Here is a 46,517-nt window from a genome sequence, read left to right on the forward strand (position 1 = left end):
CTTGGTGGCGGCGATGATCGCCTTGGTGTTGGCGACCTGCTCGTCGTCCAGGTCGATGCGGGACTGGTTGCCCTGCACACCGTGGGGGATCAGCTCGGTGGTGTCGGGCTTCTCCGCCTGGGCGGCCGTGGCCGTGGTGGCGGTGGTCGGAGTCGGTTCGGTGGTGTCGGCGGTGCCGTAATTGAGCGGGCCGGCGGCCAGGCCACCGGCGACGGTCAAACCGGCGAGGGCCAGGACGCTCTTACGCAGCATGGTGTTCATGGCGAAGCTCCATTCGGGGGGTCGGGCGTCGCCGACGCGAAGGGGGATCGGCGGGCGACACCAGCGCCGTCATGGCGCACAGAGCAGGACAGCGGGATCTGCGGCGGCGGACCGAGGGGTCTTCGCGGCACCGGATCAGGTGCAACGACCTGCCGGGGCGGGTCATTCCCGCAGGTCGTAGGCGCTCGCGGCCGAGATAGGGCGGGCGGTCACCGGCGGCGGCGAGGGGAAGGTACCGCATGGGGTGCGGTGACCGCTGCCGCTTGCGTGGCCCTACTTGCTCGGCCACCGATTTCAACGCCGGGCACCCGCCCGGCATTCCGCCGAGCCGACCCGACGAATCCGGCACCACGCCCGAACGGTCCACCCGATACCAGGGCCCCAAACCCGGCAACCTCGCAGTCAGGTGGACAGGGCTCAAACCCCCCGGACGGTACGACCGGGCGCGGGAAACCCACGAGCGACCTGACCGGGTACGGCGGTGCCAATGGTGCCGACGGTGTGGGAGACCACCGGTGAGCGTCGGCGGCCTAGGGTGGGGTACGTGGCGACACTTCTGCTTCTGCGGCACGGACGCACCACCGCGAACGCCGATGGTGGACTGGCCGGCCGCCAACCGGTCGATCTCGACGAGACCGGTCAGGCTCAGGCCACCGCGGTGGGTGAGCGGCTTCGGGTACTGCCCCTGGCGGCCGTGGTGAGCAGCCCCCTGGTCCGCTGTCGGCGCACCCTGGAACTGGCCCTGCCGCAGGTCTCGCCGGTGCTCGAGGAAGGGCTCATCGAGTGCGGGTACGGCACCTGGGAGGGGCAGCCGCTGAAGAAGCTGGCCAAGGAGCCGCTCTGGCCGGTGGTGCAGCAGCATCCCAGCGCGGCGGTCTTCCCGCAGGGGGAGGCGATGGCCCAGATGGCGGCTCGCGCCGTCGCCACGGTACGCGACTGGGACGCCCGGGTGACCGCCGAGCACGGCCCCGAGGCGGTCTGGTTGGCGTGCAGCCACGGCGATGTGATCAAGGCGATCGTGGCGGACGCTCTCGGCGTACACCTTGATTTTTTTCAGCGGATCGTGGTGGACCCGGCGTCGGTGACCGCGATCCGGTACACCCCGCTGCGTCCGTTCCTGTTGCGCCTCAACGATGTCGGCGGAGACCTGGCCGGGCTGGTCCCGCCGCAGCGTAAGCGGCGTCGGCGGACCAGCCGACCCACCGACTCGGACGCCGCGGTCGGCGGTGGCGCCGGAGGCGGCCGGTGAACCGCCCGCCCCGCCCCGGTGACCGGCCGAGGAACCGGGGCGGGGCGGGCGGGCCGCCAGGCGGGTCGGGGAGCGTACCGGAAATCGGGTCGGTGGGGTGCGCGGTGCCTGGGGCCGCCGGATAGGGTCGTGGGTATGACGCACCAGGTGCACGCCTTCGAGCCGCCGGAGCGGTTCGTCGCCGGGACCGTCGGGCCGCCGGGGGAGCGCACGTTCTTCCTCCAGGCGCGCGGCGGCGGCCGGCTGGTCAGCGTCGCGTTGGAGAAGGTCCAGGTCTCCCTGCTGGCCGAGAAGTTGGAGGAGCTGCTCACCGAGGCGCAGCGCCGGTTCGGGGTGGAGCTACCCGAGGCGCCGGCCTCGATCGGCGACAACGAGCCGCTGGAGACCCCGGTCGACGAGGAGTTCCGGGTCGGCACCCTGGGTCTCGCCTTCGATGCGGACACGGCCACCGTGGTGATCGAGGCGATCGCGGTCGGTGAACCCGAGGCCGAGGCGGAGTTGGGGGAGTCCGAGGAGGACGAGCCGGAGGACGTCGAGCCCGACGAGGACCTCGACCGGCTCCGGGTGCGGCTGACCCCGGAGGCGACCCGCGAGTTCATCGAACGGGCCCGGCGGGTGGTCAACGCCGGTCGTCCACCCTGCCCCCTCTGCGGCCAGCCGCTCGACCCGGCGGGCCATCTCTGCCCCCGAAACAACGGCTATCACCGGTGACCTCGTCCGGCGTGACCCCCCGACAGGACGGTGGCGCCGCGTTGCGTCTGCTGCGCGACGGTGAACTGACCGTCGAAGGGCGACTGGTCGACGCCTCCAACACCACCCTGCGGGCCGTGCTCAGTCTCGACGACGTCACCGCCCGCTGCGTGTACAAGCCGGTGCGCGGCGAGCGTCCGTTGTGGGACTTCCCGGACGGGACCCTGGCCGGCCGGGAGGTCGCCGCCTACCTGGTGTCGGCGGCCACCGGCTGGGATCTGGTGCCGCCGACCGTGCTGCGGGACGGGCCCTTCGGGCCGGGCTCCTGTCAGCTGTGGATCGACGAACCCGACGAGGTCGAACCCCTGGTCGGGTTCGTGCCGGCCGACGCCGTACCACCCCGGTGGATCCCGGTCGCCGCGGCCCGTGACGACGACGGCACCCCGTACGCCCTGGCCCACGCCGACGACCCCCGGCTAGCCCGGCTGGCCGTCCTCGACGCGGTGATCAACAACGCGGACCGTAAGGGCGGGCACGTCCTGGTCGGTCCCGAGGACCGGATCTACGGGGTCGACCACGGGGTCAGCTTCCACGTCGAGGAGAAGCTGCGTACGGTGCTCTGGGGCTGGGCCGGGCGGTCCCTGCCGGCGGACGCCGTCGAGGTGCTCGATCGGCTGGCCGGTCAACTACGTGGCCCCCTCGGCGCCGAACTCGCCGAACACCTCACCCTCAGTGAGATCGCCGAACTGGCGGCCCGGGTCGACCGACTGTGCCGGCACGGTTGTTTTCCGCAGCCCTCCCGGGACTGGCCGGCGGTGCCGTGGCCCCCGCTGTGAGCTGAGGTGTTGATCACCCCCGGCTGGACGTGGGCGGGACTCCGGTCTGGTTAGGCTGACGGTCATGGAGTCTTGGGTGGGGCACGAGGTGCCGCGTTTGCCGGGCAGGAGCAGGGCGCTGAGGTTGTACGACACGGCTCGGCAGGCCGTGCACCCGACCGAACCGTCGGGCCCGGCGACCATGTACGTCTGCGGCATCACCCCGTACGACGCCACCCACCTGGGCCACGCCGCCACCATGATCACGTTCGACCTGGTGCAGCGGATGTGGCGGGACGCCGGCCACGAGGTGCGGTACGTGCAGAACGTCACCGACATCGACGACCCCCTGCTGGAACGCGCCGAGCGGGACGGCGAGGACTGGAAGGTCCTGGCCATGCGGGAGACCGCCCTGTTCCGGGAGGACATGGAGGCGCTGCGGATCATCCCACCGGCGCACTACGTCGGTGCGGTCGAGTCGATCCCGGAGATCGCCGAGAAGGTGCTGGAACTGCTCAAGGACGACGCCGCGTACACCCTGGAGGACGGCACCGGCGACGTCTACTTCGACATCACGGCCGCCCCCCGGTTCGGCTACGAGTCCAACCTGTCCCGGGCCGAGATGCTGGAACTCTTCCCGGAGCGCGGCGGCGACCCCGACCGGGCCGGCAAGCGCGACCCCCTGGACCCGCTGCTGTGGCGGGGGGCCCGCGAGGGCGAACCCTCCTGGCCCGGTGGGGACCTGGGCCAGGGTCGGCCGGGCTGGCACATCGAGTGCACCGTGATCGCCCTGGCGCTGCTCGGCAACACCGTCGACGTGCAGGGCGGCGGCAACGACCTGATCTTCCCGCACCACGAGTGTTCCGCCGCGCACGCCGAGCGGCTGACCGCGGCGGCGCCCTTCGCCCGGCACTACGTGCACGCCGGCATGATCGGCCTGGACGGCGAGAAGATGTCCAAGTCGCTGGGCAACCTGGTCTTCGTCTCCCGGCTGCGCGCCGACAAGGTGGACCCGATGGCGGTACGCCTGGCGTTGCTCTCCGGCCACTACCGGGCCGACCGGTCGTGGACCGATGACCTGCTGACCACCGCCTACCAGCGCCTGGACCGTTGGCGGCAGGCCGCCGCCGCACCCGCCGGCCCGTCCGGGGAGGCCTTCCTGGCCGCCGTACGCGACCGCCTCACCGACGACCTCGACTCGCCCGGTGCCCTCCGACTGGCCGACGAGTGGGCCGACCGGACCCTGGCCGCCCCGGCGGACCCCTCCGCCGACCCCACCGCCCCCGCCCTCTTCGCCACCACCCTGGACGCCCTCCTCGGCATCCACCTCTGAGCCCCACCCGCACGCCCGCACCCCTCAGGTGGGGGTGCGCGAGGGTGGGGAGGTCAGCCCAGGACGAGACCGGGGTCGGGGTCCGGGTCTGGGGTGGGGGCGGGGATCTTGTACTCCTCGGTGAGGGTGGTTACCGGGCCGGGCCAGGTGGCCTGGGCTACCTCGATGGGTTTGCGGTGGGCGTCGTAGGCCACGTGCAGCAGGTGCAGGACCGGGGTGTCGGGGCGGATCTGGAGGGTTTCCGCCTCCTCCCGGCTGGGCTGGCGGGCGGTGATCGTGTCGGTGGCGGTCGCGTACCGCCGTCCGGTGGCCTCCTCGGCCTCCTGGTAGAGGGGGCGGCCGAAGGCCTCGGCGCGTTCCAGGGTGGTGCCGGCGGTGTCCGCGGGTAGGAACCAGGAGGCCCCGACCTCGACCGGGGAGTCCTCGGTCCGCACCAGGTGGCGGCGGCAGAGCAGTTCGGTGCCGTCCGGTACGCCGAAGGCGTCCGCCACCTCCGGTGGGGCGGGGGAGCGGCCGACGGAGACGAGTTGTTGGCGGTACCGGGCGGCCAGATCGGTGTGGTAGCCGCGGAAGCCGCCGTAGCGCCCCCGGGACAGCCGGTTGAGTCGCCGCCGGGTGCCCCGGACGTACGTACCGGAGCCGGGTTTGGTGATCAGGATTCCCTCGACCCGCAGCTGGTCGACGGCGCGTTGCACGGTCTGCTTGGCCACCCCGAACATCTCCGCGATGGCCGGGATGGACGGTAGCCGCTCACCCGGCCCCCAGTCTCCGCGCCGGATCTGTGTCTTGAGCTGCGCGGCGATCTGTCGGTGCGGAAACTCCGCCGCCCCCGGGTTGATCTGCATCCGGACCCCCTATCAGCTAGGTTCCTAGGATGCCCTACGCAGGGTGACCCTCGCCACCCCTGTCGGTGAATACAAAAGTAGGCCCCGGGCGATGTCGCCCGGGGCCTACGAAAACGGTGTGGTTACCAGGAGCCGGCGGTGGGGCCGGCGGAGCCGCCTCGGCGGCGCAGGTACTTCTCGAACTCCTGGGCGATCTCGTCCCCGGTCAACGGGGTGATGCCGGCGTCGCCGACCCGTTCCTCCAGCTCACGGACGTACTCGCCGAGTTCGGCGTCCTGCTCGGCGGCGCTGCGTACCCGCTGCTCCCACTCGGCGGCCTCCTCGGCCAGGTCGGCCATCGGCACCGGCAGGTCGACCACCTCCTCTACCCGGTGCAGCAGGGCCAGAGTCGCCTTGGGGCAGGGCGGATTGTTGGCGTAGTGCGGCACGTGCACCCAGAAGGACACCGCGTCGACCTCGGCGCGGGTGCAGGCGTCGTGCAGCACCCCGACGATGCCGGTCGGCCCGTCGTACCGGGTGGGAGTCAGTTGGTAGCGCTTCGCGGCGTCGGCGTCGGAGGCGCTGCCGCTGATCGGCAGCGGTCGGGTGTACGGGACGTCGGCCAGCAGCGCGCCGAGCAGCACCACCCGCTCGACCTCAAGGCTGTGGCAGATCTCCAGCACCTGTTCGCAGAAGGTGCGCCAGCGCATGCTCGGCTCGATGCCGCGGATGAGCACCACGTCCCGTTCGGTGCCGGACGGGCTGGCCACCGCGAAGCGGGTCGTCGGCCATTCCACCCGCCGGGTGGCCCCGTCGGACATCGTGATGGTGGGCCGGCTGACCTGGAAGTCGTAGAAGTCCTCCGGGTCGAGTTCGGTGATCGGCCTGGCCTGCCACACCTGTTCCAGGTGCTCGACTGCGGCGGTCGAGGCGTCGGCGGCGTCGTTCCAGCCTTCGAAGGCGGCGATGGCCACCGGAGACCGCAGCACCGGCAGCCCGTCGAATTCGGTCACGCCGTCACCTCACCCCGCGCGTCACCGGCGCCACGGGAATCGGCCCCGATCGTTCGCCAGTCGTGCATGGTGATGTCGCTGTAGTCCCTCACATCAGTCAGCCTACGTGCCGTGTCCGGATGGGGCCCGTCGGCCGCGCCGGATCGCGACCGACACCCGTGCGGCGGCCGGAGTCAGGGGGATCACGAATGCCGGTGACGTGGAACCGACAGGCACTGCGCGACCTGCACCGGTGACCGGTCTAATCAGCATATAACCCTAGAATAGGACAGGAGCCATCGATGGCACGATGTGGGATTGCGCGGCGCAGGGGTTCAGTTCATACCGGAGCGGACTAACCTGACAGCGTGCGGAATTCGTTACTCGACGCGCTGGCAGACCGGATCCTCATCGCCGACGGGGCGATGGGGACGATGCTCCAGGCCGCCGACCTGACCCTGGACGATTTCGACGGCCTCGAAGGCTGCAACGAGATCCTCAACGTCACCCGACCGGATGTGGTGCGCGAGGTGCACGAGGCCTACCTCGCCGCCGGTGCGGACTGCGTGGAGACGAACACCTTCGGCGCCAACCTGGCCAACCTGGCCGAGTACGACATCCAGCACCGCATCCGAGAGCTGTCGGCGGCCGGTGCCCGCATCGCCCGGGAGGCCGCCGAGGCCTACTCGACCGCCCAGCGCCCCCGGTTCGTGCTCGGCTCGATCGGCCCCGGCACCAAGCTGCCCACCCTGGGGCACGCCGCCTACGCCACCCTGCGGGACGCCTACCAGGAGAACGCCGCCGGTCTGATCGAGGGCGGCGCGGACGCCCTGATCGTGGAGACCTGCCAGGACCTGCTCCAGGTCAAGGCGGCGGTGGTCGGCTCCCAGCGGGCCATGGTCGAGGTGGGCCGCAAGGTCCCGCTGATCTGTCACGTCACGGTGGAGACCACCGGCACCATGCTGCTCGGCAGCGAGATCGGCGCGGCACTGACCGCGATCGAACCCCTCGGGATCGACCTGATCGGGTTGAACTGCGCCACCGGCCCGGCGGAGATGAGCGAGCACCTGCGCTATCTCTCCCAGCACGCCCAGGTGCCGCTGTCGGTGATGCCCAACGCCGGGCTGCCGCAGCTCACCGCCGACGGCGCGGTCTACCCGCTGACCCCGGTGGAGCTGGCCGACGCCATGGAACGCTTCGTCACCGAGTACGGGGTCTCCCTGATCGGTGGCTGTTGCGGCACCACCCCGGAGCACATCCGGGTGCTCACCGAGCGGCTGGGCGGTACTCGGCCGGGCCGGCGCGAGCCGCGCACCGATTCCGGGGTCTCCTCGATCTACCACCACGTGCCGTTCGCCCAGGACGCCAGCGTGCTGATGGTGGGGGAGCGGACCAACGCCAACGGTTCGAAGGCGTTCCGGGAGGCGATGCTCGCCGCCGACTGGCAGGCCTGCGTGGAGATCGCCCGGAGCCAGGCCCGCGACGGCTCCCACCTGCTGGACCTCTGTGTCGACTACGTCGGCCGGGACGGCACGGCCGACATGCGGGAGCTGGCCGGCCGGTTCGCCACCGCCTCCACCCTGCCGATCATGCTCGACTCGACCGAGCCGGCGGTGATCGAGGCCGGGCTGGAGATGCTCGGTGGCCGGTGCGTGGTCAACTCGGTCAACTTCGAGGACGGTGACGGCCCCGACTCCCGGTACGCCCGGGTGATGCCGGTGGTCGCCGAGCACGGCGCCGCCGTGGTCGCGCTGCTCATCGACGAGGAGGGCCAGGCGCGTACGACGGAGTGGAAGGTCCGGGTAGCCGAGCGCCTGATCAATGACCTGACCGAGCGGTGGGGGCTGCGCCGCGCGGACATCCTCATCGACGCGCTCACCTTCCCGATCGCCACCGGGCAGGAGGAGACCCGCCGCGACGGCATCGAGACCATCGAGGCGATCCGGGAGATCGCCCGCCGCTGGCCCGGGGTCAACTTCACCCTGGGCATCTCGAACGTCTCCTTCGGCCTCAACCCGGCCGCCCGGCAGGTGCTCAACTCGGTCTTCCTGCACGAGTGCGTGCAGGCCGGGCTCACCTCGGCGATCGTGCACGCCAGCAAGATCCTGCCGATGGCGAAGATCCCGGAGCAGCAGCGGGAGATCGCCCTCGACCTGATCTACGACCGGCGCCGGGAGGGCTACGACCCGGTGCAGCGGTTCATCGAGATCTTCGAGGGGGTCGACGCGGCCTCCGCGCGGGCCACCCGGGCCGAGGAGCTGGCCGCCCTGCCGCTCAACGAGCGGCTCAAGCGGCGGATCATCGACGGTGAACGCAACGGCCTGGAGGCCGACCTGGACGCCGCGATGGCCGCCGGCACCGCGCCGCTGGCCATCATCAACGACATCCTGCTCGACGGGATGAAGGTCGTCGGTGAGTTGTTCGGCTCCGGGCAGATGCAGTTGCCCTTCGTGCTCCAGTCCGCCGAGGTGATGAAGACCGCGGTGGCGCACCTGGAACCCCACATGGAGAAGGCCGACGACGGCGGCAAGGGCCGCATCGTGCTGGCCACCGTCAAGGGCGACGTGCACGACATCGGCAAGAACCTGGTCGACATCATCCTGTCCAACAACGGCTACGAGGTGGTGAACATCGGCATCAAGCAGCCGATCTCCGCCATCCTCGACGCCGCCGAGCAGCATCGTGCGGACGCCATCGGCATGTCCGGCCTGCTGGTCAAGAGCACGGTCATCATGAAGGAGAACCTGGCCGAGATGGCCACGCGCGGGGTCGCGGAGCGCTGGCCGGTCCTGCTCGGTGGCGCGGCCCTGACCCGGGCGTACGTCGAGGACGACCTGCGGTCGGCGTTCCCCGGCCAGGTGCACTACGCCCGGGACGCCTTCGAGGGACTGTCCCTGATGGACCGGGTGATGACCGCCAAGCGTGGTGGCGCTCCGGTCATCGATCCCGAGCGGGAGGCGGCCCTGGCCGCCCGCCGGGCCCGCCGGGAACGGCAGCGCGCCATGGTCGCCGAGTCCCTGCCGGAGCTGACGGACACCTCGGTCCGCTCCGACGTGGCGCTCGACGTGCCGGTGCCGACCGCCCCCTTCTACGGCACCCGGGTGGTCAAGGGGGTGCCGCTGGCCGACTACGCGGCGCTGCTGGACGAGCGGGCCACCTTCATGGGCCAGTGGGGGCTGCGCGGTGCGCGGGGTGGCAAGGGCCCCTCGTACGAGGAACTGGTGGAGACCGAGGGCCGACCGAGGCTGCGCTACTGGTTGGACCGCCTGATCGCCGACCAGGTGCTGGAGGCGGCCGTGGTGTACGGCTACTTCCCGGCGTACTCCGAGGGCAACGACCTGGTGGTGCTGGACGAGAACGGGAACGCCGAGCGGGCCCGGTTCACCTTCCCACGGCAGCGGCAGGAGCGGCGGCTCTGCCTGGCCGACTTCTTCCGCCCCCGCGGCGAGGAGTTGGACGTGGTGGCGCTGCAACTGGTCACCGTGGGCCAGCCGGTCAGCGAGTACGCGGCCAAGCTGTTCGCCCGCAACGAGTACCGCGACTACCTGGAGGTGCACGGCCTGTCCGTGCAGCTCACCGAGGCCCTCGCCGAGTACTGGCACAAGCGGGTACGCGCCGAGCTGACCCTGCCCGACGGCCGTACGGTCGCCGACGAGGACCCGGCCGACCTGGCCGGCCTGCTGCGCACCGACTACCGGGGCTGCCGGTACGCGTTCGGCTACCCTGCCTGCCCCGACCTGGAGGACCGGGCGAAGATCGTGGAGTTGCTCGGCGCGGAGCGCATCGGGGTGCAACTGTCCGAGGAGTTCCAGCTCATGCCGGAGCAGGCCACCGACGCCATCGTCGTCCACCACCCGGAGGCGAGCTACTTCAACGCCAAGTGATGACCGCAGGTGCCGTGACCTGCACTTCCGGCACCTGCGGTAGGCGTTGAACCATGATCATGCCGTCCCCAGGCCGTCACGGGCGTCCGAACCGTCGTCGTCGGCCTGGTCCTCACCGAACGCCTTGTCGATGGCGCGGCGGGTGCGGTCCTCACTGGTGGGCAACAGGTGGGTGTAGGTCCGCAGGGTGAATCCGGGGTCGGCGTGGCCCAAGTACGTCGACAGGGCCTTGATGCTCTCCCCGGCATCCAGGAGAACCGAGGCGTAGGTGTGCCGCAGGACGTGCATCCCGTTGCGCCGGTCGTCCGGGATGCCGGTGGCCCGGATCGCGTGCTTCCAGACGCCAGGATTGAACTTCGAACGGCTGAGCGGCAGGCCGTCCGCGCTGCTCAGGTAGAGCGTGACCGACGTCGGGTCGCCGGTCGGAGTTGCCCAGGGCAAGGCGACCTCTACCGGCGGGTACTGCTCGGCATGTTCGGCCAGGCGGCGCGACACCGAGGCCGGGAGGGGAACCTCCCGAGTCTTGCCGCCTTTGGGTGGGGCGAAAATGAGTGCCCCACGTACGAGCTTCACCTGTCGGACGACGTGGAGAACGGGCCGTGTCGGGTCTAGGTCGGCGGGGCTCACGCCGAAGATCTCTCCCTGCCGCATGCCGCAGCCCGCGCCCAGGTCGACGCTGACCCGGTAGCGGTCCGGCATCTTCGCGCGAAACGCGGTGAGCTGGTCGACGGACCAGGGCTGCAACTTGTTGGGAACGTGGCGGGGACGCTGGACGCTCTTGGCCGCGAACGGGTTGCTGACGATCTTCCTGTCGTCCACCGCAGCGTTCAGGATCATTGACACGTCGCTGAATAGAACCCGACGGTAGCCGGCTGAAAGTCCCTTCTCCTGTAGCCCGCGTGCCCAACTCCGGATCGTCGCCGGCTGAATCGACGCCATCGCCATGTTGCCAAGCACCGGGTAGACGTGCAGCCGGAGTTCGTACTCGATGCGGTCGTGGGTCAGTACGTCGGTGGTCGCTGCGGCGAGCCATTCGTCGGCGTACTGCTTGAAGGTGGTGCGGCCGGCGTCGGGATCGACGTAGGTTCCCTTGAGGATGTCGGCCTGGACGTTGGCGAGGAAAGCCTGTGCCTCGCGTTTCTTCCGGTCCGGGAAGGACTGCGACTTCTCCTTACCGTCGGGAGCGATGTAGCGGACCCGGTAGCGCATTCCCTGTCCGCATTCCGGCTTGGGTTCCTGCCGGGTTTTGCCGTCGGGGCCGACGATGCTGCGGTACCAGCGGTCAACGATGTGGGCCATGTCAGGCCGCCTTGGACTGCTCGGCGAACCAGGCGCGCACCACGTCGGGGTCGTAGCGTAGGTGCCGGCCGACGCGGGCGGCGCGTGGGCCGTACTTGCGTTTGCGCCACTGGTAGAGCGTCTGAACGGGGACCCGCAGGTAGGCGGATACGTCTTCGATTTCCCAGAGCGGTTCCGGGGTGGTGGGTGGGGTCATCTCGGCTCCTTTCGGTAGATCGTGAATTCGTGCGTATGGTCGGCTTCATGACCACGGACGAAGATCGGCATGGCCTGGCAGAACAGCTCGCAGCGTTGCCCGTTCGTGAGCTTGTCGATGTCATGCGGCAGGTTCTGCCGCTACACCGAGGACGGGCACGGGTTGCGAACGACCTTGGTCTTGGCGACGGCGACGACCGACGAGGGAGAGCGCGGGGATATTGACCTTGAGCTGGTCGCGTGGCCGGACCGCGACTACTACGAGGGCGGACTCGGACCCGACCAAGGGCTCTGGGAGGACGGCCGTTGCGCCAAGTGCCGTACCAACATCACCTCGAACGCCAAGCGAGGGTTCTGTCCTGTCTGCGGCGCAAGGTGCTCTCTGACTTGAGAGGTTGTGCTGGAGATTCGTGCTCTGTGGAGTTGTCAAGGAACGGGTTCACGGGTCGTTGACACGTACGTGTCAAGCGGCCAGGGGTTGGGCGGCGGTCCGGTGGTGGTCCGCCTGCTCGTCGGCCAGGGCGTCGAGTCCGGCAAGGTGTCGGGCGCGGGCCATGGCGGCGGCGGTGTTGGCGAGTAGGGCGTCTCCGGTGGTGATCCAGCCGGTGGCTTGGTAGCCGAGTTCGTAGATGACGCGTTCGGCTTGTTCGTCGTCCCAGGTGTGGGGGTGGCCTTCGGTGCGTCGCCAGATGGTGCGCTGCATGCGGAGGAAGCCGAGGGTGACGGAGAAGGCGCGGCTTTTGGTGGTGATGTGGCCGCCGTAGCCGAACTGGTGTGCCCATCGGCGTAGCCGCTGGTAGTCGGGGTGTTCGCCGAGGTCCCAGCAGGCCCGGATGAGTCGCCCAAGGTGGGTGGTCGGGTCGCCGTGGATTTCCACGGACAGGTCGTCGACGCGGCGCAGGTTCAGGCCGGTGACCTCGGTGCTTTTGGTGACGTACTTGGCGATGTAGCCGGTGATCTGGGCGAGGTTGACCTCTCCGCCGGGGGCGTTGACGTGTTTGATGTCCAGGCCCTTGTCACCCCAGGCGATCCGCCATCCGTGCCCGTCGTTGGCCGGGTGCGGGTTGGAGGTGTAGGCGGTCTTGACGAACGCGGCCTGGACGGCGTCGGCGAACATGTCGCGGGTGATCACGGGTGGGGGTGGGACGATCGCGCCGGGGCAGTCGGGGTTCTCGCCGTCGAGGCGGATCAGGGCGTGGTAGTGCACGACGCCGCGTACCTGGAATTCGTAGACCTTGATGTAGCGGCGGCATAGCTCGACGCCGTGGGCACGGCCGAGGCGGCGTAGTTCGCGGTCGACTTGTTGGATGGTGCGGCGCCACAGTTCGGGCGCTTCGTGGTTCCACACGACCTGGCCAGCGTGGTCGTAGCAGTCCAGACACAGCGGCTGTCCGAGCTGGCTGTCGCCGGCCTTGTGCCGGTTGCCGCAGCGCAGTTCGTGGCCGTGGGGGCAGGTGCGGCCGAACGGGTGGCAGACGGCGGGTCGGCAGGTGCAGCCGTCCTTGCGTCGGCAGTCGGCGGCGTGGACCTTGACCACCCGGTGATGCACCGGCCCGAAGGACGGCGCGGTGGCGGTCAGGAAGATGGCGATGTGTTCGTGCAGCGGGGGGAGTCCCCACGCTGCCGGCCCGCCGCCGCGCCTCTGGCCTTCGGCCGCCAGCGCGACGGTTCCAGCCCGCCGGCGGCGCGACATACGACGAAGCCCCAGGCCGCCATGGTCAATGGCAGATCCGGGGCTCCATGTAGACCAGTCACAAGAGCAGTGCCTCCGGCGGGGCGCTCGGGCACTCTGGGATGGTTGGGGCCACCCCGACAACCTTCGTCCGGGCGAGCCGAGTGGGTGGGGCTTGCCTGGTCAAGGTCGTTCAGCCGCTGGGTGCTCCACCTTGACCAGGCAGGCCCCACCCACTCCACAGAGTGCGGACGAAGGCCGACGGGATGGCTAGGGCAGCAAGGGGGGGCGGGCGGTGAGTGGTGGCCGGAAATGCGATCTTGCTGTCATCGAGCCCTGCTCTGAGGTCGTAGCCTTGTGTCGTACCTCGGTGACATTCTGTGGCGATGACGACGACACCCAAGCCTCGCGCCGAGGGCGCTGGCGAGCGAAGGAATCTCCCTCCCGCGATGCTGGCCGCTCTCTGGACTGTTAGCAACGGCCAGTGCTACGCCCCGAACTGCCCCATGCCGGTCGTGCTGGAGGTCCGGCCCGGTGTGTATCAGAAGAACTCGCAGGTCGCTCACATCTATGGCGTGAAGCCGAAGGCCGCTCGGTTCCAGGGGGACATGCCACCTGAGGAGCGTGACTCGTTTGCCAACCTCCTCCTGCTCTGTTTGGCGCATCACGAGGAGGTAGACGGCGACGAGAGCCGGTATACGCCCGAGGTGCTGAAGTCCTGGAAAGCTCGCCACGAGGGCGAGGCGGGTGCAGTGCTTGCCAGATTGCGTGTGCCCGACGCTGAGACGCTCGGCAAGGTGCTGACGGAACTGGCTGAACCCCCATTGAAGCGGCTTGAGGCCGTGACCAAGCGCTTGGAGGAGACCGGTGTCGCGAATGCCGAGACCGTTGTGGAGTTGAAGGGCATCATCACGACCCTCTCGGCGGCTGGAGGTGGCGTGAGCGCCCAGACGGCGCGATCCCTTGCCTATGCGGCAGAAGTGCTCGGCGGGGGCGACTTTGACAGCAGCGCCAGGGCCGCTGCGTATGCAGCCGAGGTCTTTGGGGCCAGCGGCTTCGACCGCAGTGCCCGTGCTGCGGCCGCAGCCGCCGAGACCTTGCCGCACCTAGTGGAGAGGCTGGAGCAAGCGGCCAGGCGGATGAGTCAGTTCTACTAGCTAGCCGCCGGACGCGCCGGATCGTTCGGGAGCGACAAGACCGTCGGGTACAGACTCGGGTACAACCGAGAGCAACCAACGGCGACCAGCCTTGGCAAAGCGTCGGTAGGCCCCGCGCTGGTCGGAGCGCCGATCGGTCGGATTGATGATGTTCGGTCGCTACCGTGGGCGCATGGGGTTCAGACCCCTCGAAGCCGGCGCTTTGCATACCAAGATCATGCCGTCGCCAGGCCGTGCGAGGTGAACCAGCGGCGACCAATGCTGACCGATGATGACTGCCCGCGTCCGAGGTGGCGCGGCGTGGCGTCCGCTTTGATCGCCGATGCCTGCCAACGAGATCAATACAACGCCAAGTAGGGGCAAGGGCGTCACCGGCGCACTGTCGAGCTCAGTGCCTGACCGCACCAGGCGGTGTGGTCAGGCGTGGTCGCTGCTGTGGCTCGGGACGTCCGCGCGCGTCGATCGGATCTTCACGGCGGTCGGCGGGTCTGGCACACTCACCCGCCGTGACGATCTTTCCTGCTCGTGTGGCGCTGACCGTGGTGGCCGGTGCGGTGCTACCGGTTCTGTTGCTGACGGGCTGTGCCAGTGACGGGGTGCCGGATGCGACGGCGTCGTCTGACGCGATTCGCGCCGTGCCGGACGACCTCTGCGACCGTGTCGACTACGCGCTCGCCACGCCGGCCTTCGGCGGCGAGCCGACGCCGATTCCGCCGGTAAATGACGATCGTGGCCCCAACTTCCGGTGCGCCAAGAGTTTCTTCGAGGGGGATGAGTTCCGCGGCGGGTTCGTGTTCTTGAAGGTGCAGAGCTTTGGTGGGGTGGGCGAGGCTCGTGCCGGGTTCGAGCGTTCCGCCACGGTGACTTCGGCGGAGCCGTTCGAGGGCGGTTCGGAGATCGTCGCCGATGCGGTCCGCTATCAGCAGCTCCGGGATGATGTCAGGATCGAGATCCTGGACGCCAACGTGATCATGGAGGTTCGGCTGACAGTGGTGAGTTCGGTGAGCGACGAGCAGGCGGCGGCGATGCGGCCGACAGCGGTCCGGCTGGCGGTGCACGCGCTGGATCTGATCCGCGCCGGCTGATCATCGCCGGGCTGTTCTCGCCGAGACCGGCTGGCGGCGGCCCTTGCCCGACGGCCGTACGGCCGACGCCGACCGACCTGGCGGGCGGCGGACCGAAGTTGGCCGCTGACCCACGATCCGCCGGATGATCGACTCCGTTTCGGCGTAACGGTGGTATCGGGGACGGGCTGTAGGCGCCGTTTCGGTGAAACGGTGGGCGGCGGCTGGGCCGCCCGCCGGGCGTCGTGGTGAGCTGGATGGGCCGGGGTCGTGGTGGGCGGTGGTGGGGCGGGTCGCCGGGGGTCGTGGTGGGCCGCGCGGACGGGGGACTGTGGGGAGGCTTCGCCGTTGATGATCATGATGGCTGGCAGGATGTAGATCATGCTCGCCCTGCGCCGCACCCTGACCAGCTGGACCGTGTTCGTACCGATCGCTGCCCTGGTGGTCCTGGTACTGACCTGGGGGCAGAAGCTCGACGGCATCATGGTCGTGATCGTGGGCCTGTTCCTGGCCGGCGCGGTCCTCGCGGCCGTGCACCACGCCGAGGTGGTCGCCCACAAGGTCGGTGAGCCGTACGGATCGCTGGTGCTCGCGGTGGCGGTCACCGTGATCGAGGTGGCCCTGATCGTCACGCTGATGATCAGTGGTGGGGAGAAGACCCAGTCCCTGGCCCGGGACACGGTCTTCGCCGCCGTGATGATCACCTGCAACGGCATTCTCGGGTTGTCGTTGCTGATCGGGGCGCTGCGCCGCCGACTGGCGGTGTTCAACCCGGAGGGTACGGGTGGCGCCCTGGCCACGGTGGCCACCCTGGCCACCCTCAGTCTGGTGGTGCCGACCTTCACCACCGGGCGGTCCGGTCCGCAGTTCAGCCCGGTCCAGTTGACCTTCGCGGCAGTGGTGTCGCTGGCCCTGTACGCCCTGTTCGTGATGGTGCAGACCGGTCGGCACCGGGACTACTTCCTGCCGGTGGGCAGCGGAGGGGAGACCCTGCCGGAGGAGGTGCACGCCGACCCGCCGTCGACCCGGCAGGCGCTGATCAGTCTCGGGCTGCTGCTGGTGGCCCTGGTGGCGGTGGTCGGTGACGCCAAGTCGGTGTCCCCGGCGATCGAGGCGGGGGTGGCCGCGGTGAATCTGCCGCCGGCCTTCGTCGGGGTGATCATCGCGTTGCTGGTGCTGCTGCCGGAGACCCTGGCCGCGGCCCGTGCCGCCCGCCGGGACCGGGTGCAGATCAGCCTCAACCTGTCGCTCGGTTCGGCGATGGCCAGCATCGGCCTGACCATCCCGGCCATCGCGATCGCCTCGATCTGGCTGGAGGGGCCGCTGCTGCTCGGCCTCGGCGGTACCCAGGTCACCCTGCTGGCGTTGACCGTGGTCACCGGGGTGCTGACCGTGGTGCCGGGGCGGGCCACCCTGTTGCAGGGCGGAGTGCACCTGGTGCTGTTCGCCGCCTTCATCTTCCTCGCCGCCAGCCCGTGACGCCCCGCCGGTGCAGGGTCGCACCGCCCGTGACGCCGCGCCGGTGAACCGGGGAGGGCGGCACGGCGTACGAAACGGCGAGGGGCATGTCGGTCGTACCGTGGGGGTATGACATCCGGCATCGCCGAGGCGGGAGGATGCGGTGGCGGCAGGCGAGCGGCAGGGGCGTCGGGGGAGGTTCATCGGTCTGGCGGTGGCGCTGGTGGCCGCTGCGGCGTGCATGGTCGATCCGGTCGGCCAGCCGGGTGCGCCGACCGGGCAGCGGGAACCGGCGTCGCCGAGCGGGGAGGTGACCACCCGGGCCGACGGCACCGACACGGTCGAGGAGTTCCAGGAGGACGTGGAGACGGCCCGCCGCACCGCCGAACGCTTCTGGGCGGCGCAGTTCGAGGCGTCCGGGAGTTCGTTGCGGCCGATCCGGCGGGTGATCGCGTACCAGCGGGATGGTGAGGTGTCCTGCGGTGGGCAGGAGGTGCCCCGCAACAACGCGGTCTACTGCACGGTCAGCGACTTCATCGCGTACGACATCAACTGGTCCTTCGGGGCGTTCCGGCAGGTGGGTGACGCCTTCGTGTACTACCTGATCGGCCACGAGTACGCCCACGGGATCCAGACCCGCCTGGGGGTCCAGTACAACTTCACCATCCAGCAGGAGTTGCAGGCCGACTGCATGGCCGGGGCCTACCTGGGTGGTGCGGTGGAGGCCGGGTGGCTGACCCTCGACGAGGGTGACCTGGACGAGTTCCGTGAGGGCCTGTTGGCCGTCGGTGACGATCCCGGTCAGCCGTGGTTCGCGGAGGGTTCGCACGGCACCCCGGAGCAGCGCGCGGAGGCGTTCTTCCGGGGCTACGAGCGGTCGCTGTCGGCCTGCGGGCTCGGTTGAGAAAGGTCACCGGGTCGGGCGTACGGTGGTGCGGGGCTGACAGGATTCATCGGGTACCCGATGCGAGGAGGATCCGGTGACCAGTCACCCCGCCGCCGTGCTGTTCGACATGGACGGCACCCTGGTCGACAGCGAGCGACTGTGGGATGTGGCGTTGGCCGAGCTGGCCGAGACGTACGGGGGCAGCCTCTCGGCCGAGGCGCGGCGGGCGATCGTCGGCACCGGGATGGCGGACTCGATGCGGATCCTGCACGAGGACCTGGGTCAGCCGCACCGAGATCCGGCGGCCAGCGCGGCGTGGATCGACCGGCGGATCCTCGAACTGTTCCGTGCCGGCCTGCAGTGGCGCCCGGGTGCCCTGGCCCTGCTGGAGGCGGTACGGGCGGCCCAGGTCCCGACGGCCCTGGTCACCTCCAGCGGCCGGGCGCTGGTCGAGATCGCCCTGGACACCCTGGGCCGGTCCAGCTTCGACGTGGTGGTCTGCGGTGACGAGGTGGAGGCGACCAAGCCGCACCCGGAGCCCTATCTGACGGCGGCGCGGCTGCTCGGCGTACCGATCGACAGGTGTGTGGCGATCGAGGATTCGGTCACCGGGGTGGCCAGCGCGGTGGCCGCCGGAGCGGCGGTGCTGGCCGTGCCGGCGGAGGTGCCGTTGGCGCCCCGTGACGGCGTACATCAGGTGGAGAGCCTGCTGGCGGCGGACCTGGAGCTGCTGGCCGCCCTGCTCGCCCGCTCCGCCGCCTGACGTCTGCACTGCCGCCGTCCCAGCCGCACCTGACGCCTGCGCCGGCGGCCGCTGGATGTTAAGAAGGGCCCCCTGTACCGCACCAGGCGTTAACAGGGGGCCCTTCCTTACACACACCTCAGTCGTGGGCGATGGCGCCCAGGACGTTGATGCGGGCGGCGCGGATCGCCGGCAGCACCGCGGCGATCACCCCGATCAGGGCGGCCAGGCCGAGGAAGACCCCCATCTGGCCCCAGGGCAGCACCAGGTCGGTGATGCCCTCGTCGCGCAGGGCCTCGACCACGGCGGCACCCAGTCCGGTGCCGACGACCACGCCGAGCAGCGCGCCGAACACCGAGATCACCACCGCCTCCACGGTGATCATGCCCATGGTCTGCGACCGCTTCAGACCGATGGCGCGCAGCAGGCCCAGCTCCCGGGTCCGCTCCAGCACCGACAGGGCCAGGGTGTTGATGATGCCGAGTACGGCGATCACGATGGCCAGCGCCAGCAGGATGCGGATCATCGTGAGCAGGCTTTCGAGCTGACCGGCCTGCTGCTCGATGTAGGCGTCGAGGCTGACCACGGAGACCTCGGGGCTGTTGGCCAGCAACGCCTCGACGCGCGGCTGCACCTGGTCGACCGAGGTGCCGGACTCCAGTTGGACGAAGCCCTGGATGGGCTGCGGGATGGCGAAGTCGGCGGCCGACTGGGTCGGCACCACCATCTGCACCCCGGTGAACAGCGGTGAGTCGTCGAAGACGCCGGTGACGGTGAAGGTCTGCACCTCACCCCGGGCGAACTGGATCGGCACGGTCGAGCCGACCGACAGGCCCCGGTCCTTCGCGGTGTCCGTGCTGACCAGCAGCTCACCGGGGCCCAGCCGGTCGATGTTCCCGGCGGAGGCGGTCAGGCTGTAGACCTGACGCAGGGCGGCCGGTTCGGTCACCGCTCCGGTGTAGGTGCGCTCGCCGTCGACCAGGGACATGTCGCCGTAGAGGCCGTCGACCAGCCGTACCCCGGGGATGGTCTTCGCCTCCTCCAGCACGGCGGGGTCGAAGGTCGGGGGGCGGGGGCCGGACTGCGCCCCGGCGATCACCAGTTCCGCCTTGACGGTGTCCTGGGCCAGGCCGCTGATGCTGCTCTTGGCCGAGTCCAGGATGACGGTGATGCCGGTGACCAGGGCGATGCCGACCATCAGGGCGGCGGCCGTGATGGCGGTACGGCGGGGGTTGCGGCCGGAGTTGAGCCGGCCCAGCTTGCCGGGCACCCAGCCGGAGAAGATCGCCCCCAGGGCGGCCACCACGGGCTTGCTGATCAGCGGGGTCAGCAGGGCCACCCCGATGAAGGCGAACAGCACCCCACCCAGGATGGTGGCCAGGGTGTTGCCTCCGGCGTATCCGCCCAGGCCGAGGAAGAGCAGGGTGGCGCCGATCGCGGTGACCACCGCCCCGGCGATGGTGATCTTCGTAAGGGGGCGGTCCGGGGTGGCGACGTCCTGCATCGCCGCGATCGGGGGGATCCGCGCGGCCCGCAGCGCCGGCAGCAGCGCCGCCAGCACGGTGATGACCAGGCCGACCCCGAAGGCGCCGATCACCGCGGAGGCCGGAACCCCGATCCCGGCCAGGTCCATCCCGCCGGCGAGGTTGCTGAACAGGGCCGCCAGCAGGGCCCCGATGCCGATGCCGGCGGCCAGGCCGAACACCGCGGCGATCAGGCCGATGGCGATGGCCTCCAGCACCACCGAGCCGATGATCTGCTTGCCGCTGGCACCGACGGCCCGCAGCAGAGCCAGCTCGCGGGTGCGCTGCGCCACGATGATCGAGAAGGTGTTGAGGATGAGGAAGGTGCCGACCAGCAGGGCCACCGCGGCGAAGCCGAGCAGGATCCGGTTGAAGAAGGAGAGCCCCTCCTTCAGCCCGGCGGAGGCTTCGGCGGAGAGCTGCTCACCGGTCTTCACCTCGTAGCCGTCGCCGACCGCGGCGGCCACCGAGTCGCGCAACTGGGTGTCGGAGACCCCCGCTGCGGCGGTCACCACGATGTTGCTGTAGACGTCCGGCTCACCGAGCATCAGCTGCTGCGCCACCGGGGTGGTGAACAGGATCTCGTTGGCGCCACCCATGGAGTCCCGGTCGCCGCTGTAGCCGAAGATGCCGACGATGGTGAAGTCCTTGCGCGGGGCCAGGGTGAGCACCCCCACCCGGTCGCCGACGGCCACCTTGGCCGTGGTCGCCAGACCCTTGTTGATCACGATCTCGTCGTCGGCCTGCGGTTCCCGGCCATCCCGCAACTGCACCAGGTCGCCCTGGCCGACCCAGTTGCCGCCCATCTGCGGAGGCCCGAAGGAGGCGACCACCTTGCCGTTGCTGCCGATCAGTCGGGCCCCGTCGGCGAGCACCACACCGGTGGCCTCGGCCACCCCCTCGACCGCCTGGACCGTCGGCAGGGCGGCGGCCGGCACCGGGCTGGCCACCTGCATGCCCTCCATGCCGTTGCCCTGCACCTTGGGCTTGGCGGCCACACTGACGTCGACCTCTTCGTAGGCGTCGGCGAAGATCTGGTCGAAGGTACGGCCGAGGGTGTCGGTGAGGACGAAGGCACCGGAGACGAACATCACGCCCAGCACCACGGCCAGGCCGGACAACATCAGCCGGACCTTGCGGGCCAGCAGGCTCTTCAGTGTCGCCCGGAACATCAGCCGGCCACCTCGGTAAGGGTGTCCAGCTTCTTCATCGTGTCCAGCACGGTGTCGGCGGTCGGCTCGATCAGCTCGGAGACGATCTGCCCGTCGGCGAGGAAGACCACCCGGTCGGCGTACGCGGCGGCGGTCGGATCGTGGGTCACCATGACGATGGTCTGACCGTGCTGGCGTACGGAGTTGCGCAGGAAGTTGAGCACCTCCGCGCCGGCGCGGGAGTCCAGGTTGCCGGTCGGCTCGTCGGCGAAGATCACCTCGGGGCGGGCCACCAGCGCCCGCGCGCACGCCACCCGCTGCTGCTGGCCACCGGAGAGCTGGGCCGGCCGGTGATCGAGGCGGTCCCGCAGCCCGACCGTGTCGATCACGGTGTCGTACCACGCCGGGTCGGGTTTGCGACCGGCGATGGACAGCGGCAGCAGGATGTTCTCCTTGGCGGTCAACGTCGGCAGCAGGTTGAACTGCTGGAAGATGAAGCCGATCTTGTCCCGGCGCAACTTCGTCAGGCCGGCGTCACCCAGGCCGGTGACCGTGGTGTCGCCGACGTGCACCGTGCCCCGGGTGACCGTGTCCAGCCCGGCCAGGCAGTGCATCAGTGTCGACTTGCCGGAGCCCGAGGGGCCCATGATCGCGGTGAACCGGCCACGCTCGAACTCGGCAGTGACCCCCCGTAGCGCGATGACCTGAGCCTCGCCGCTGCCGTAAACCTTCCACACGTCGCTCGCCCGGGCTGCGGCCTCTGCCGATCGGCCTGTCGTAGCGGTCACGTCAAGAACCTCTCCGTCGCTGTTCATCTCGTGCCGCCCCCGGTGGATCTCGGCACGCCTTCAATCATCTGCGCCAAGCGCCGTGGTTCCCTACAACTCCGGGCGGAGATGCGGCGGATTTCCGACTGCGGGTAGCCCCCCACTCGGGGTCAGGGTTAACCCCGACCAGCACGATGAGTGGCGCTGAGGCTCGTCGTCCCGACGACGATCCGCGACTTTACCCCCGTGAACGGCAACCGCCTTAGGTGCAGAACGTCACCCTATGTGACCGATGCAACGGTCACGTTACGCCCCCGGCCGGACCAGACCCGACTCGTACGCGAACACCACCGCCTGCACCCGGTCGCGCAGCCCGAGCTTGGTCAACACATGTCCGACATGGGTCTTGATGGTGGTCTCGCTCACCGACAGGGTCCGGGCGATCTCCGCGTTGGACAGCCCTCGGGCCACCTGCACCAGCACCTCCCGTTCCCGGTCGGTGAGCCTGCTCAACGCCGGCGGTGGGGCGGCCGCCGGATCGGGCAGCACGTCGGCGAAGCGGTCCAGCAGCCGGCGCAGGATGCGGGGGGCCACCACGGCCTCACCGGCGGCCACCGTGCGGATCGCCGCCACCAGATCCTCGGCCGGCACGTCCTTGGCCAGGAAGCCGCTGGCCCCGGCCCGCAGCCCACCCACCACGTACTCGTCGAGTTCGAAGGTGGTCAGGATCAGCACCCGGACCGGCAGTTGGGCCTCGACGATCGCCCGGGTGGCGCTGACTCCGTCCATCCGGGGCATCCGCACATCCATCAACACCACGTCGGGCAGCAGCCGACGGGACAACTCCACCGCCTCCGCGCCGTCGCCGGCCTCGGCCACGATGTCCAGGTCCGGCTCCGCGCCGAGCACCATCCGGAATCCGGTACGCAGCAACGGCTGGTCATCGGCGAGCAGAATGCGCACCGGTCGGGTCGACGTCGTCGGCTCGGCCATCTCATCCTCCGGGGTCAGGGTGCCGCTCACCGGGCGTCGGCCAGGGGTTCGACCGGGATGCGCGCGTACACCCGGTAGCCGCCGCCGGTGCGGGCCCCGGTGCGCAGGACACCACCGTAGAGGGCGACCCGCTCGCGCATCCCGACCAGGCCGTGCCCGACCCTGCGGTGCCCGGGTGCCGGTCCCCGGCCGGTGTCGGTGACCTCCACCTCCACGGCGTCACCGGGAAAACCGACCCGCACCTGGGCGGTGGCCTGACCGGCATGTTTCAGGGCGTTGGTCAACGCCTCCTGCACGATCCGGTACACGGTCAGCGCCACCCCCTGCTCCACCGGCCCCGGGGTGCCGGCCACCGTGAAGGTCACCGGCAGCCCGGCCTCGCGCACCTGTTCGACCAGGGTCTCGATGCCGGCCAACCCCGGCTGTGGGGCCAGGTCGGCGGCCGGCTCCGCCTCGGTACGCAGCACATCCAACAGCCGTCGCAACTCCCGCAGGGTGGCCCGGCTGGTCTCCTCGATGGTGGCGACGGCCTCGTCGGCGGCGTCCGGGTCACGGCGCAGCACCCGCCGGACCCCGGTGGCCAGCACCCCCATCACGCTGACGTGGTGGGCCACCACGTCGTGCAGTTCCCGGGCGATGCGGCGCTGCTCGTCCGCGACCGCCTGCTCGGCCAGGGCCCGCTGGTTCGCCTCGGCCACCCGGGCCCGCTCCCGCAGGGCCTCGATCGAGGTACGTCGGGCGTGCACGGCCCGACCCACCGAGAAGGACACGATCCCCACCAGCAGGTTGTTCGCGATCAGGTACGCCGAGCTGAGCTGGGGCAGCGACTCCGCCGGCAGCACCAGCGCGTTGACCAGGGACACCGGCACCCACAGCAGCACGGCGGCCAGCAACGCCGGGCGCACCGCGTGGTGGGCGGCGAGGGTGTACGTGAGCACGGCGAAGGTGAAACTCTGCGTCGCGACGTTCGCCTCGAACAGCATCGGCAGGACCAGGGTCGCCACCGCGGCGGTCACGGCGGCCCAGGGCGCCAACCGGCGCAGGATCACCGGAGCGGCGCACAGCAGGCTCCAGCCCAGAGCCACCGGCAGGGACCGGGGCCAGAACTCCCGTGGGGTCAGCAGAGTGAGCAAGGCCTCGGCCAGGACCAGCCCGACCGCCAGCAGGCCGTCGGCGACCAGCGGACGCCGACGCAGCCGCTGCCTCAGCCCTGTGTACACAGCCCGACGCTAGCCGCTCCGTCCCCAGGAAAGATCATCCCGGGTGGTGACCCCGGGCTCCTCCCTGGGGACGAGGGTCACTCGTCCGCGCCGGGCTGCGCCGGACGGGACCGGGCATCACGCAGCGGGTCGGGTATCGCGGCCTGCTCCGGAAACGGCGGCGGGGTGCCGCCGTAACTGGGACAGAGGGCCTGATGGCTGCACCAGTCGCAGAGCCGGCTGGGACGGGGCCGGAAATCCTGCGCGGTGGTGGCCTGCTCGATGGCCCGCCACAGCGCCACCACGGTGCGTTCGAAACGCACCAGTTCCTCCTCCTCCGGGGCGTAGTCGCACACCTCGGCGTCGCGCAGGTAGAGCAGCCGCAGCACCCGGGGCACCACCCCCCGGGTACGCCACAGCACCAGCGCGTAGAACTTGAGCTGGAACAAGGCCCGAGACTCGAAGGCCTCGCGGGGCGCCCCGCCGGTCTTGTAGTCCACCACCCGCAAGGCGCCGTCGGGGGCCACATCCAGCCGGTCCAGGTAGCCGCGGATGAGCAACTCGTCGTCGATCACCGCGGAGATCAGACTCTCCCGCTCGGCCGGCTCCAACCGGCGCGGATCCTCCACCGCGAAGTAGCCCTTGAGCAGGCTCGCCGCCGAACGCAGGAACTCGGCCGGGTCGACCTGCCCCTCGTCGGTGAACAGCCCGGCCAGCTCCGGCTGCTCGGTGACCAGCCGGTCCCACTGCGGGACGACGAGATCACCGGCGGCCTCCGGGGTGCGGCCGGCCGCCGGCAGGTCGAACAGCCGCTCCAGCACCGCGTGCACGAGGGTGCCCCGGGCCTGCTCGACCGTGGGCCGCTCGGGCAGCCGGTCGATGCTGCGGAAACGGTAGAGCAGGGGGCAGGTCTTGAAGTCGGCCGCCCGTGAGGGTGACAGCGAGGCCCGCACGGTCGGCGGCAACGGGGCCGCGGTCGCAACCTGCTGTGTGATCACCGGATCCGCTGTCATGCCGTGGAACATTAAGGCACCGGTACGACAGTGCAGCCGCCGCCGCACCGAACAGGTGATCTCCGGCCGCGTAGCATCGGCTCGGTGGAACAGAGCAGGCAGCCGCAGCCAGGCCGGCGTTCCGGCCTACAGGTCGGTCGGATCTTCGGGGTGCCGCTGTACCTGAACGCCTCGATCCTGCTGCTGGCAGTGCTGATCATCGTGCTCTACGGCGAGTTGGCCGGCCAACGGTTGCAGCTCTCGCCCGCCGCCGGCTACCTGGTCGGCGCCGGGTTCGTCGGTGCGTTGCTCGGCTCGGTGCTGGCCCACGAACTCGGCCACGCGCTGACCGCACGGCACTTCGGCATCGGGGTGCGGGGGATCACCCTGGAACTGCTCGGCGGGTACACCGAGATGGACCGCGACGCCCCCTCACCCCGGGTGGACCTGCTGGTCTCCCTGGCCGGGCCGGCGGTCTCCGCGGTGCTCGGCGGGGCCGCCGTCGCCGCCACCCTGGCCCTGCCCGACCGCACGGTGGCCCATCAGCTCGCCTTCCAACTGGCGGTGAGCAACGTCATCGTCGCCCTGTTCAACAGCCTGCCCGGCCTGCCCCTGGACGGCGGGCGGGCCCTGCGGGCGGTGGTGTGGGCGATCACCCGAGACCGGCACCGGGCCACCGAGGTGGCCGGTTGGGTGGGTCGGGTCCTGGCCCTGGGCACGGTGGCGCTGGTCGGGCTGCTCTACGCCGCCGACATCCTCAGTCTGCTGGCGCTGCCGTTGACCGGGCTGGTCGCGCTGACCATCTGGCACGGTGCCGGGCAGTCGATCCGGTTGGCCCGCATCGGCCGGCGGCTGCCCCTGGTCGACCTGGCCCACCTGGCCCGGCCGGTGCTCGCCGTGCCCACCGGCACCCCGTTGGCCGAGGCCCAGCGCCGGGCCGAAGAGCTCACCCCGCGACGGCCGGTGGCCGTGCTGGTGACCGACGGCTCAGGCCGACCGGTGGGGGTGGTCGACCCGGCCGCGGCGGCCGCCGTACCACCGCACCGCCGACCCTGGCTGGCCGTGGACGCCGTCGCCCGCGGGGTGGCCGACCTGCCGAGAATGCCGGTGGACACCGACGGGGAGCGGGTGCTGGAGACCGTGCAGGCCCACCCGGGCGCGCAGTACCTCGTGACCGCAGGCGAAGATGTCGTCGGCATTCTGCACATCGCGGATCTGGCGCAACTGCTCGAACCTCACCGGAAGATGAACACGTGACCGTGACCCACTCGAACCCGGCCACCCCGGGGGACGCCGTGCCCGCCCAGACACCGGAGCTGACCCCGGTGCACCGGGGGCCGTTCCGGCCCGGCGACCGGGTACAGCTGACCGATCCCAAGGGCCGGATGCACACGGTCACCCTGGAGCCGGGCAAACAGTTCCACACCCACCGGGGCATCCTGGCGCACGACGCCCTCATCGGGCTGCCCGACGGCAGCGTGGTCACCACCTCCGGCGGCGGTACGGCCTTCCTGGCGCTGCGTCCCCTGCTGTCGGACTATGTGCTGTCCATGCCGCGTGGCGCCCAGGTGATCTACCCCAAGGACTCCGCCCAGATCGTCGCCATGGGGGACATCTTCCCCGGCGCCAAGGTGCTGGAGGCCGGAGCCGGTTCCGGGGCGTTGAGCTGTTCCCTGCTGCGGGCCGTCGGGGCCGGGGGCGAACTGCACTCCTATGAGCTGCGCGAGGACTTCGCCCAGATCGCCCGGCGCAACGTGGAGTCCTTCTTCAACGGGCCCCACCCGGCCTGGCGTCTGCACGTCGGTGACGTCGGCGAGTGCACCGAGACGGGTTTCGACCGGATCATCCTGGACATGCTGGCCCCCTGGGAGAACCTCGACATGGTCGAGCGGGCCCTGCTGCCCGGGGGTGTCTTCATCGGCTACGTCGCCACCACCCCGCAGCTGTCCGAGCTGGTCGAGGCGTTGCGGGAGCGGGGCGGCTGGACCGAGCCGAGGGCCTGGGAGTCCCTGGTGCGGGACTGGCACGCCGAAGGGCTGGCGGTGCGACCGGACCACCGGATGATCGCCCACACCGCCTTCCTCGTCTCCGCGCGTAAGCTCGCCCCCGGAGTCACCGCACCGCCGCGCCGCCGCAAACCCAGCAAGGGCACGGAGGCGTACGTGCAACGTCGCCAGGCGTTGCGGGACGCGGAGGCGGCCCGGCAGGCGAGCGCCCTGTCGCAGACGCAACCGGACACCATGCAGGAGACGGGCAGGCCGTGACGGCGGAATGGGGCGGCTGACAGTGAACGGGCTGAACCTGGCTGCGGGTGGGCGGTGGCCGGGGGTGACCGCATGAGTCGTCCCGGTTTCGGCGGCGGCGACCTGCCGGCGGTCTTCCCGGACTGGTCGCCCTACACCGACCTCGAATCGGCGGCGCGGGCCTACCTGCGTGACCCGGACGTCGCCTTGGAGGCCCTCGGCGGGGTGCTGCGGGGGGCCTCCGTGCTCGGCTTCACCCTGGAACGCTTCGTCAACGAGGTCAACGGGGTGTGGCAGGAGGTCGTCGTCTGCGACGGCAGCCGACTGGTGCTCTGGCACGGCGAGGACGTGCCGCCGGGGGAGGGCCCACCCGGGTCGATGACCTCATCGCTGCGGGTGGTGCCGGTCTCCTCGGTCACCGAGGTCGGCTGCCGCCGACGGCTGTTCCGCCACGACAACGGCGAGATCCGGGTGGACAGCATCGACGTATATCTGCTGCTGACCTCGCTCGACGAGGCCACCCCCAGCGAGGAGGCGGCCGGTGGTCCCCGCCATGACGCGCTGCGCTTCGGCAAGACCCTGGACGACGGCGGGGCCGGGCAGATCGCCCGGCTGGAGGAGTTCGCCCGGCTGGTCGCCTCGGTGGTCGGTCGACCGCTGCTGTGAGCAGCGGGGTGGGTCAGTCCTCGGCCTCCGGGCCGGCGACCTCGACGCCGTCGCTGCCGCGTACGACGTGGATGCACTCGCCGGGGCACTCCCGCGCCGAGTCGATCACCTCGAGGCGCAGGTGTTCCGGTACGCCGACCCGGGCCCCCGGGGTCTGCTGAAGTTCACCGTCGGGGCCCTTGACGTAGGCCAGGCCGTCGACATCGAACTCGAAGACCTCCGGTGCGTACTGGACGCACAGCCCGTCACCCGTGCAGAGGTCCTGGTCCACCCAGACCTGCAACTCGTCGGTCGCGACCTCGGCCACCGGTGCACCCCCCATGTTCTCGCGTCCCACCCCTCGACGGTACCCGAATGCCCGTACCCGCCCGCCAACCCACCCTGGCGATCAAGCTTCGGTGACGGGCGCGTTGCGGAGGACCGAATCGGGCTCATAGCGGCTAGTGTTAGGTCAGAACGTTCAAGCCCCCCGGGGAGGTGGGACGTGGCACGCAGCGACGACGCGGACTCGCGCGCCGTACGGTGGGAGAAGGAGGCCCACGATCTCTCCACGCAGGTCGCGTTCCTTCAAGAGGAACTCGCTCTGGTGCGGCGCAAGTTGACGGAAAGCCCCCGACACGTGCGGCAGCTGGAAGAACGGCTGGCCGCGACTCAGGCGCAGCTGGCGCGGCTGTCCGAGAACAACGAACGCCTCGTGAGCACCCTCAAGGAGGCTCGCGCGCAGATCGTGACGCTCAAGGAGGAGATCGACCGGCTGGCGCAACCGCCCAGCGGGTACGGCGTCTTCCTGGCCCGGCACGACGACGGCACGGTGGACGTCTTCACCGGCGGACGCAAGCTCCGGGTCGCCGTCTCGCCCTCGCTCGACGTGGGTGAACTCCGCCGCGGTCAGGAGGTCCTGCTCAACGACGCGCTCAACATCGTCGACGCGTTCGGCTACGAGCGGGTCGGCGAGGTGGTCATGCTCAAGGAGATCCTGGTGGGCCCCGAGGGGGCGCCGGGTGACCGGGCACTGGTCGTCTCGCACTCCGATGAGGAACGGATCGTGCACCTGGCCGAGAGCCTGATCGGCAGTGCGATCCGGGCCGGCGACTCGCTCATGATCGAACCCCGCTCGGCGTACGCCTACGAGCGGATTCCCAAGAGCGAGGTCGAGGAACTGGTCCTGGAGGAGGTGCCGGACGTCGACTACGGCGACATCGGTGGCCTGCACTCCCAGATCGAGCAGATCCGCGACGCGGTGGAACTGCCCTTCCTGCACGCGGACCTGTTCCGGGAGCACCAGTTGCGTCCGCCGAAGGGCATCCTGCTCTACGGGCCGCCAGGCTGCGGCAAGACGCTGATCGCCAAGGCGGTCGCCAACTCCCTGGCCAAGAAGATCGCCGAGCGGCGGGGCGAGGAGAAGCACACCAGCTTCTTCCTCAACATCAAGGGCCCGGAGCTGCTCAACAAGTACGTCGGCGAGACCGAACGGCACATTCGGTTGATCTTCCAGCGGGCTCGGGAGAAGGCCGGCGAGGGCACCCCGGTCATCGTCTTCTTCGACGAGATGGATTCGGTCTTCCGGACCCGTGGCTCCGGGGTCTCCTCCGATGTGGAGAACACCATCGTTCCCCAGTTGCTCAGTGAGATCGACGGTGTCGAGGGCCTGGAGAACGTCATCGTCATCGGCGCCTCCAACCGGGAAGACATGATCGACCCGGCGATCCTGCGCCCTGGTCGCCTCGATGTGAAGATCAAGATCGAGCGTCCGGACGCCGAGGCGGCCAAGGACATCTTCTCCAAGTACATCCTCCCCGGCCTGCCGCTGCACGCCGACGACCTGGCCGAACACGGTGGAGACCCCCAGGCCACCGTCGCCGCCATGATCGACGCGGTGGTCCTGCGGATGTACTCCGAGACCGAGGAGAACCGCTTCCTGGAAGTCACCTACGCCAACGGTGACAAGGAGGTCCTGTACTTCAAGGACTTCAACTCCGGCGCGATGATCCAGAACATCGTCGACCGGGGCAAGAAGATGGCCATCAAGGAGTTCCTCACCTCCGGCCGCAAGGGGTTGCGCCTGCAACACCTGCTCGACGCCTGCGTCGACGAGTTCCGCGAGAACGAGGACCTGCCCAACACCACCAACCCCGACGACTGGGCCCGCATCTCCGGTAAGAAGGGCGAGCGGATCGTCTACATCCGCACCCTCGTCTCCGGCGGCAAGGGCACCGAGGCCGGTCGCTCCATCGAGACCGCCAGCAACACCGGCCAGTACCTCTGACGCAGCGCCCGCAGGGCCCGTGACGACAACCGTCACGGGCCCTGCGTGTGTGCACCTCGCCCACTGAGCGGAAACCGGACCTCGGCGCTAGACTCCGGACAACCCTCCCCGTATGCAAGGATTTCGCGTGCCCGCCGAGCAGAGCACCATGGCCCCGCCGGCCGTATCGAGCCCCACCGTCAGCCCCGGCGCGCCGTACCGTCGAGGCAACCTGGCCCTGCTCGCCGCCCTGCCGGCAGCCTGGCTGCTGCCGCTGGCCGCGGTCGCCCTCGACGCCCGCTGGGTGCTGCCCCCGCTGGTGCTGCTGGCCACCGCCAGTCTGCTGCGCGGCGGACGGACCCTGCTAGACCGGCTGCTGCTGGCCACCGTCCTGCTGGTCTGCCTCACCACCGCCGCCGGTCTGATCTTCGCGGTCTGGCCCTGGGGGATGGACCCGGTAGCGGTCAGCGGCACCGCCCTCACGGCCCTTCTGCTGACCGCCGGGATCACCGGGCGGCGTCCCACCCTGCCGCGCCCGGCCTGGACCGACCTGCTGCCCATCCTCGGCACCGGGGCCCTGCTCTGGTATCTGGCCCAGCCCCTGATCCGCGCCGGTGAACTCGGCAGCCGACTCAGCATCCTCAACCGGGGTGAGGACTACCTGCGCCACCTGAGCCTGGTGGACGTCATCGGGCGACACGGGGGTTACCTCTTCGTCGACCCCGGCTCAGTACGCGAGGACCTGTTCTCCGCCCTGGTGCACTACCCGCAGGGCTGGCACCTGCTGGTAGCCCTGCTCGACGGCCACCGCATCCCGCCGGGCGGCGGATCGGCCGGGACGGCCGCGGTGGAGCCCTTCCTCTGGTGGAACCTGGCCACCTTCGGTCTGCTGGTCCTGGCCCTGCTCTGGGCCGCACAGCGCCTTCCCGGCCCGCTGCATCCGCTGAGCCGGGGCGTGCTGACCGTCGTGGTCGGGGCTCTCATCCTCGGCAGCCAACTGCCCCGCATGCTGCTGTCCGGCTACCCTACCGAGACGATCGGGCTGACCCTCACGGTCGTACTCGCCGCGCTGGTCGCCCGGCCACTGGCCGCCCCCCGGGAACACTTCCTGCTGCTCGGTGCCCTGCTGGTCGGCATCGGCTACACCTACTACCTGTTCCTGCCCGCCGCGGGGGTGCTCGTCCTGGGGGCGCTGTTGCTGCGCCACCGGGAGGTACGCCGACTGCGCCGCAGCACCCTGGTCATCGGCCTGACCGCCGCCCTACTGGCCCCGGTGCCGATCCTGCTCGGGGTGTTCCGTGCCAACCAGACCGAGTCCCTGGCCGCCACCGTCGGACCGGACCTGACCGAGACCTGGCTGGCCCTGGGCGGCCTCGGGGCCTTCGTGGTGCCCGCCCTGCTGCTGCACGCCGTACGGATCGGCCGGGCTGACCCGGCCTGGCGACGGTGGCTGTTCGTGCTGCTGGTCAGCGTGGCGCTGACCCTGGCCATCGGTCAGGCCAGCATCAGTCTCAGCGGTCAGGCCGGCTACTACTTCAACAAGGCCGGTCACCTCACCACCGTGCTGCTCATCGTCGGCACCGCCGCAGTGGTGCGACTGCTGCCGGTGCCGACCCGTGGCCGTGCGGTGCGTACGGTCGTGGCCGCCTGCACCGCCGTGATCGTGGCCGCCGCCACGGTCTGGTTCGGCGGGGTCACCGGCTGGCAGCGCAGCCTGCTGGTGGTCGAACCGGACAGTTGGGCGCAGCGCTGGGTCCACCAGCACATCGATCCACCCACCCGGTCGGCCGCGGTGTGCGAGCAGGTCCACCAGCGCTATCCGGCCGTCGAGGGGGCCACCACCCTGATCCTCGACCGCCGCCCGTCGCAGTCCTACCTGGCGAACATCTGCATCTCCACCCTGCAGGGCACCACCGGTCAGACCGAAGCCGGCATCTACGAGATGGTCTTCCTGGAACCGGGTCGCACCTGGCAGATGCTGCACCGGGTACCCGGCGAGATCCGGCTGGTGGCGGTCACTGACGGAGCCCGGGTACGGGTCAACAGAATCCTGCGCGCCGTGCCGGAAATGGCCGGGCGAGTGACCGTCGAGACGATGATTATCGATGATCCGCCGAGTTGATCCGGCCGACCCGCGGCACACCGACCACCACGGCAGGCCCCTCTGGCCCCCGCAGCGGACTACCCTCGGACATGACGGGGATCGGTCGGGCAAGCGAAGCGGGTAGGTCGATGAGCGTAAGACGGATCATGGGCACCGAGGTCGAGTACGGCATCTCCGTGCCCGGCCAGGCCGGAGCCAACCCGATGGTCACCTCCTCTCAGGTGGTGAACGCCTACGGCGCCCGCCCGGAACTCAACCGGGGTGGCCGGGCGCGTTGGGACTACGAGGAGGAGTCGCCGCTACGTGACGCCCGGGGGTTCACCTACTCCGGCGCGGTGTACGACCCGGCCGAGGCCCTCGCCGACGAGGATCTGGGGCTGGCCAACGTCATCCTCACCAACGGGGCCCGGCTCTACGTGGACCACGCCCACCCCGAATACTCCACTCCGGAGGTCACCAACCCCCGGGACGTGGTCCGCTGGGACAAGGCGGGGGAGCGGGTGATGGCGGAGGCGGCCCGGCGGGCCGCCACCATCCCGGGCACCGCCCCGATCCAGCTCTACAAGAACAACACCGACAACAAGGGCGCCAGCTACGGAGCCCACGAGAACTACCTGATGCGGCGGCAGACCCCGTTCGCCGACATCGTGGCGTACCTGACCCCGTTCTTCGTAACCCGCCAGATCGTCTGCGGCGCCGGGCGGGTCGGCATCGGTCAGGACGGCGGCCAGAACGGCTTCCAGATCTCCCAACGTGCGGACTTCTTCGAAGTCGAGGTGGGGCTGGAGACCACCCTGAAGCGGCCGATCATCAACACCCGGGACGAGCCGCACGCCGACGCCGACAAGTACCGCCGGCTGCACGTCATCATCGGCGACGCCAACCTCTCGGAGATCTCCACCTATCTCAAGGTCGGCACCACCGCGCTGATCCTGACGATGATCGAGGAGAAGGCCCTCGGCTCGGATCTCGGCATCGCCGATCCGGTCGGTGAACTGCGTGCCGTCAGCCACGATCCCTCGCTGACCCATCGGATGCGGCTGCGTGACGGACGCCGACTGACCGCGTTGGACGTGCAGTGGGCGTACCTGGAGCGGGTGCGCGCGTTCGTGGATGACCGCTACGGCAGCGACGTCGACGAGCAGACCGCCGACGTACTGGACCGCTGGGAGTCCGTGCTGGACCGTCTAGGCCGCGACGTGATGCTCTGCGCGGACGAACTCGACTGGGTGGCCAAGCTGCGGTTGCTGGAGGGCTACCGGGACCGGGAGAAGCTCGCCTGGGGTTCGCACAAGCTGCAACTGGTCGACCTGCAGTACTCCGACGTACGCCCGGAGAAGGGGCTCTACCACCGGCTGGTCTCCCGGGGGGCGATGAAGACCCTGCTCAGCGACGAGGAGACCCGCTCGGCGATGACCGCGCCGCCGGAGGACACCCGGGCCTACTTCCGGGGCCGCTGCCTGGCGCAGTACGCCTCCGAGGTGGTCGCCGCCAGCTGGGACTCGGTCATCTTCGACGTCGGGCGGGAATCCCTGGTGCGGGTTCCGATGATGGAGCCGGAGCGGGGCACCCGAGCGCATGTCGGGGCCCTGTTCGACCGGTGCGCCAGCGCCAAGGATCTGCTGGAGAGCCTGACCGGCGGCTGACCGGCCGCCTTCGTCGATGTCTTCGGATGCGGGGTTTACATACCGGCGCGGGTGGGCGTTTCGTCGCCCCCGCGAGGTAAGTTCATCGCAGGGAGATCGTGGAGGAGGCAGCAGTGGCCACTCGTGACAGCGGCGGTCAGTCGCAGTCGGGCAAGTCCCGTCAGGGCGAAGAGGTCGAGGACGTCACCGTCGAGGCGAACCCGGAGGTCGCCGAGCGGCACGCCGAGATCACCGAGGACGTCGACGATCTGCTCGACGAGATCGACTCCGTCCTGGAGGAGAACGCCGAAGAGTTCGTGAGGGGGTATGTCCAGAAAGGGGGAGAATAAGGCATATGTCCGACTCTCCGCCTGGGATGGACAAGACCTGCCCTCAGTGTCAGCGTTCGTTGCCGCGAACAGAGTTTCACCGTAACCGCCGCCGTGTGGACGGTCTTGCCTATTACTGCAAGGCGTGCGCGACCACCCGGTCGGAGGCCAGCCGACGCAAGCGTGGCATTGCTCCGGCCCGACGATCGGCGGTACCGGTGGGACAGGGCCTGAAGTGGTGTCCCGACTGCGAGCAGATCAAGTCGCTGGACGATTTTCCGAGCACCAGCCGGAAGGCCAGCGGCCGGCACAGCTACTGCAAGCCCTGCCACAACGCGCGAGGCAAGGAGACCGCTCAGCGGCTCTACGGTGGGACCCGCGAGTACCACCTGCGGCGTCGCTACGGCATCGGGCAGGCGGAGTTCGACGAGCTATTGGCCGAGCAGGGTGGGGTCTGCGGGGCGTGCGGTGACCCCGATCCGGAACATGTGGACCACGATCATGCCACCGGGTGGGTGCGCGGGATACTCTGCTTCAACTGCAACGGTGGTCTTGGCCAGTTCCGTGACAGTCCGACGAGGCTGGCCAGGGCCATCACGTATCTGAGAGGAACCACGTGGCAGCGGGTTTTGATCCATCCGGGCGTCTACCAGATGTGTTCACCAACGCGGGGACGTCCTCCTTCACGTCGTTTCTGAGCAAAGTGGCCCCCGAGATGCTGCCCGGCCGCCGGCCGCTGCCCCCGGGCATGGCCGCCGACCTGGCTCCGCACGCCACCACCATCGTGGCCATCGCTGCCGCCGGTGGCGTCGTGATGGCCGGCGACCGGCGGGCCACCATGGGCAACCTGATCGCCCAGCGGGACATCGAGAAGGTGCACCCCGCCGACGCGTACTCGCTGGTCGGCATCGCCGGCACCGCCGGCATCGGCATCGAACTGATGCGACTGTTCCAGGTGGAGCTGGAGCACTACGAGAAGATCGAGGGCGCGATGCTCTCGCTCGACGGCAAGGCCAACCGCCTCGCCTCGATGATCCGCGGCAACCTCGGCGCCGCGATGCAGGGGCTGGCGGTGATCCCGCTGTTCGCCGGGTTCGACCTGGCCGCCAAGGACCCGGCCCGGGCTGGACGGATCTTCAGCTTCGACGTCACCGGCGGCCCGTACGAGGAGACCGGCTACGACGCGATCGGCTCGGGTTCACTGTTCGCCAAGTCGGCGTTGAAGAAGCGGTTCCGCGCCGGCCTGTCGGTCGACGACGCGGTACGGCTGGCCGTGGAGGCCCTCTACGATGCCGCCGACGACGACACCGCGACCGGTGGTCCGGACCTGACCCGGCGGATCTACCCGGTGGTGATGACCGCGACGGCGCAGGGCACGCACCGGCTGACCGACGCGGAGACCTCGGCCATCGCCGAGCGGGTCGTCGCCGGCCGGATGGAGAACCCGGGCGGCTGACCCGCTCCCGCATTCCCCACCTGATCGCAGTTGCCCAGCGCCTGAAGGAGAGCCGCCGCCGTGGCCATGCAGTTCTACGCCTCGCCCGAACAGATCATGCGCGACCGTTCCGAGTTGGCCCGCAAGGGCATCGCCCGGGGGCGGAGCGCGGTGGTCCTGAGCTACGCCGGCGGGGTCCTCTTCGTTGCCGAGAATCTCTCCAGCACCCTGCACAAGGTCAGCGAGATCTATGACCGGATCGGCTTCGCCGCAGTCGGCCGGTACAACGAGTTCGAGAACCTGCGCCGTGCCGGAGTGCGGATGGCCGACCTCAACGGGCTCAGCTACGACCGGCGTGACGTCACCGGTCTGGCGCTGGCCAACGCGTACGCGCAGACCCTCGGCGCCATCTTCACCGAACAGTCCAAGCCGTTCGAGGTGGAGATCTGCGTGGCCGAGGTGGGGGCCACCCCGGAGGAGGACTCGCTGTACCGGCTCACCTACGACGGTTCGGTGAACGACGAGCCGGGCCGGATGGCGATGGGCGGGCAGTCCGAGGCGATCGCCGGGGTGCTGAAGTCGAACCACCAGCCGGACATGTCGCTCGGTGACGCCGTGCGGGTGGCGGTGCAGGCGCTGGGCAGTGTCGGTGGTGAGGGCGGTGCCGCCCGGACGATCGCCGCGAACCAGTTGGAGGTGGCGGTCCTGGACCGCAGCCGGGTGGGGCGTACCTTCCGGCGGATCACCGGGGCGGCCCTGACCGCGCTGCTCGACGGTGAGGCGGCCGGTGAGGCCGCCGACGACGAGCGGGCGAAGACCCCGACCACCCCGACGGAGGAGGCGCACAAGCCGACCACCTCGGCGGGCTCGGCCGACCTGGAGGACAAGCCCGGCAACCCGTCGGAGTCCTGACCCCTCCCGCCCGACCTGGACATACCCTGTGCGGCGCTCGGCAGCCTAGTCTGCCGAGCGCCGCACACGTCGAGGTGCGGCGGATGGGTGGGATGGCTGGCCTGGGAGGTCAGCGGGCGAGTAGTGGGCGGACCAGGGCCCACCAGGCGGCGGCGACCGCGTTGAAGACGCCCATCCCGGGGGGTGCGTCCACGTTCGAGGGTGCCACCTTGGCGGTTATCAAATCGGCGAGCACGCCGTCGCCTACCGTACGTTCGGACTGTAGGCGTTGGCGGCGCCGGCGTACCCAGTCGCGGTGCTGCCACAGCCAGGACCAGCCGCGTACCTTCTGGCGGCCCCAGCCACCGGCCAGGGCGGCGGCCAGCATGGCGGCCTCGGTGAGCAGCAGCATCGGTGCCAGCAGGGCCAGGGTCCGTCCCTGGTAGGCGGTGAGCAGGGTGATCAGCCGGTTGCGTTCGACCAGGTACAGCTTGAGGTCGTTGCGGGAGAACTCGTAGTGGTGGCGGACCACCGCGTCGGGTACGTACTCCAGGCGCAGGCCGCGTTGCCACAACCGGAGGCTGAGCTCGGTGTCCTCGTGATAGGCGAAGTATTCCGTGGCGAAGCCGCCCAGTTCCTCCCAGCGCTGCCGGCTGATCACGAAGCAGCAGCCGCTGAGGGAGGGTACGACCGTGCGGCGGGCGTGGGCGCTCGCCGGTTCGCCGTTGCCGCCGGCCCAGGACAGGCCGGTGAAGTGCAACGGGTTGCCGGAGGTGTTGATCAGTTCAGGGGTGTCGGCGAGCCGGATGGAGGCCATCGCGGCGCCGACACCGGGCTCGGCGGCCACCGCGGTGACCTTGGCCAGGGCGTCCGGGGCGACCACCGCGTCGGAGTTGACGAAGGCCAGCCAGTCGCCGCCGGCCTCGGCGGCACCCAGGTTGCAGCCGCCGGAGAAGCCGGTGTTGCTCTCCGGGCGCATCACCCGTACCCCGGGCAGCCCTTTGACCACGTCGATGCCGTCGCTGGTGCAGCCGTTGTCGACCAGCACCAACTCCACCTCGACGCCGGTGCTGGCCAGTACCGCCTGAGCGGCGTCGACCAGCCAGGGTTCGGCGCCGTAGGCGAGCATCACCACGGTCACACGGGCCGGGTTCATCGCGTACCTCCGGGGGTGGTCGCGGACAGTGGCACCGCGACAGGTGGGTGGGGTCGGGACTCACGACGGCGCCGCAGCAGGGCGACCATGACTGCGGCGACCACCAGCGAGCCCACGGTGTAGCCGAGTTCGACCCGCAGGGCCACCGGCAGGGGTGCCAGGGTCGCGGCGGCCAGCGCGGCCACCCCGAGGGTCCAGGCCAGCGCCTGTGCCCGATGTCGGTCGCGGGCCAGCAGGGCCTGGCCGAGCACCATGGCCCAGAGGTAGGCCAGGGTGGCCAGGGCCAGCCAGGCGAAGTCGCCGTGGCCGAGGATCTCCGGCGCGTCGAACAGGGCCTGCACGAGCCACGGCCCGAGCAGCAGGGTCAGCAGGCCGCCGCCGACCCCCAGGGCGGTGACGATCGCCAGGGCGCGGCGCAGCAGGGTGCCGAAGGCTGCCGCGTCGCCGGTGGCGGCGGCGGTGGACAGGCCGGGCAGCAGGGCGGCCTGCATCGAGCCGAAGACGAACAGCGGGATGCGGACCAGCACCAGCGCCGACAGCAGGGCACCGGCGGTGGCGGTGTCGGCCGGGGCCAGCAACCGTACGTTGATCACGCCGACGTTGACCACGACCTGCGACAACAGGCTGGAGGCGGTGAGCAGGGCCAGGCCGCGCAGCAGCGGTGGCCAGGGCAACGGGGTGCCGCCGCCGAGGGCGCGGGTCACCGGCGGGGCGGTCAGGGCGACCGCCAGCAGCGGCGCGGCGACCAGCACCAGGGCGTACGCGACCGGGGAGTCGACCCCGGCCGTGGCCAGCGCGGCGACCCCGGCGATGCGCAGCCCGCCGTCGAGCCCGAGTTGGCTGCCGTACCAGTGGAACTGTCCCAGCCCGGAGAGGACCCCCCGGGTGGTGTGGGCCAGCGCCAGGGCGACCAGAGCCCCGGACAGGGTGGCCACCATGGCCCGGTCGCCGTCGAAGAGGCGGTCGGCGAGGGTGTCCGTGGCGGCGGTGACGGCCAGCAGGAGCAGGGCCAGCACGGCGGCGGCGACGGTGGCCCCCCGGGCCAGCACCGGCCCCGGTGGCAGGCCCCGGGTGCGGCGGGCGGAGACCAGCCGGGCCACCTCCTGCTCGACCGGCAGGAACACCCCGATGCCGACCGTGAAGACGATCGACCACAGCACGGACAGCGAGGAGTAGTCACCCGGGGTGAGGGTGTGCCCGGCGACGGCCAGGTGCACGTACGAGGCCAGGCCCACCAGGGCCAGCCCGGCCCCGACGGGAAGGGTGCCGGGTGGGACCAGGCGCAGCAGTCGGCGGATCACCGGCGGATGAGCGCCAGGGTGAGCACGGCCAGGGCCCGCCCCAGGTAGATCATCGCCTTGGCGGGGGAGTGGCTGGGGGTGCCGGCCATTCGCCGGCGCATCGCCACCGGGACCTGCTGGATGCGGTAGCCGCGCCGGGCGGCGTGCACCAGGGTCTCGACCGTGTCGCCGAGGTACTCCGCCGGGTACCACCGGGCGAACATCTCGATCATGCGTCGGTTGGCGGCCCGGAATCCGGAGGTGGTGTCCGTCAGGGTGGTGCCGGCCAGGCCGGAGAGGACCAGTGACAGCATGCCCATCGCCCAGCGGCGGGGCCCGCGCACGAAGTAGTCGCCCTCACCGGCGAACCGGGCCCCGATGACCAGGTCGTAGTCGTCGAGCAGGTCGACCAGCTTCGGCACGTACCGGGGGTCGTGCTGCCCGTCGGCGTCGATCTGCACCGCTACGTCGTAGCCGTGATCGTGGGCGTAGCGGTAGCCCAGCCGCATCGCACCCCCGACCCCGAGGTTGTACGGCAGCCGGGCCACCCGGGCACCGGCGGCCATGGCGACGGCGGCCGTACGGTCCGCCGAGCCGTCGTCGACGACCAGCACGTCCACCCCGGGCAGTTCGCCCCGGATCTCGCGGACCACGTCGGCGATCGAACCGGCCTCGTTGAGGGCCGGGATGATGACGAGTAGCCGTTTGCCGTTAACCATCGCGGCTCACCAGTTCCTGCCGGTCGGCCCGTTCCGCCCGGTCGGCTTCGACCTCGGCGCGCAGCAGGGCGAACTCCTCGGCCAGGGTCCGGGTCTCCTCCTCCAGGGCGCTGACCTCCCAGCTGAGGTGGATGCAGACCAGCAGCAGGAAGACGATGCCGAGGAAGAGCACCAGACTGACCCCGGAGGCGACGCCGAGCAGGTCGGCCACGCCGTCGAGCAGCCTCGGGAACAGCGACAGCGGAATCACCACGAACAGCAGCCCCAGCCAGAGCATGCCGTACTTCTCCCGCAACTGCCGCCGACGCAGCAGCTCGACGATCGTGCCCAGCAGGACGAGTCCGGTGAGGCCGGTGACCAGGGTGAGCTTCATGCGACCTTCCACGGGGAGGGTGGAGCGGCTGAGGTGAAGGCCTCGACCAGCGTGGTGTGCCAGTTCGGCAGGGGTGACAGGCCGGCCTCGGCCCAACGGCCGTGCCCTAGCACACTGTACGCCGGTCGCGTTGCCGGACGCGGAAACCGACTGCTGGTGGTGGGTCGGACCCGGTCGGGGTCCAGCCCGCGCAGCGCGAACACTGCCCGGGCCAGCCCGTACCAGGTGGTCTGTCCGGAGCAGGTGCCGTGCCAGATGCCGGCTGGGGCCCGACCGGACCGGGCTGCCTCGGCGAGCGCCACCAGTTGCCTTGCCAGGGCGTACGACCAGGTGGGTTGGCCCCGCTGGTCGTCGACGACGTTCAGGAACTCCCGCTGGTCGGCCAGGTCGATCATGGTGGTGACGAAGTTGCGTCCGTGCGCCCCGTACAACCAGGCGGTACGCACCACATGGCCGGTGTCGGGCAGCAGTCGACGCACCGCCTGCTCGCCGACGAGCTTGCTGCGCCCGTACGCGTTGACCGGGGCGGTGGGCGAGTCCTCGCGGTAGGGGGTGTCGGCGTCCCCGGCGAAGACGTAGTCGGTGGAGATGTGCAGCAGGTGCGCGTGGTGGGTGGCGCAGGCGCTGGCCAACTGGGTCACGGCGGTGCCGTTGACCGCAGTCGCCGCCGCTTCCTCCTGCTCGGCACGGTCGACGTCGGTCCAGCCCGCGGCGTTGAGCACCACATCGTGACCGGCCACGGTGTCATTCACGGCAGCGGCGTCGGTGAGGTCCAGCTGGGTGCGGGTGACGGCGGTCACCGTGTGCTCGGGATGCCCGGTCAGGACCTCGACGATGTCTCGCCCGAGCATCCCACCAGCACCGGTGACCAGGATTCTCATGCCTTCGGTGCCTTGCGCAGGGGCTCCCACCAGGAACGGTTGTCCCGGTACCAGGCCACCGTAGCGGCGAGGCCCTCGTCCAGGCTGACGGTGGGGGCGTACCCCAGCTCATTGCTGATTTTGGTGATGTCCAGCGAGTAGCGGCGGTCGTGGCCCTTGCGGTCGGCCACCGGGGTGACCCGGTCCCAGTCGGCGCCGCAGGCCTGCAGGAGCCGGCCGGTCAACTCCTTGTTGGTCAACTCGGTGCCGCCGCCGATGTGGTAGACCTCGCCGGCCTGCCCGTGGTGCTGGACCATCGCCACCCCCCGGCAGTGGTCGTGCACGTGCAGCCAGTCCCGCACGTTGCCGCCGTCGCCGTACAGCGGCACGGACCGGCCGTCGAGCAGGTTGGTAACGAACAGCGGAATGACCTTCTCCGGGAACTGGTACGGGCCGTAGTTGTTGGAGCAGCGGGTCACCACCACGTCCAGGCCGTGGGTGCGGTGGTAGGCCAGGGCCAGCAGGTCGGACCCGGCCTTGGAGGCCGAGTACGGCGAGTTCGGCGCCAACGGCCAGCCCTCGGTCCACGAGCCCTCGGCGATCGAGCCGTACACCTCGTCGGTGGAGACGTGCACGAACCGTCGGACCCCGTGCCGCAGGGCGGCGTCGAGCAGCGTCTGCGTACCCAGCACATTGGTGGTGACGAACGGCTCGGCGCCGGAGATCGAACGGTCGACATGCGACTCGGCGGCGAAATGCACGATCACGTCTTGCCCCGCGACGACCCGGTCGACCACATCGAAGTGACGGATGTCACCTTCGACGAAGCGCAGTCGGGGATCGTCGGCCACCGGCGCCAGGTTGGCCCGATTACCCGAGTAGGTCAACGCGTCGAGCACGGTCACCCGGGACGGCTCCGCCTCGGGCACCCCCTCGGCGCTTCCCCCTGGCACGCCCAGCAGCATGCGTACGTACTCCGAACCGATGAAGCCGGCGCCGCCGGTGACCAGGATCCTCACGGGTCCGGAAGTTTACGCGAAACATCCCCGTTCGACCGTGGTGCCGCTCGCGTGGCCGGGCCGGTGACCTACCGGTAGGCTCCGGCCGGTGCGTGGAATTCTGCTTGCCGGTGGGACCGGATCCCGGCTGTGGCCGATCACCCGGGCGGTGTCGAAACAGTTGATGCCGGTGTTCGACAAGCCGATGATCTACTACCCGCTGTCGACTCTGGTGATGGCCGGGGTGCGCGAGATCCTGGTGATCACCACGCCGCAGGAGCAGCACCAGTTCCAGCGTCTGCTCGGCGACGGCAGCCAGTTCGGGCTGCGACTGGAGTACCTGGCCCAGCCCAGGCCGGAGGGGATCGCCCAGGCCTTCGTGCTGGGTGCGGACTTCATCGGCGACCAGGGGGTGGCGCTGATCCTGGGGGACAACATCTTCCACGGGGTCGGCCTGGGCCGACAGTTGTCCGCCGCCGGTGACCCGGTCGGTGGCCGGATCTTCGCCTACCCGGTGGCCAACCCGCAGGCGTACGGGGTGGTGCACTTCGACCCGGACGGCCGAGTGTTGTCGATCGAGGAGAAACCGGAGAAACCCAGATCCCGGTACGCCGTACCCGGTCTGTACTTCTACGACAACCGGGTGGTGGAGATCGCCCGTGGCCTGACCCCCAGCGGCCGGGGCGAGTTGGAGATCACCGCGGTCAACGAGGCGTACCGCCAGTGGGGTGAACTGTCCGTGACCGTCCTGGACCGGGGCACCGCCTGGCTGGACACCGGCACCTTCACCTCGTTGATGCAGGCCGCCGAGTTCGTCCGGGTGATCGAGGAACGGCAGGGCATGAAGATCGGCTGCGTCGAGGAGGTCGCCTGGCGGGCCGGGCTGATCGACGACGACCAACTCCGTGCCCTGGCCGAGCCGTTGACCAGCAGCGGCTACGGTGACTACCTGTTCGGCCTGCTCAACGGCGAGCGATACGAACTGATCAACCCGGGGGAGGTCCGGTGAAACTACGCCCGTTGGGCATCGAGGGCGCCTGGGAGATCACGCCGCAGCAGCACGGCGACTCCCGTGGGCTGTTCCTGGAGTGGTACCGCGCCGACCGGCTGGCCGAGGCGATCGGGCGGCCGTTGCACCTGGCCCAGAGCAACCTCTCCGTCTCCGCCCGCGACGTGGTGCGCGGCATCCACTTCTCCGACGTGCCCCCCGGGCAGGCCAAGTACGTGACCTGCGTACGCGGCGCGGTGCTGGACGTGGTGGTGGACATCCGGGTCGGCTCGCCCACCTTCGGCCAGTGGGAGACCCTGCGCCTGGACGACGTGGACCGGCGGGCGGTGTACGTGCCGGAGGGGCTCGGCCACGGCTTCTGCGCCCTGACCGACGACGCCACCCTGAACTACCTCTGCACGACGACCTACGACCCCTCGACCGACCGGGCGGTGAACCCCCTGGACGAGGAGTTGGGCATCGAGTGGCCGACCGGGACCCCGCTGCTGTCCGCCCGCGACGCCGCCGCCCCGACCCTGGCCCAGGCGCGGGAGATGGGGCTGCTGCCGGACTACGAAACCTGCCGACGTCAGGCCGCCGGCCTGGCCCTGGAGGCACCGGGCGGACGGTGACCGGTCACGGCCCGGTACAGCAGAGGTGTCACGACAGTGACGAATCGGGGCTCCGTACGGCTAATGTCTCATCATGGAACGGCGAATCTTCGGTCTGGAGACCGAGTACGGCGTCACCTGCACCTACCGCGGACAGCGCAGGCTGTCTCCCGACGAAGTAGCCCGGTACCTCTTCCGCCGGGTCGTGTCCTGGGGCCGCTCGAGCAACGTCTTCCTGCGTAACGGCGCTCGGCTCTACCTGGACGTCGGCTCGCACCCGGAGTACGCCACCCCGGAGTGCGACTCGGTGATCGACCTGGTGGCCCACGACCGGGCCGGTGAGCGCATCCTGGAAGGGCTGCTCATCGACGCGGAGAAGCGGCTGCACGACGAGGGCATCGCGGGCGAGATCTACCTGTTCAAGAACAACACCGACTCGGCCGGCAACTCGTACGGCTGCCACGAGAACTACCTGGTCTCCCGGCACGGGGAGTTCGGCCGACTGGCCGACGTGTTGATCCCGTTCCTGGTCACCAGGCAGTTGATCTGTGGCGCGGGGAAGGTGTTGCAGACCCCCCGGGGCGCGGTCTACTGCCTGTCCCAGCGGGCCGAGCACATCTGGGAGGGGGTCTCCTCGGCCACCACCCGCAGCCGTCCGATCATCAACACCCGGGACGAGCCGCACGCGGACGCCGAGCGGTACCGCCGGCTGCACGTCATCGTCGGCGACTCCAACATGAACGAGGTCACCACCCTGCTGAAGGTCGGCAGCGCCGACATCGTGCTGCGGATGATCGAGGCCGGGGTGGTGATGCGGGACCTCACCCTGGAGAACCCGATCCGGGCCATCCGGGAGGTGTCGCACGACATCACCGGTCGCCGCAAGGTGCGGCTGGCCTCCGGCAAGGAGATCAGCGCCCTGGAGATCCAGCAGGAGTACCTGGCCAAGGCGACCGAGTTCGTCGAGCGTCGGGGCGGCGACCAGACCGCCAAGCGGGTGGTCGAGTTGTGGGGCCGGGTGCTGCGGGCGGTGGAGACCGGCGACCTGGAACCGGTCTCCCGGGAGATCGACTGGGTGACCAAGCTGCGGTTGATCGAGCGCTACCAGCGCAAGCACGACCTGCCGTTGTCGCATCCCCGGGTGGCCCAGATGGATCTCGCCTACCACGACCTGCGCCGGGGTCGGGGGCTCTACGCCCTGCTGGAACGGCGTGGGGAGGTGGATCGGGTGGCCACCGATCCGGAGATCTTCGAGGCCAAGGAGACCCCGCCGCAGACCACCCGGGCCCGGCTGCGCGGGGAGTTCATCCGCAACGCCCAGGAGAAGCGGCGCGACTTCACGGTCGACTGGGTGCACCTGAAGCTCAACGACCAGGCGCAACGCACCGTGCTCTGCAAGGACCCCTTCCGGGCGTACGACGAGCGGGTGGAGCGGTTGATCGCCAGCATGTGACCGGCTGCACCGGGCCCGTCCGCCTCGGGCGGGCCCGGTAGGCTGGTCGGACCATGCTTCCTTCCGAACCTTCCACCCCGGGCGCCGAGCGGCAGAGCTTTCTGGAACGCCGCCGCGACAAGGTCCGCGCCGAGATCGAGCGCAATCGCCGAGGCGAGTACACCGTCCCGACCTGGGTGCTGGCGGCCGCGCTGGCACTGATCGTCGGCGCCTGGCTCGCCTTGATCATTCTCGCCTGAGGGGCGGCGTTTCAGGCTGCGGTGGTGAGCAGGCGGGCGGCGTGCCGACCGGCCGCGGCGGCGGCCAGGAAGTAGGCGTGATCGGCGTCCAGCCCGCGGCCCATGGTCGACAGCGGCACCGGGCTGCCCCGTAGTGCCGCGTCCAGCCCGGTGGTGTCCACCCGCAGCACGGTGTGCCGGTCGGCGAGCGGGGCCAGCGCGGCATCGACCTCGGCGGCCAGGGCCGGGTCCAGGCCGTCGGGCACCACCAGCTCCGCGCGGGCCAGCGCGACCCGGCCGTACGCGGTCAGACTGTGATGTGACACCCCACGGTGCCGCTCCCGGGGGTCGGCGTCGGAGATCCGCAACGAGCCGACCGGTCGGCCGCCCAGGGTGGCGATCGCGTTGACCGCCTCACCCACGGCCACACCGGAGAAGCCCCACCGGGTGCCGGTGCCGAGGTTGCCCGGGCCCTGCGCCACCACGGCCACGTCGGCGTGCAGCACATGCCGGGCGGCAAGCAGGCCGCTGTGCAGGGTCGAGGCCTCCAGGTCGCCGCCGAAGGCCTGCCCGACACTGATGGTGCCGACCAGTTCCTCGCGCAGCGCGGAGAGCGTACGGGAGAACCAGGCGGGCAGCGCCCCACCATCGGTGAGCAGGTACGCGACCCGGGCCTGCGGAGCGTCCGCGCGGATGCCGGCGAGGATGGCCGGCAGTGCCGAGTGCAGGTCGGCGGTCACCACCGGCAGCCCGGCCAGGTCCTCGGCGGCGGCCAGCACCTCGTGGTGGGGTGAGGCCTCCTCATCGACCCCGAGCAGGATCGGTTGCAGCGGGGTGTAGCGGGCCTTGACCAGGTGACCGGCGTCGCGGCTGTCGACCGCCTCCGGCGGATCCGGCGGCAGCCGGTCCGGCAGTGCCACGACCAGGGCGTACCCGCCGGTGCCCAGCCCCATCAGCAGCGCCCCGGCGTTCAGCAGCACCCGATCACCGGCCTCCGGCATCCCCACCAGTTCCGGGTAAGCCAACGCCCGCATCGAGCCCCCGTCGAGCAGGGTGACGTCCACCTCCACGGCCCCCACCCAACGCCGCCGTACCCCCGCCACCGTCCCCACCCGCCACCGCACCATGCCCCGCACGCTAACCCCACCCCCACCCCCACCCCCACCCCCCCCCCCCC

At 70.4% G+C, this 46,517-nt stretch carries 42 protein-coding genes and 1 pseudogene; 24 read left to right on the top strand and 19 right to left on the bottom strand.

Annotation, left to right across the window (positions count from 1 at the left end; genetic code table 11):
* Positions 1-261: pseudogene (locus ABZ795_RS26905) on the bottom strand (hypothetical protein); the annotation flags it as partial.
* A gap of 535 nt (positions 262-796) precedes the next feature.
* Between ABZ795_RS26905 and ABZ795_RS26910 the strand changes: the two are divergent.
* The 4 genes from ABZ795_RS26910 to mshC all read left to right on the top strand — a co-directional run bounded on the left by ABZ795_RS26910 (position 797) and on the right by mshC (position 4,348).
* Positions 797-1,510, top strand: a complete 714-nt coding sequence (locus tag ABZ795_RS26910) for a histidine phosphatase family protein (RefSeq protein ID WP_357532387.1) — start codon at positions 797-799, stop codon at positions 1,508-1,510.
* 135 nt (positions 1,511-1,645) lie between these two features.
* Positions 1,646-2,221 carry a DUF3090 domain-containing protein gene (locus ABZ795_RS26915; RefSeq protein ID WP_327025533.1) on the top strand — a complete coding sequence of 192 codons (576 nt, stop codon included), beginning with the start codon at positions 1,646-1,648 and terminating at the stop codon, positions 2,219-2,221.
* Positions 2,218-3,036 carry an SCO1664 family protein gene (locus ABZ795_RS26920; RefSeq protein ID WP_357532362.1) on the top strand — a complete coding sequence of 273 codons (819 nt, stop codon included), beginning with the start codon at positions 2,218-2,220 and terminating at the stop codon, positions 3,034-3,036. The genes ABZ795_RS26915 and ABZ795_RS26920 overlap by 4 nt, the downstream gene beginning before the upstream one ends.
* Positions 3,037-3,100: 64 nt before the next feature.
* A complete protein-coding gene (gene mshC / locus ABZ795_RS26925) occupies positions 3,101-4,348 on the top strand; it encodes a cysteine--1-D-myo-inosityl 2-amino-2-deoxy-alpha-D-glucopyranoside ligase (RefSeq protein ID WP_327025535.1) in 1,248 nt (415 codons plus the stop codon).
* Positions 4,349-4,401: 53 nt separating this feature from the next.
* Here the strand turns inward: mshC and ABZ795_RS26930 are convergent, their stop codons facing one another.
* Positions 4,402-5,193, bottom strand: coding sequence for a GntR family transcriptional regulator (locus ABZ795_RS26930; RefSeq protein WP_327025536.1), 792 nt, complete (start codon positions 5,191-5,193; stop codon positions 4,402-4,404).
* A 122-nt stretch (positions 5,194-5,315) separates the two neighbouring features.
* Positions 5,316-6,185 (bottom strand): PAC2 family protein, encoded by an 870-nt coding sequence (locus ABZ795_RS26935; RefSeq protein WP_357532363.1) that lies wholly within the window; start codon positions 6,183-6,185, stop codon positions 5,316-5,318.
* A 347-nt stretch (positions 6,186-6,532) separates the two neighbouring features.
* Here ABZ795_RS26935 and metH point away from each other — a divergent pair, with 347 nt between their 5' ends.
* On the top strand, positions 6,533-10,048 hold the full coding sequence (gene metH / locus ABZ795_RS26940) for a methionine synthase (RefSeq protein ID WP_357532364.1): 3,516 nt from the start codon (positions 6,533-6,535) through the stop codon (positions 10,046-10,048).
* A 57-nt stretch (positions 10,049-10,105) separates the two neighbouring features.
* Here the strand turns inward: metH and ABZ795_RS26945 are convergent, their stop codons facing one another.
* From ABZ795_RS26945 to ABZ795_RS26955, 3 genes are all read right to left on the bottom strand, one after another.
* Positions 10,106-11,347: a site-specific integrase gene (locus tag ABZ795_RS26945; RefSeq protein WP_357532365.1), complete on the bottom strand. Its 1,242-nt coding sequence runs from the start codon at positions 11,345-11,347 to the stop codon at positions 10,106-10,108.
* A gap of 1 nt (position 11,348) precedes the next feature.
* On the bottom strand, positions 11,349-11,543 hold the full coding sequence (locus tag ABZ795_RS26950; protein ID WP_357532366.1) for a helix-turn-helix domain-containing protein: 195 nt from the start codon (positions 11,541-11,543) through the stop codon (positions 11,349-11,351).
* A 462-nt stretch (positions 11,544-12,005) separates the two neighbouring features.
* The gene (locus ABZ795_RS26955) at positions 12,006-13,235 is read right to left on the bottom strand and encodes a replication initiator (RefSeq protein WP_357532367.1); all 1,230 of its coding nucleotides are present in this window, start codon (positions 13,233-13,235) and stop codon (positions 12,006-12,008) included.
* A 365-nt stretch (positions 13,236-13,600) separates the two neighbouring features.
* Here ABZ795_RS26955 and ABZ795_RS26960 point away from each other — a divergent pair, with 365 nt between their 5' ends.
* From ABZ795_RS26960 to ABZ795_RS26980, 5 genes are all read left to right on the top strand, one after another.
* The gene (locus tag ABZ795_RS26960; protein ID WP_357532368.1) at positions 13,601-14,371 is read left to right on the top strand and encodes a hypothetical protein; all 771 of its coding nucleotides are present in this window, start codon (positions 13,601-13,603) and stop codon (positions 14,369-14,371) included.
* A 506-nt stretch (positions 14,372-14,877) separates the two neighbouring features.
* Positions 14,878-15,456 carry a hypothetical protein gene (locus ABZ795_RS26965; protein ID WP_357532369.1) on the top strand — a complete coding sequence of 193 codons (579 nt, stop codon included), beginning with the start codon at positions 14,878-14,880 and terminating at the stop codon, positions 15,454-15,456.
* Between the two features lie 360 nt (positions 15,457-15,816).
* Positions 15,817-16,914: an ionic transporter y4hA gene (locus tag ABZ795_RS26970; RefSeq protein WP_357532370.1), complete on the top strand. Its 1,098-nt coding sequence runs from the start codon at positions 15,817-15,819 to the stop codon at positions 16,912-16,914.
* 142 nt (positions 16,915-17,056) lie between these two features.
* Positions 17,057-17,797 (top strand): neutral zinc metallopeptidase, encoded by a 741-nt coding sequence (locus ABZ795_RS26975; protein ID WP_327025541.1) that lies wholly within the window; start codon positions 17,057-17,059, stop codon positions 17,795-17,797.
* A 97-nt stretch (positions 17,798-17,894) separates the two neighbouring features.
* Complete coding sequence (locus ABZ795_RS26980; protein WP_357532388.1) at positions 17,895-18,542, top strand: HAD family phosphatase; 648 nt, start codon at positions 17,895-17,897, stop codon at positions 18,540-18,542.
* 118 nt (positions 18,543-18,660) lie between these two features.
* Here ABZ795_RS26980 and ABZ795_RS26985 read toward each other — a convergent pair whose 3' ends face one another.
* The 5 genes from ABZ795_RS26985 to ABZ795_RS27005 form a co-directional block, all read right to left on the bottom strand.
* Positions 18,661-21,216 (bottom strand): FtsX-like permease family protein, encoded by a 2,556-nt coding sequence (locus ABZ795_RS26985; RefSeq protein WP_357532371.1) that lies wholly within the window; start codon positions 21,214-21,216, stop codon positions 18,661-18,663.
* Positions 21,216-21,983: an ABC transporter ATP-binding protein gene (locus ABZ795_RS26990; protein ID WP_327025543.1), complete on the bottom strand. Its 768-nt coding sequence runs from the start codon at positions 21,981-21,983 to the stop codon at positions 21,216-21,218. Before ABZ795_RS26990 ends, ABZ795_RS26985 begins: the two co-directional genes overlap by 1 nt.
* Before the next feature lie 285 nt (positions 21,984-22,268).
* Positions 22,269-22,955: a response regulator transcription factor gene (locus tag ABZ795_RS26995; protein ID WP_327025544.1), complete on the bottom strand. Its 687-nt coding sequence runs from the start codon at positions 22,953-22,955 to the stop codon at positions 22,269-22,271.
* 26 nt (positions 22,956-22,981) lie between these two features.
* A complete protein-coding gene (locus tag ABZ795_RS27000) occupies positions 22,982-24,175 on the bottom strand; it encodes a sensor histidine kinase (RefSeq protein ID WP_357532372.1) in 1,194 nt (397 codons plus the stop codon).
* Between the two features lie 77 nt (positions 24,176-24,252).
* Positions 24,253-25,167: a PD-(D/E)XK nuclease family protein gene (locus ABZ795_RS27005; protein ID WP_357532373.1), complete on the bottom strand. Its 915-nt coding sequence runs from the start codon at positions 25,165-25,167 to the stop codon at positions 24,253-24,255.
* Positions 25,168-25,308: 141 nt separating this feature from the next.
* Here ABZ795_RS27005 and ABZ795_RS27010 point away from each other — a divergent pair, with 141 nt between their 5' ends.
* The 3 genes from ABZ795_RS27010 (at position 25,309) to ABZ795_RS27020 (ending at position 28,055) form a co-directional block, all read left to right on the top strand.
* A complete protein-coding gene (locus tag ABZ795_RS27010) occupies positions 25,309-26,403 on the top strand; it encodes a M50 family metallopeptidase (protein ID WP_357532389.1) in 1,095 nt (364 codons plus the stop codon).
* Between the two features lie 38 nt (positions 26,404-26,441).
* Positions 26,442-27,410: a tRNA (adenine-N1)-methyltransferase gene (locus ABZ795_RS27015; protein WP_357532390.1), complete on the top strand. Its 969-nt coding sequence runs from the start codon at positions 26,442-26,444 to the stop codon at positions 27,408-27,410.
* A 72-nt stretch (positions 27,411-27,482) separates the two neighbouring features.
* Positions 27,483-28,055, top strand: coding sequence for a hypothetical protein (locus ABZ795_RS27020; RefSeq protein WP_327025548.1), 573 nt, complete (start codon positions 27,483-27,485; stop codon positions 28,053-28,055).
* 13 nt (positions 28,056-28,068) lie between these two features.
* On the opposite strand, the gene ABZ795_RS27025 is transcribed toward ABZ795_RS27020, so the two are convergent.
* Positions 28,069-28,362, bottom strand: a complete 294-nt coding sequence (locus ABZ795_RS27025) for a ferredoxin (protein ID WP_327027098.1) — start codon at positions 28,360-28,362, stop codon at positions 28,069-28,071.
* A gap of 177 nt (positions 28,363-28,539) precedes the next feature.
* On the opposite strand from ABZ795_RS27025, the gene arc reads away from it, so the two are divergent.
* From arc to prcA, 7 genes are all read left to right on the top strand, one after another.
* Positions 28,540-30,321, top strand: a complete 1,782-nt coding sequence (gene arc, locus ABZ795_RS27030; protein ID WP_357532374.1) for a proteasome ATPase — start codon at positions 28,540-28,542, stop codon at positions 30,319-30,321.
* Between the two features lie 127 nt (positions 30,322-30,448).
* Positions 30,449-32,422, top strand: coding sequence for a hypothetical protein (locus tag ABZ795_RS27035; RefSeq protein WP_357532375.1), 1,974 nt, complete (start codon positions 30,449-30,451; stop codon positions 32,420-32,422).
* Between the two features lie 110 nt (positions 32,423-32,532).
* Positions 32,533-34,050, top strand: a complete 1,518-nt coding sequence (gene dop, locus ABZ795_RS27040; protein ID WP_357532376.1) for a depupylase/deamidase Dop — start codon at positions 32,533-32,535, stop codon at positions 34,048-34,050.
* 113 nt (positions 34,051-34,163) lie between these two features.
* Entirely contained in the window at positions 34,164-34,379 is a 216-nt protein-coding gene (locus ABZ795_RS27045) for a ubiquitin-like protein Pup (RefSeq protein ID WP_092380345.1), read from the top strand.
* Between the two features lie 95 nt (positions 34,380-34,474).
* On the top strand, positions 34,475-35,056 hold the full coding sequence (locus tag ABZ795_RS27050) for an endonuclease VII domain-containing protein (RefSeq protein ID WP_357532377.1): 582 nt from the start codon (positions 34,475-34,477) through the stop codon (positions 35,054-35,056).
* The gene (gene prcB, locus ABZ795_RS27055; protein ID WP_327025551.1) at positions 34,975-35,814 is read left to right on the top strand and encodes a proteasome subunit beta; all 840 of its coding nucleotides are present in this window, start codon (positions 34,975-34,977) and stop codon (positions 35,812-35,814) included. The genes ABZ795_RS27050 and prcB overlap by 82 nt, the downstream gene beginning before the upstream one ends.
* A 60-nt stretch (positions 35,815-35,874) precedes the next feature.
* Entirely contained in the window at positions 35,875-36,705 is an 831-nt protein-coding gene (prcA, locus tag ABZ795_RS27060) for a proteasome subunit alpha (protein ID WP_357532378.1), read from the top strand.
* A gap of 109 nt (positions 36,706-36,814) precedes the next feature.
* Here the strand turns inward: prcA and ABZ795_RS27065 are convergent, their stop codons facing one another.
* From ABZ795_RS27065 to rfbB, 6 genes are read right to left on the bottom strand one after another with little or no spacing between them, the layout of a single operon-like run.
* Positions 36,815-37,840 carry a glycosyltransferase family 2 protein gene (locus tag ABZ795_RS27065; protein WP_357532379.1) on the bottom strand — a complete coding sequence of 342 codons (1,026 nt, stop codon included), beginning with the start codon at positions 37,838-37,840 and terminating at the stop codon, positions 36,815-36,817.
* A complete protein-coding gene (locus ABZ795_RS27070; protein ID WP_357532380.1) occupies positions 37,837-39,141 on the bottom strand; it encodes a polysaccharide biosynthesis protein in 1,305 nt (434 codons plus the stop codon). The genes ABZ795_RS27065 and ABZ795_RS27070 overlap by 4 nt, the downstream gene beginning before the upstream one ends.
* A complete protein-coding gene (locus ABZ795_RS27075) occupies positions 39,138-39,839 on the bottom strand; it encodes a glycosyltransferase family 2 protein (protein ID WP_327025555.1) in 702 nt (233 codons plus the stop codon). Before ABZ795_RS27075 ends, ABZ795_RS27070 begins: the two co-directional genes overlap by 4 nt.
* Positions 39,832-40,212, bottom strand: coding sequence for a DUF2304 domain-containing protein (locus tag ABZ795_RS27080; RefSeq protein WP_357532381.1), 381 nt, complete (start codon positions 40,210-40,212; stop codon positions 39,832-39,834). Before ABZ795_RS27080 ends, ABZ795_RS27075 begins: the two co-directional genes overlap by 8 nt.
* Positions 40,209-41,093, bottom strand: coding sequence for a dTDP-4-dehydrorhamnose reductase (gene rfbD / locus ABZ795_RS27085; RefSeq protein WP_327025557.1), 885 nt, complete (start codon positions 41,091-41,093; stop codon positions 40,209-40,211). Before rfbD ends, ABZ795_RS27080 begins: the two co-directional genes overlap by 4 nt.
* The gene (rfbB, locus tag ABZ795_RS27090; protein WP_357532382.1) at positions 41,090-42,091 is read right to left on the bottom strand and encodes a dTDP-glucose 4,6-dehydratase; all 1,002 of its coding nucleotides are present in this window, start codon (positions 42,089-42,091) and stop codon (positions 41,090-41,092) included. Before rfbB ends, rfbD begins: the two co-directional genes overlap by 4 nt.
* Positions 42,092-42,179: 88 nt before the next feature.
* On the opposite strand from rfbB, the gene rfbA reads away from it, so the two are divergent.
* From rfbA to ABZ795_RS27110, 4 genes are all read left to right on the top strand, one after another.
* The gene (rfbA, locus tag ABZ795_RS27095; RefSeq protein WP_357532383.1) at positions 42,180-43,079 is read left to right on the top strand and encodes a glucose-1-phosphate thymidylyltransferase RfbA; all 900 of its coding nucleotides are present in this window, start codon (positions 42,180-42,182) and stop codon (positions 43,077-43,079) included.
* A complete protein-coding gene (gene rfbC / locus ABZ795_RS27100; protein WP_357532384.1) occupies positions 43,076-43,690 on the top strand; it encodes a dTDP-4-dehydrorhamnose 3,5-epimerase in 615 nt (204 codons plus the stop codon). The genes rfbA and rfbC overlap by 4 nt, the downstream gene beginning before the upstream one ends.
* Positions 43,691-43,763: 73 nt before the next feature.
* On the top strand, positions 43,764-45,122 hold the full coding sequence (pafA, locus tag ABZ795_RS27105) for a Pup--protein ligase (protein ID WP_357532385.1): 1,359 nt from the start codon (positions 43,764-43,766) through the stop codon (positions 45,120-45,122).
* Positions 45,123-45,175: 53 nt separating this feature from the next.
* Entirely contained in the window at positions 45,176-45,361 is a 186-nt protein-coding gene (locus ABZ795_RS27110) for a hypothetical protein (protein ID WP_357532386.1), read from the top strand.
* An 11-nt stretch (positions 45,362-45,372) separates the two neighbouring features.
* Here the strand turns inward: ABZ795_RS27110 and ABZ795_RS27115 are convergent, their stop codons facing one another.
* Entirely contained in the window at positions 45,373-46,467 is a 1,095-nt protein-coding gene (locus tag ABZ795_RS27115) for a DUF3866 family protein (RefSeq protein WP_357532391.1), read from the bottom strand.
* Positions 46,468-46,517 lie beyond the last annotated feature (50 nt).

It is taken from the genome of Micromonospora sp. NPDC047134 (assembly GCF_040643455.1).
Taxonomy (GTDB): domain Bacteria; phylum Actinomycetota; class Actinomycetes; order Mycobacteriales; family Micromonosporaceae; genus Micromonospora.

Excerpts from the sequence above, each read along its gene's own strand:
- ABZ795_RS26915 (WP_327025533.1), top strand. The coding sequence starts at position 1,646 with ATGACGCACCAGGTGCACGCCTTCGAGCCGCCGGAGCGGTTCGTCGCC.
- mshC (WP_327025535.1), top strand. The coding sequence starts at position 3,101 with ATGGAGTCTTGGGTGGGGCACGAGGTGCCGCGTTTGCCGGGCAGGAGC.
- ABZ795_RS26930 (WP_327025536.1), bottom strand. The coding sequence starts at position 5,193 with ATGCAGATCAACCCGGGGGCGGCGGAGTTTCCGCACCGACAGATCGCC.
- ABZ795_RS26945 (WP_357532365.1), bottom strand. The coding sequence starts at position 11,347 with ATGGCCCACATCGTTGACCGCTGGTACCGCAGCATCGTCGGCCCCGAC.
- ABZ795_RS26950 (WP_357532366.1), bottom strand. The coding sequence starts at position 11,543 with ATGACCCCACCCACCACCCCGGAACCGCTCTGGGAAATCGAAGACGTA.
- ABZ795_RS26955 (WP_357532367.1), bottom strand. The coding sequence starts at position 13,235 with ATGTCGCGCCGCCGGCGGGCTGGAACCGTCGCGCTGGCGGCCGAAGGC.
- ABZ795_RS26960 (WP_357532368.1), top strand. The coding sequence starts at position 13,601 with ATGACGACGACACCCAAGCCTCGCGCCGAGGGCGCTGGCGAGCGAAGG.
- ABZ795_RS26970 (WP_357532370.1), top strand. The coding sequence starts at position 15,817 with ATGCTCGCCCTGCGCCGCACCCTGACCAGCTGGACCGTGTTCGTACCG.
- ABZ795_RS26985 (WP_357532371.1), bottom strand. The coding sequence starts at position 21,216 with ATGTTCCGGGCGACACTGAAGAGCCTGCTGGCCCGCAAGGTCCGGCTG.
- ABZ795_RS26995 (WP_327025544.1), bottom strand. The coding sequence starts at position 22,955 with ATGGCCGAGCCGACGACGTCGACCCGACCGGTGCGCATTCTGCTCGCC.
- ABZ795_RS27005 (WP_357532373.1), bottom strand. The coding sequence starts at position 25,167 with ATGACAGCGGATCCGGTGATCACACAGCAGGTTGCGACCGCGGCCCCG.
- ABZ795_RS27020 (WP_327025548.1), top strand. The coding sequence starts at position 27,483 with ATGAGTCGTCCCGGTTTCGGCGGCGGCGACCTGCCGGCGGTCTTCCCG.
- dop (WP_357532376.1), top strand. The coding sequence starts at position 32,533 with ATGAGCGTAAGACGGATCATGGGCACCGAGGTCGAGTACGGCATCTCC.
- ABZ795_RS27065 (WP_357532379.1), bottom strand. The coding sequence starts at position 37,840 with ATGAACCCGGCCCGTGTGACCGTGGTGATGCTCGCCTACGGCGCCGAA.
- ABZ795_RS27075 (WP_327025555.1), bottom strand. The coding sequence starts at position 39,839 with ATGGTTAACGGCAAACGGCTACTCGTCATCATCCCGGCCCTCAACGAG.
- ABZ795_RS27080 (WP_357532381.1), bottom strand. The coding sequence starts at position 40,212 with ATGAAGCTCACCCTGGTCACCGGCCTCACCGGACTCGTCCTGCTGGGC.
- rfbD (WP_327025557.1), bottom strand. The coding sequence starts at position 41,093 with ATGAGAATCCTGGTCACCGGTGCTGGTGGGATGCTCGGGCGAGACATC.
- pafA (WP_357532385.1), top strand. The coding sequence starts at position 43,764 with ATGGAACGGCGAATCTTCGGTCTGGAGACCGAGTACGGCGTCACCTGC.
- ABZ795_RS27110 (WP_357532386.1), top strand. The coding sequence starts at position 45,176 with ATGCTTCCTTCCGAACCTTCCACCCCGGGCGCCGAGCGGCAGAGCTTT.
- ABZ795_RS27115 (WP_357532391.1), bottom strand. The coding sequence starts at position 46,467 with ATGGTGCGGTGGCGGGTGGGGACGGTGGCGGGGGTACGGCGGCGTTGG.